The sequence below is a fragment of the Butyricimonas sp. DFI.6.44 genome, from assembly GCF_022132345.1.
GTDB classification, from domain to species: domain Bacteria; phylum Bacteroidota; class Bacteroidia; order Bacteroidales; family Marinifilaceae; genus Butyricimonas; species Butyricimonas muris.
In genome coordinates, this window is record NZ_JAKNJD010000013.1 from 1 (window position 1) to 57,671 (window position 57,671).

Below are 57,671 nucleotides of genomic sequence, written 5' to 3' on the forward strand. Positions count from 1 at the left end.
TTAGGACGCAAGATTTTCATTCTTGTAACACGGGTTCGATTCCCGTACGGACTACCGAGAAGGTAGTGGATATTTAATGGTCCGTTCGTCTAGGGGTTAGGACGCAAGATTTTCATTCTTGTAACACGGGTTCGATTCCCGTACGGACTACAAAGTTGAATTAAATTAATTTGTAGAGATGGCAAATCATCAATCATCAGAAAAAAGAATACGGCAGAGCGAGAAGAGAAAATTACATAATCGTTACTACGCTAAAACTGCTAGAAATGCCGTTAGGAAACTACGTGCGTTGACTGAGAAAGAGGCTGCAGCAGATTTGTTACCGAAAGTTTCATCTATGTTAGATAAGCTTGCGAAAAAGAATATTATCCACAAAAACAAAGCTGCAAACTTGAAATCGAAGTTGGCTTTGCACGTGAATAAGCTGTAATTTCAATAGACATAAGATATTAGGGTAATAGGTCTTGAGCTTGTTACCTTTATTTTTTATGTGTCGGGTAATCTTGAGAATTTATTCTTAAGATTTTTTTTATTTTGAAAAAAATGGTTACATTACCGGCTGTAAAGATAAGGTTATGGCTGGAGAATATATTCCTATTTCCTCGTGGGCGGAGGATGATAAGCCCCGGGAAAAGATGTTGGCGAACGGCGTCGCCACGCTTTCCACAAATGAGTTGCTCGCTATCCTGTTGCGCTCGGGAAGCGGCGGGGAGTCTGCTCTTGATCTTGCCCGGCGTATGCTGGCGGATTGCAATAATGACTTGAATACTTTGGCGCGCTTGTCCGTGACGGATTTCATGAACCGTTACAGGGGAGTGGGCATGGCAAAAGCAGCCTCGATTATCGCCGCGGTGGAGATCGGGCGGCGCAGAGCGTTGGCTGCCGCCCGAGAAGAGCCCGTGCTGACGACAAGCCGGGATCTGTATGACTATCTGCAACCGCTTATCGGGGATTTGGATCACGAGGAGTTCTGGGTGGTTACCCTTTCGAGTGCCTGTCGGATAAAGTCATGTGAACGTTTGTTCTCCGGAGGTATGGAAAACACGATTATCGATATCCGGATGGTGTTCCGGAAAGTGTTGGAAGCCAAAGCGTGTTCTATCGTTATCGCACACAACCACCCTAGCGGTAACAATCGTCCGAGTCCGCAGGATATTGCTCTGACGAAAAAGATTCAGGAAGCGGGAAGGTTGTTGGATATCATTCTGCTTGATCATATTATCGTTTGCCCCGATCGATATTATAGTTTTGCGGATAATGGGATGTTGTGAATTTTAGATTTGATGATTTTAGATTTTAGATTGAGGGCGTAAATCACTTAATTGTTATATCTTTGTGGCAGCATATTGTGCCACATTGACACTCGTTTTGTTTGTCAATGTGGCATGTTGACTTGTTGGCAGGGATTTTGCTTGAAAAAAGTAGCTTAATTTGTTTATTCATAAAAAAATATATACGATATGTCAGAAGAGAAGAGAGCGACTCACGAGGAAGAACTGGAGGAGTCACAGAATGTTGAGAATGAGGTAGAAGAAAAGTCTCACAAGAAGAAAGAGGATAAATCTTGCAAAAAGGAAGAGAGTAAATTGGAAGAGTTGGGACAAAAGCTGGCGGAGATGAATGACAAATATCTGCGGTTGTCGGCGGAATTTGATAATTACCGGAAACGTACTTTGAAAGAGAAAATGGAATTGACGAAGAGTGCCGGGGAGCAGATATTGACAAATATTCTGCCTGTGGTGGATAACTTCGAGAGAGCCTTGAAGAGTATGAGCGTGTCAAAGGATGTGGCAGCCTTGAAAGAAGGGGTGGATTTGATCTATGCTAATTTCAAGACGTTCCTAACGCAAAACGGGGTGAAGGAGATCGAGACGGACGGGGTGGATTTTAACACGGATATTCACGAGGCTGTGACCACTATTCCCGCACCGACTCCCGAATTGAAGGGGAAAGTGCTGGATTGTATCGAGAAAGGATATTATTTGAACGATAAGGTGATGCGTTTCGCGAAAGTGGTTGTAGGCGAATAAATTAAGATTGCGTGGTAATGGAAAAGAGAGATTATTATGAAGTGTTGGGCGTGTCTAAAAATGCCGATGCTACCGAAATAAAAAAAGCGTATCGCAAACTAGCATTGAAGTATCATCCGGATAAGAACCCGGGTGACAAGGAGGCGGAGGAGAAGTTCAAGGAGGCTGCCGAGGCGTACGATGTGTTGAGCAATGACGATAAAAGGCGCCGTTACGATCAGTTCGGACACGCCGGGATGGGTGGTGCCGGTGGTTTCGGAGGTGGAGGTATGAGCATGGATGATATCTTCTCTCATTTTGGGGATATCTTTAGTGGGATGGGCGGTTTTGGCGGCTTCAGCGGTTTCGGCGGGGGCGGACGTTCAGCCCGTAGGGTGAACCGGGGTACGAATCTGCGGGTGAAGGTGAAATTGAACCTGCAAGAAGTAGCTACCGGAGTTGAAAAGAAAATTAAAGTGAAAAAATACGTGGCTTGCCAGCATTGTAGCGGCACGGGTGCGAAAGACGGGAAGTCTTTCACGACTTGCTCGACCTGTAACGGTTCGGGACAGGTTACCCGGGTGCAGAATACAATTCTCGGTGCCATGCAGACGACTTCCACCTGTCCCACTTGCGAGGGTGAAGGAAAGATTATCAACGAGAAGTGTACCTATTGTAACGGAGAGGGCGTGTTGTTGTCGGAAGAGGTGATCACGATTAATATTCCGGCAGGGGTGGCAGAAGGGATGCAGCTGTCATTGGGCGGTAAAGGCAATGCTGCCCGTCGCGGAGGTGTGAATGGAGATTTGATTGTGCTGGTGGAAGAAGACGAGCATCCTGATCTGGTAAGGGACGGCAATGATTTGTTGTATAACGTGTTTATCGGTTACCCCGAAGCGGTTTTGGGAGAAACGGTAGAGATTCCGACGATAGAGGGCAAGGTGAAAGTGAAAATAGAGGCAGGAACTCAACCGGGTAAAATATTGCGTTTGCGCGGAAAAGGTTTGCCGGACGTGAACGGGTACGGGAAAGGTGACCTGTTGGCGAAGGTGAACGTGTGGATTCCGAAGAACTTGTCGAAAGACGAGAAAAAGTTAGTGGAGAAAATGAAAGAAACGACCGGATTCAAGCCCGGAAGTAATGACAAGAAAAGCATATTCTCCAAGATGAAGGATTTTTTTGAATAGAACAAATTTATGATTACACTGACACAACTGGAATATATTGTAGCCGTTGACGAGCATCGGCATTTTGCCACGGCAGCGGATAGTTGCTTCGTGACACAGCCGACGCTGAGTATGCAAATCAAAAAGTTGGAAGACGATCTCGGTGTAATCATTTTTGACAGGAGCCGACAACCGGTGGTGCCCACGGATATCGGGGCAAAACTGATCGCTCAGGCACGGACGGTTTTATCGGCGACACAAAGAATAAAAGAAATTATCAACGAGGAAAAACAGGAGGTGGCAGGCTCTTTGAAGATCGGGATTATTCCCACGTTGGCCCCCTACCTGTTACCTATTTTTATAGGGGATTATATCCGCCGTTATCCAGCCGTGAAGGTCGAGGTTGAGGAGTTGGTATCCGAAGAGATTATCAAGCGATTGAAACGGGACACGTTGGACGCGGGTATTTTTGTTACGCCTTTCCATGACGAGAAGATCGTGGAACGCCCCGTCTTTTATGAAGAAATGATGATCTACGCTCACGCCGGTCATGAACTTTTGAAGAAGAAAGACGTAGAAATACAGGATATCGCCACTCCCGATATATGGATGCTGGGTGACGGTCATTGTTTTCGCGATCAAGTGGTGAACTTGTGCGATATGCACGACACGCAGCACAAGAACCTGCCCTTTGATTTCGAGAGCAATTCGTTGGAAACATTGATGAAGATCGTGGATAGGGAAGGCGGTTTTACTTTAATCCCGGAACTGGCATTGTTGTATATGACGGAGGAGAAAAAAAAGCAAGTTCGTTCGTTCACGACCTATAAGCCTTTGCGGGAGGTGAGCGTCATTTATTCGCGCCACTACACGAAGCAGAAGTTGATAGACCTGCTTTGCGAGGATATCAAACAGGTGGTCCCCCCGGGAATGTTGAAGAAGGAAAGAGGGAGGATCGTCGAATGGAAAAAATAAGATAAATGTAATACCCTAAGAAGATGGATAGTATCAAGAAGAGTTTTTTAGAGGCACAGCAGGTGTTGGCTGATTTTGTGGCGGATGACGAGAAGTTGAAACAGGTCGGGTTGGCAGCCGAGATATTATCCCGGATTCTGAAAAGCGGCGGTAAGGTGATTAGCTGCGGTAATGGCGGTTCCATGAGTGACGCCATGCATTTCGCGGAAGAATTTACAGGACGCTTCAGGGGTGACCGCCCGGCATTGCCTGCCGTGGCGATTTCCGACCCGACGCACTTGACGTGTGTGGCGAATGACTTCGGTTTTGATTATGTGTTTTCCCGGTACGTGGAGGCGCACGGGAAAGCGGGGGATGTCCTGCTGGCTATCAGCACGTCCGGTAATTCGGCAAATGTCGTGAATGCCGTGAATACAGCGCATGAGCGGGGAATGCTGGTGATCGGGCTGACAGGTAAGGACGGCGGTAAGATGAAGAATTTATGCGATGTGAATATTTGTGTCCCGTGGAATGGTTATTCCGACCGGATACAGGAGATTCATATCAAGATTATTCACATCTTGATAGAACAGATCGAGTTGCATTTGTTCGGTGAATAGATATAAAGGTGTATGACACATATTTTTTTTAAACGAAATAGTTATGGGAAATAAAATTAATGACCCTATCGCCCGATTGATGGGGTTGAGGTACAAGTCACATCCGTGGCATGGGTTGGATATCGGGCCGGATTTTCCGGCAGTGGTGACGGCATTTATCGAGATGGTGCCTACCGATACGGTGAAGTACGAGTTGGATAAAGTGAGCGGTTATATCAAGATTGACCGTCCGCAGAAGTATTCAAACGTGGTTCCTGCGTTGTACGGTTTTTTGCCGCAGACTTATTGCGGGGATCTGGTTGCTGACTATTGCATGGAGCAAACCCAGCGGGCGGATATACACGGTGACGGCGACCCGTTGGATATTTGCGTGTTGACAGAGAAAACGATATCCCACGGGGATATTATTGCAGAGGCTCGCCCGATCGGGGGATTCCGTATGTTGGACAAGAACGAGGCTGACGATAAGATTATCGCCGTGTTGAAACATGATGCCACGTATAGTATTTATAACGATATATCCGAGTTGCCACACGTGGTGATCGATCGTTTGAAACACTATTTCCTGACCTACAAGGATCTTCCGGGAGAAGAACGCCGCACGGAAATTACCCACGTGTATAATAAGGAAGAAGCCTACGAGGTGATTCGTAGAAGTGCGGAAGACTACAAAAATCACTTCCAAGGCTTGGAGGATATCTTGAGTCGGGTTTAAACGTGAATTGATTCTGTGATTGTCGATTGATTGATTTCGTGATTCTATAATCACCTAATCGTCAATCATAAAATCACTGAATTTTTTTATCCTCCCCACCCTTCGCGATCGAGGCTGCGATACTGTATGGCTTCGGCGATGTATTCGGGTTTTATTTTTTCACTGTGTTCCAAGTCCGCTATTGTGCGGGATAGTTTTATGATGCGGTCGTATGCTCTGGCTGATAGGCCGAAACGTTGCATAGCGATTTTCAGCAAGGCGGTGCATCTATCATCCAAAAGACAATATTTTTTCAACAGAGGTGACGTCATCTGGGCGTTGCAATATATGCCTTGATGCTCGCGGAATCGGGCAGTCTGTATTTCTCTGGCGGCAATCACCCGCTCGCGAATGGCGGCACTGGGTTCGCTTTCGGTGTTGCTGGTCATTTTATCCAGTTCGACGGGGACGACTTCGATATGTATGTCAATGCGATCAAGCAGGGGACCCGATATTTTGGACAGGTATTTATGCACGGCTCCCGGCGGACAGTTGCACTCTTTGGTGGGGTGATTGTAGTAACCGCAGGGGCAGGGGTTCATGGAAGCGATGAGCATGATATTTGCCGGGTATTCCACGCTGAATTTGGAACGACTGATGGAAATCATCCGGTCTTCCAGCGGTTGGCGTAAAACTTCCAGTACAGATCTCTGAAATTCGGGTAGTTCGTCAAGGAATAATATTCCGTTATGTGCCAGTGAAATCTCCCCGGGTTGAGGCCAAGAGCCGCCACCGACAAGAGCCACGTTCGAGATCGTGTGGTGGGGGGATCGGAAAGGACGGTTGACGATCAGGGAATTGTTGTTTTGTATTTTTCCCGCGACGGAGTGTATCTTGGTTGTTTCGAGAGCTTCTTCCGTGGTCATGGGCGGCAGGATTGTCGGTAATCTTCGGGCGAGCATGGTCTTCCCCGAACCCGGTGAGCCAATCATGATCATATTGTGTCCGCCCGCGGCGGCGATTTCCATGGCTCTTTTCACGTTCTCTTGTCCCTTAACGTCTTTGAAATCCAATAATTCGTTGTCGGAGTGCTGTTCCATGATTTTCCGGTCGAACACCGCGGGGGAGAATGATTTTTCTTTTTTCAAGAAAGCAATGACCTCGTTGATATGCCGGAAGCCATATACCTCGAAATCTTGAACAACAGCGGCCTCATTGGCATTCTGATGGGGGAGGATGATTCCTTTGAATCCTTCTTTTTTCGCGTGAATGGCAATGGGTAGTACGCCTTTTACGGCTTGCAGGCTTCCGTCAAGGGACAATTCGCCCATGATGACGTAGTGTTCCAAGTCGGCATCAGGAAGTTGTTCATTGGCAGCCAGAATACCGATACCTATCGGGAGATCGTAAGCGGAGCCTTCCTTCTTCACGTCGGCGGGAGCCATATTGATAATAACTCTTTTACCCGGGATTTTAAGTCCTATTTCCCGGAGGGCGGAATCGATGCGTTGTTGACTTTCTTTCACGGCATTGTCCGGTAATCCCACGATGATGAATTTAGCTCCCCAGAGGATGTTTACTTCTATTGTAATTGTAATAGCATTGATGCCGTACACGGCACCGCCGAATATTTTGACTAACATAACTGTCGATCTTTATTTCACATACAGGTTGGTAAGTTAGGATTATTTTACACGGAAACAAAATGGATAGGGTTATTTTTTCTCTTCGAGTTTTTCCAGTGAAACTTTTTCTCCGTCGAATTTGGCATACGTGAAATGAGTAATCCAGTCTCCCGTGTTGATATAATAGCTGGATTCCGCCAGTTGCATAAAGATGGGAAGGTGGCGATGACCGAAAATGAAGTAATCGATGTGCCGTTCCTGCAATACTTTCTTGCAATACAGCACGATCTCTTCTTTGTCATCTCCCAAGTATTCTCTCGCGTCTATTTTTCCGTTTCCTTTTAGTCGGGAGTGTGCCGACCATCTGTTTGCCAAAGCGATACCCCAGTCGGGATGAATCAGCCGGAAGCATTTTTGCAGGAAACGATTGTGGAAGGCTTTGCTGAGGAAAAGATAGCCTTTGTCATTCGGGTTGAGTCCGTCGCCGTGTCCGATAAGGAAGGATTTCCCGTTCATTTCGATTTCGAACATGGAGGTGTGCAGGATCACCCCACATTCCTTTGCCAAGTAGTCGAACGCCCAGATGTCATGATTTCCGGTAAAAAAATGAACTTTTATCCCGCTGTCGGTGAAATTGGCGAGTTCTGCCAGAAAGCGCACGTGTCCTTTGGGAACCACGTGTTTGTATTCGAACCAGAAATCGAACATATCACCCAACAGGTAGAGCTCCGAGCAAACGGGTTTTATCTTTTTCAAAAAATCCACGAGCATCAATTCCCTTTCCCGGTTATTTTTCAATAGTTTGGCACCCAAGTGTGCATCGGAGAGGAAATAAACGTTCTTACCCTGCATGATGATATGTTCGTTCTGTTTTTATTATTTCTTCAATAAAGTGTTCAAACGATCTTCCAGACGACTGCCGTACAAGTTCTTGCCGACAATCTCTTTTTTCTGGTTGATGATATAGTTTGCCGGAATATTTTTGATGTTCCAGCTTGCGGCAGCTCTGCTTTGCAAACCACCTTCATCCCATACGCAAATCCAGTTGATCTTGTTCTGTTTTATGATTTCTTCCCACAGCAATCTGTTTTTATCCAGACAGACCATGTAGATTTCAACGCCCTGTTTCTTGAATTTGTCATACACCGTTTTCATCTCCTTGATGTATTCCTGACTTTCTTTGGCGGTGATTAGCCCGAAGTCGAGCACGATATATTTATCTTTCAGGGAGAGCAATGATACCGGTTTCCCCTCTGTGTTGGGAAGAGTGATGTCCGGCAGAGAACTTTCCGAGTTGTTGATCACGGCTGCCAATTGCTGGTTGCGGATCGCTTGGGATATTTCTTTCAAATGGTTCATGATCGCTTTCGTGTATTGCGATTCCGGGTACAAAGCGGTTAATGACGATGCCACTACCTTGAAATAATGAAGGTCTTCTATCTCGTCCATGATACCGAGATTTCCTCCGATTTTCTGGTACAGGGCGTAGTAGGATGCCGGAGAGGTCGCGTGTTTGATGATAAAATCCCGGGTGAAGTTGATCTGTTTGTTTATAGCCTCCTCCCAAGCTTTGGCGTATTCTTCTCTTTGTTTGTCGTAAGCAGGCTCCTGCGGCAGCGCCTGATAGGATTTTCTCAAGGAGTCGGTCAGCGTGATCGTGCGATCGAGTTGGAAGTTTAATAATTTGATCCACAATGAATTTTCCGATCCATCTACCCAATAGTTGTTCTTGATGTCATCGAGTTTTCCACTTATTTCTATTTTTTCTTCCGGAGTGGCGATGATTGTAACCTGCTCGTTATTAGCGAATTTTAGCGCATAGAAGGTCGGTAGGTCAACATTAATCTTGAAAGTAAACTCTCCTTTCTTGTTAATTTTTGTTGAGTCTATAACTTTCCGGGAACTCACGTCAATTTGTTCCAAGTATACTTTCGTGTTGTCCGCGTCTTTGATGGCTCCGGTGATCTCGACATTCGTTTTCTTGCTGCAAGAAGCGATAAGAACTACAAATAGCCCGAATAGTAATATTTTTCTCATAGTTTGTTGGAATGATAAATAATCTACATCTATATTGAAATTCGAAAGTAATACTTTTTTTCGATTTTTTACATCAATAGAGAGAGAATTTGAATAAAAAAACCGTTAATAAATTGTTAATGCTCTGTTTTAGAGTATGTGGATTGAAATAAAGTTTTATTTTTGCAAACGATGAAACAGCAAAAAATGAATATACGCGCCCTTTTGTTATTGGTTGTTTTCCTTTTAGGGACAATCGGGGTAAATGTGAGTAAGGTGTACTGCCATCGTTGTCAGGAAACTTATTCGCGTTTGATATTCATTCCTGCTGATACGCCGTGTCCTTGTACGCACGGTTGTGTTTGTTGTCACTCGTGCCATAATATGCACAAAAAGAATTGTGATAACGCGAAACAACAGCATACATATTATAAGGTCTACGGCGAGTGGGCTGCTTCTCATTTCGAGGTGCAGTTCAGCGATATGGTGATGGAGGTGGATTCTGCCCCTGTCTTTTCCGATCGTGCTACATCTATTGTCAAATCATTTAATCCTGCCTTGACGTACACGGATAATTCTCCGCCATTGGAGTTGCTGTGTACATTCCGTTGTTGATTTATTTCTGTTCCGTGAAGAAGGAATCCCCGCGGGTCCCTTTCAGACTGGTCGTGCGTGTATGCTTGGCCGAGAAGTATTATGTGTGAATTGAAACTAAAATCAAGAGCGAAAGTAATTGTATGAGAAATCTTTTTATTATGGTGTGTTTGTTCGCGTCCTTCGGATTGCAGGCGCAAACAATTAAAGGCCGGGTTATGGAGGAAACAGCCGATGGCGAGGAACCGCTTGCCGGGGCAAACGTGTATTGGGTTGGAACGAGCAAAGGAGCCGTGACGGACGGTAACGGAGAGTTCAAGTTGAAGTGGGAGAAGGTGGGAAAGTTGGTAATCAGCTTTATCGGTTATCGGTCGGATACTATTCAAGTGAAATCGACGGATAAGTTTGTTACCTGTACGTTGCAATCCGGGGAGTTGTTGGATGAAGTGAACGTGCAAGCCCGGAAGCAAAGTACGGTGATGACGACCAATCGTCCGTTGATCGAGCAATTGATTACCGGGGAGGAATTGTGTAAAGCCGCTTGCTGTAACTTGGGCGAAAGTTTCGAGACCAATGCGTCCGTGGATGTTTCTTACGCGGATGCGGTGACGGGAGCAAAACAGATTCAGTTGCTCGGGCTGACGGGAAAATACGTGCAGATGATGACGGAGAATATGCCTAATTTTAGGGGACTTGCTTCTCTGTACGGGTTGACTTATATTCCCGGTCCTTGGATGTCGGCTATTTCCGTGTCTAAAGGTACCGGTTCGGTTATCAACGGCTACGAGTCGATGGCAGGCCAGATCAGCGTGGATTACAAGAAACCCCGTGATCCGGAATTGTTTTCGGCAAACGTGTTTACCAGTAGCGAGGGGATGTACGAGTTTAACTCTAATTTCAGTATCCGTTTCAATGATAAATGGAGCACGATGTTCCTTTTGCACGGGGACTGGATGGAGGAGCCGCACGACGGGAATAAGGACGGTTTTCTGGATATGCCCGAAAAGACACAGTATAACGTGATGAATCGTTGGGCGTACAAGGATGATTCTTGGTTCCTTCAATTCGGTGGAAAGTTTATCGACGAAACTCGTGAGGGGGGACAAACCTCGCACGGGGGACATGCCGAGCCGAATCCGACCTACGGGCTTTACAAGATAGGTATCGATACGCGTCGTTACGAGGGATTCTTGAAGTTAGGGTATCTGATGCCTCAATACGAGAACACGAGTATGGCATTGCTGCTGAATTACACGGATCACACGCAGGATTCGTATTACGGGAAGAAAATATATAACGCGGGACAAAAGAGTTTCTTCGCTAATTATATTTATCAGTCCATATTCGGGAATAATCCGGGACAGATGTACTCGGCAGGTATTAGTTTTACTTATGACAAGTATGACGAGGATTTCTGCGATCAATTGGTCGTGGCGGACGGACTCGAGGGGGTGGATGCTACTTTCAAGCGCGAGGAGCGTGTTCCGGGGGCTTTCTTCCAGTACACGGGAGAGTTTTTGGACGAGCGGTTTGTCGTGATGGCGGGTTTGCGTTATGATTATCACAATATTTTCGGTAATATCTGGACGCCCCGGGCTCATATCATGTATAAGCCGGATGAGTTCACGAATATAAAAGCTACTTTCGGACGGGGATTACGCACGGCGAATATTCTCGCGGAGAATAGCTACCTCTTGGCTTCTGCCGCTAATTTTTACGTGGAAGGTAAGTTATTGGCTAAGAATCCTCACTTGTTGGACGAGTTGAAGATGGAAGATTCTTGGAATTTCGGGGCAAACGTGAACCGGAAGTTTACTTTGTTCGGACGCACGTTGAATGTTAATCTTGATTACTATCACACGAAGTTCAACGATCAAGTGGTAGTGGATAACGAAACGACATTCGATCAGGTGAATTTCTATAATCTGGAAGGGAAGTCCTATTCCAATTGCTATCAGGCAGAGGTGAAATACGAATTGATTCCTCGTCTGGAAGCGACGGTGGCATATCGTTATAATGACGTGAAGACCACGATTAAAGGAGAGTTGAGACGTACCCCGTTTACCAGTCGTTACAAAGGTATGGTGAACTTGTCGTATTTCACGAACCTGAAAAAGTTGCAGTTCGATTTCACCACGCAGTTCAACGGTTCCGGTCGTTTACCCGAACAGGGAGGCATTGCTGATGAGTTTCGGGTTGCACCTCGTTTCGATGCATTCCAGATTATGAACGCTCAGGTGACAAAATATTTCCGCTTGTGGAGTGTTTATGCCGGATGCGAGAATATCGGCGATTTCACGCAGAAAAATCCGATCGTGAACGCTCACGATCCTTGGAGCAGTACGTTCGACTCGTCGAAAGTCTGGGGCCCTCTTCATGGACGTAAATTCTATATCGGTTTGCGTTTTGCTTTAGACCGGAAAGGATGAGATAAAAACTAAAAGATAAAAGTTGAAGACTAAAAATTGATAATAAATAAATATTTGAATATGAAAACAATGAAGATTTTATTTACGCTGGTAGTGTTCGTAATGATGGGTTTAACCGTGAATGCGCAAGCAAAAAAAGATACGACTGTTATTTTCAAGGTGGGAATCCATTGTCCTTCTTGTAAAGCGAAGTTAGACAAGAATATGCCTTTCGAGAAAGGGATAAAGGATTACAAGTTGAATATGAAGGATTCTACCGTGTTGGTGACTTATCGTATGGATAAGAACTCCTTGCCGGGATTGAAAGCGGCTATCGAAAGACATGACGTGAAAGTTCTTGCTTTGTGTGACAAAGACGGTAAAGTTATCAAATGCGACAAAGGACACAAATGTTGCAAAGAAGGTGCAAAAGCAGAGTGCAAAGGAGATTGCAGCCAATGTGACCACAAGAGCGGAAAGCATGAATGTGAAGGCAAATGTGATCATCACAAAAAAGATCAAACGTGCAAGGGAGAATGCGGTGACAATTGCTGCTCTAAAACCGGAAAGAAAGAAGATTGCTGCAAAAAGAAATAAGAGGAAGGTGTGTCGAAACACACCTTCTCGTCCGTAAGGTCTGAAAGTCCATAATGTCGTAAGGCCAAATGTACGGGTGATGTATGTATTATGATAGTGTATATCATTGCGTTATGAAATAATGGACTTTATGGACTTTAGGAGCCGAAGGCTCGACTTTATGGACTTTACAGACTAAAATAGGGTGGCAAAGCCACCCTATTTTTTATTGTTCCTGAATGAATTGATTCATTTTTTCGAAGTGACGTTCCATGTCTTGTAGAAGGCGGACTTGCACTTTTGTCCGTTGCAGGTTGTGCTCCGGGTAGGTGATCGGGTAATAATGATCACCGTCAAGGTAATCCGTCAGGAAACGTACCGCTTGCAAATAGGTCATCAGAATACATCCTTGTGCCAGTGTTTTTTTCTCTCTTAGGGTAAAGAGGTGTTTTGCCTTTTCCATGAATCCGGCAGTGAACGCCTCAAAAAATGCCATGTTGAATACCACTTCATCAAGGTTGCGGGTTTCTTCCCCGGCCGAGTTACAAGCGGAACGGATGGCATCCCCGAAATCATAATGCACGATTCCCGGCATCACGGTATCCAGATCAATCACGCATAGCGGGCGATCGTTGTGGTCGAACAAAAGATTGTTGGCTTTCGTGTCGTTATGTGTCACCCGAAGCGGAAGGAACCCGTCGTCTTTCAGCTGCTGTAATTCGAGCATTTGCTTGTCGAATTTCTTTAAATATTCGAGCAATTCTTTACTTGACTCGATTCTTTCAGGGCTGGCTTTTGCCAGTGCTTCCTTTAATTCTCGCTGGCGTCGGGGAACGTTATGGAATAAAGGAATCGTTTCCGTCAATAATCTGGCGTCAAAATCGGATATCCGGTTTTCGAATTCGCCGAACCCGATACCCACTTGATAAGCGATCTGGGAGTCCGGAATGACGTCGTAACTCTTTGAGCCTTTGATAAACAAGGAGAGAGTCCAGTAGTTCCCTTCGTAATCCTTGTGATATGCGTTTCCTTTGTCCGTGTAGAAATACGTGATGTATTTACGGGTGATATCACTCACCTTGTGCCGGATAAGACGGTTGCGAATGTGTCCGCATACCAGTTCCTTGTTCTTCACGAGTTTTGGAATATCCTTGAATACGTTGCTATTGAGCCGTTGAAGGATATATTCAACATCCTCATCTACCTTGACGAGATAAGTGTCGTTGATGTGCCCGGACCCGTAAGGCGTGGCTGACACGAATCGACCGCTGGATACGAACGTGTCGTATATCTTCTTTAGTTTATCCATGGCGTTGTTTTTTTATGTTTTCCCGTTGTTTTTTTTATTTCCCCATGTCTGTGTACAGCCCTTCCCCGTCGAATTTTTGTAGGGCATTGTTCACTAGTTCCGTGTCTTCCTTGTAAGTGACACCAAACCATTTTGCGCTGGTGTTCAGTACTTTCACTTTCACGGTCTTCTGCTTGATCAGTTCGTCTACCACGAACGGGATGTATATCTCCGATTTCGGGTTATTGCTGTTGGCATGATAAAAGTCGACAAACTGTTTTTCGATTTCTCCGAAAAGCATAGGCGTGAATCCCCAGAAATTCATGGATACCACATCGTCCTCGTGGAGGATAACACCGGAGTTCATGTCTTTGATAACCGCACCCTCACGTCCGATTTTGGTGCGTTCCGTGATGCTGGTCAGGAAGTTGTCTTTGTCCGCGGTACATACTCCCCGCGATACGGTACCGTTTTCCGACAGCGTGGCTGCTAACCGGTAACCGGCAAGGCTGAAACAGTTTTCGTCCGGATTATTTGCGATGAAATCATGCATCTTCACGAAAGCATCCCGACCGTAGAAGTCATCGGCGTTAATAGCGATAAAAGGTTCGTTGATGCTGTCTTTTGCCGACCAGATAGCGTGTGCCGTACCCCACGGTTTCTCCCGTTCGATAGGAGGCATATTTCCGGGTAGTCGATCCATTTCCTGAAAACAATACACGGTTTCCACCAGACTTTCGGCATATTTCCCCACGGCTTCTTTAAATTCTTCTTCAAAGCTGCGGCGGATGATGAAAACGATCTTGTCAAATCCGGCATGCACGGCGTCATAAATGGAGTAGTGCAATAATGTTTTTTTGTGCGGTCCCAACAACGCGAGTTGTTTCAGACTACCGAACCGGGAACCCATACCGGCTGCCATAATGAGCAGGGTGGTTTTGTTTTTCTTTGTTTCCATAAATATATTTAATTTCTTATGAATAATCTCTTGTTAGGGCAAAACTAATAAAAAGTCGGGAAAGAAGCTAGCAAGATGTATTTGTTTTTATACTTCCTCCGTGATGTCCGGTTCCGGAAGTTGAGTCGGGGCATCTTGGGTGGGCAATGCTTCTACCGAACGCAGGTGGCGTTGTATGGCACGGGTGCGTTTTCCCATGACTTCTTCAAGTTGGTTGTTTGCCGTCTGGAGATTCTTTTGAGCTTTTTCGAGCATCCCGCCGAATTTGTCAAACTCGGTTTTCACGGCGCTCAAGATACGCCATACTTCGCTGCTTCGTTTTTGGATGGCTAAGCTACGGAATCCCATTTGCAGACTATTGAGGATAGCGGCAAGCGTGGTTGGTCCCGTCACGATGACATGATACTCCTGTTGTAACTGCTCCAACAGCGAGGAACGGCGAATCACTTCCCCGTAAATGCTCTCGAAAGGAAGAAACATGATACCGAAATCGGTCGTGTGGGGCGGGTCGAGGTATTTCTCCTGGATGTCTTTTGCCATACCCCGGATGGTCTGCTCTATATTGCGGGAGGCGGTTTCTACACGTTTCGGGTCACCGCTCTCGTGGGCTTCTAATAGTTGTTCGTAGATATCTTTCGGGAATTTGGCATCCACGGGGAGATAGACGGAGTCTTCGCCGTTGTCTTTTCCCGATAGTTTTATGGCGAACTCCACCAGTTTGTCCGAGCCTCTCTTTGTTTTGACATTCGTGTCATATTGTTCCGGTGCGAGGATTTGTTCAAGAAGCATGGAGAGTTGTACTTCTCCTATTGTTCCGCGTATTTTCACGTTGCTGAGTACTCGTTTTAGTCCTCCCACGTCTTGGGCGAGGGTCTGCATTTCTCCTAATCCTTTCTGCACGCTTTCGAGTTGTTTGCTCACGAGTTCGAATGATTGACCGATGCGCTCGTGAAGTGTTTTTTGTAGTTTTTCGTCCACGGTGGCACGCATCTCTTCCAGCCGTTTTTCCGTGTTTTGCAGAAGCTCCTGTTGGCGGGTACTCAGCTCGCCCAGTTTCTCCCGTTGCAGGCGATTCGAGGCGTTCATGCTTTCGGTGAAACTTTTCTGGAACGCTTCTATGGCGGCATTTGTTTGTGTGGTGATATTTTTTAGCGCTTCCCGGTGCTCCGTGCGAAAATTGTTGAGTGATGCGGCAAGTTCTTCTCTATCCTGTCGGGAGCGGTTCTCGTCCGCTTCCCGGTTATAGCGGAATTCCTCCCGGAATGCTTTTTCCACGCGGGCTATACTCTGTTCCAGTTGAACAAAAGATTCCCGGGCATCCGTGCTCTTTCGGGTGCGGAGCAAGATTACGAGCAGTATGATATTGAGGAGTAAAAGTGCTCCCCCGGTGATATACATGAATAATTCCATATTTCTGAGCCTTTAACGGTTCAAAAATATGGAAAATTACTCAGAGTTTGGTGAACTCCTGTCGGATTTGTTCCCGCTCGTGTGGAACGAAAATCAGTGCGGTCGTGTCATACCCCCGTTTCTGTGCCCTGTGTATAAGGTCTTGCAATTTTTGGGGAGGCAGTTTCGGCGTACGGCTCACGATCCAGAGGTGGTCGCATTGTGAACTGCCGATGAGGGCTGCGCTGTAATCCTTTTCAACCTCCAGAATGTGGTAGTCCGTGTTGAAAACCAGAAAAAACGTGACTCTCAGCACCCCGGGGCGAGTGGTGTCCGGGATATGTACTCTCCCGACAATCTCTTTTTTCTCTCCCGATAGACTGTCCCGATAGCCGCATCCGATGACTTCTATGTCGCCGTCGGGTTTGACAACATAGTTGGTTGTTACTCCGACCAGCCCCCGCTCGAAAGGATGGTCAAAACGTGCAATTTCATACCATAGGCCGACATACTTTTTCAAGTCGAGTGAGTCGATTGCCCGGTTGTTAATCGTTCCGTCGGATTGCGCTGTTACTGACGTGATATTGCATCCGACAAGCAATATCGCTACTAATAATGTTTTCATAGTACGAGTTGACAGTAAGGTGTTTAGTTACTCGTGATACGTGAAGCCGGGAGGTGAGGTTAGTTTATAAGGTTTATAAAGTTCATAAAGTTTATAAAGTATTCTTTAGTCGTAAAGTCGTAAGGTCCATAAGGTTTATAAGGTCATTGACCCTAGCGGGCGCTTGGTTTACGGCAGCGATGCTGCCGATAAACTTTGTCCGAAGGACATCCGTGACCTTATGGACCTTATGGACTTTACAGACCCTTATTTATTCTTGTTCGCCAATTGCCCGCAAGCCGCATCTATATCTTTACCTTTGCTGCGGCGGACGTTGACCACGATGTTCTTGCTTTCGAGGAAGCGAACGAATTGATCCCTGTTCGCATCGGGACTGTGGCGGTAGGGTGCGTTGTCGACCTCGTTATATTCGATGATATTGATTTTCACGGGAAATTGACGACAGAATAGCGCCAGTGCTTTGGCATCCTCAAGACTGTCATTTACGCCTTTCAGTAATAGATACTCGAAAGTGGGGCGAGTCCCTGTTTTGTCAACAAAGTATTTTATCGCTTCTGCCAATTCCGGGAGCGGGTATGCTTTGTTAATCGGCATGATTTTATCCCGTGTGGCATTTATCGCGGAGTGTAGAGAAATAGCGAGGTTGAAACGTACGTTGTCATCGGCAAGGCGCCGGATACCTTCCACTATTCCCGAGGTGGATAGCGTGAGGCGGGAAGGCGACATGCCCAATCCGTCATTTCCCGTGATACGGTCTATCGCTTGCAGCACGTTGTCGTAGTTCAATAACGGTTCTCCCATTCCCATGAATACAATATTGGAAAGCGATGTGCCTCTTTCTTCCGCTAGGCGTTTGACGGCAACTACTTGGTCGTATATCTCTTCCGGCAGCAGGTTGCGGGTGAATCCCAATCCTCCCGTGGCACAAAAACTACATTTCAGTTTACATCCCACCTGTGAGGACACGCAAGCTGTCGCTTTATCCCGGCTGGGGATAAGAACAGCCTCGATCAGATTACCGTCGGGCAATGTGAATCCTAACTTTGTAGTACCGTCGCTGCTTTCTTGCCGATGAGTAAGTTTACCGGTCTGTAAAGTGAATAGTGAGGCAAGACGTTCCCGGGTTTCTTTCGACAGGTTCCTCATATCATCAAAGTTCGTAACTCCCTTTTGCCAAAGCCATTGCCATATTTGCTTTGCCCTAAATGCCTTCTCCCCGTGTTGCACGAGGATTTCTGCCAACTCCTTTTGTGTGTATGCCCGTATATTTGTTTTTTCCATGTGTATTTTGCTTGCGGTAACCTTTTATATTTTTTCAATTCCCTTTTCTGTTTGCTGTTGCAATTGGAAAATTTCTTTTTGTCGTTCGATTTCGATTCTCAGTTCTTGTTCTGAAGGCAGATAAGTTAGATACTTGGCAGCAAATAGTTGTGTATTATCATGTAACACGGAATAGCGAGCAATATCTTGACTTGTTTCGGCACAAAGAATCAAACCTATTGTAGGATTATCTCCTTCTGTTCGTTTAAGTTCATCGTACATCCTCACATACATGTCCATTTGTCCCACGTCTTGATGCGATATTTGTGTGGTTTTTAAGTCTATTAATATAAAACATTTAAGTATATAATTATAGAAAACTAAGTCTATAAAATAATCTCCGGCATCAGTACTAATATGTTGTTGACGTGCAACAAAAGCATAACCCTTTCCCATTTCCATGAGGAATTTTTGCAGGTGAGAAAGGATACTGCTTTCGAGTTCTGTTTCGGTAAAATCAATATTTGACGATAGCCCTAAAAACTCGGCAACGATCGGATTTTTGATAAACTCTAGTTTATCTTGTTGGAAAAGCTCTGTTTTTTGTTTCATCTCATCAACAATTGGCTTCTGGTGCTGAGATTGTAATAGACGGTAATAATATTGTGAAGAAATGTTTCTGTCGAGAGTACGTACACTCCATGTTTCATGAATAGCTTCTCGCATATACCAATTTCTTGCATTGATATCTGTTACACTAACCAGTCGTCTACAGTGAGACCATGTCAATTTTCCACACACTGTGTGGAAAATTTCGGGAGAAAATTCTATATAAAACTGTCGACAGTAGTACAACAAACTTTTTGAAAATCCTTTGCCAAATTCATGAGTGAGTTCCTTGGATAACAACTTCAAAAGATAAACACCGTAATCGGCTCGTTCTTTGCCTTCTTGTTCCTGTTCTACAATACGTTTACCAATATTCCAGTAAGTTTCCAACATGGCGGAATTAATCGTTACGTAAGCCTTGTGTTTGCCTTGTTGTACTATCTGTTTTATATCTTCAACAAATTGTTCTTCTAAAGAATTTTCATAATGACTATGCTTGTTTGATACTTTGCTCATTGATTTGTTTTTTCCATGTGTTGTCGTTTTCCACCGCGAAGATAAGGAGAAAACTTAAAACTCTATCCAAATATCATTCTCTGAAAAATATTCCCTCAATTTATGAATTGCTCGGCTTTTCAATACTTTGACGGTATTCACGGCAATGCCCAATTCTTCTGCGATCTCTTTCGTGTTGTTTCCGGCAAGGGAAAGGTCCACGATTCGTTTACATTGTGGGGGAAGGGCATTGATAGCTTCGAGTAACAGTAGATTCGTTTCTTGCTCGATAATCGTGTCCCACACGGAATCTTCCTGTTCATTAATAAACGTTACCTGCTCGTAACGGTTCTTTTCACGGGCGAGTCCCCGGAGATAATTCAGGGATTCGTTGCGCACCATGATAAACAGGTAATTTTCGATGGATTCCAGATTCTCGTGTTGTTTTTTGTTTTCCCAAAATTTGATGATCACCTCTTGAGCTATATCCTGTGCGGCATCCGAATCTCCGGTTATTTTGAATGCAATGGCGGATAAAGATGCGAAGTACTCTCGGATAAAATCTCCCAGATCAAAATGATTGCCCGTGACCTTTTTATTACTTCGCATATAGAAATCTTTTACTAATCCAATGAAGCACCACTACAATATTGGATGAATAAATGTGCAACAAATATACACATTTTTATATGATTCCTGCAATACGTGGTTTTGTCTTTCTTGAAAAATCAAGGAGTACGATTGTGATTGTAAAATATTTTCAAAAAAATTATCCTCTCGTGTAATACCAAACGATAATCAGTGGTGTCTTTAGATAAAATGTAAAAGAATGAAAGAATTTCAGAGTCATCAAATCGCACGGATCATCTTACGCGTAAGATACGGCATCGCAACCGAAGAGGAGAAGCGGGTGTTTGAGGTCTGGATTAAAGGGGGCGAAGGGCGGCAGGCACTTTGTGACAAGATTGTTGCCGACGAGAGTTTGAAGGAACATTTGAATTTGAAATCGGGATACGATCTACAAACGGACTACGGGAAATTGCAGTCCGATATTTTGCGCTCTTTGACGAGGCGGAACAGGCAAAAGCGGGTAAAACGTTATCTCTTGTGGTGCGGTAGTGCTGCGGCAGTCTTCATACTGGGGAGTATGCTCCTTTTCGAGTACGTGCTAGATACCCCGAAAAAGGTACAACTCAAGAAAGTGGAAGTTGCCAAGGTGTTGCCTTCCGCGGCGACAGTACAGGATAAGGTAATTCTGGTTTTGGCGGACGGGGAAAAAGTGGGGATGACCAAGATACAACAGGATTCCACTCGGGTGGGGACAGCGTTGGTTATGGGGCAGGAGGACAAGTTGGTTTACGATTCCGACCGGATGCAAGCAGATTCGGTGGTGCCCGATAAGCTGGAGATGAACAAGGTTATCACGACAACCGGGGGCTTCTACTCTTTGGTATTAAGCGACGGAACCCGGGTTTGGCTCAATTCCGAGAGTGAATTGGAATTTCCCGTTCTTTTCGGCAGGGGCGAAAGGGTGGTACGGTTGGAAGGCGAAGCGTTCTTCGAGGTAACCCCGGATGCCGCACGGCCTTTTATCGTGCGAACCAACGATATCCGCACGAGAGTGTTGGGAACCTCTTTTAATATCAAGGCTTATAAAAACGAGGTTGATGTGATAACCACTCTTTTCACCGGAAAGGTAGACGTGGCGTCATTGGCGGATACCACTGGCAAGGTGGTGCTTTCACCCGGCAAGCAGGCGGACTGGAATCAACAAACCGGGAAATTGAGCGTGTCCGAGGCGAATCTGGATAACGTCATCGCTTGGAAAGAGGGTATGTTCGTGTTTAACAAAGAAAATATAGAGGTTGTGACCCGGCAGATAGAGCGTTGGTATGGCGTGAAATTTATTTATGAAACCGGGGCAAAGAAGGATTACACGTTCAACGGTTACTTTAGCAAGGACGAAACGCTGAAGTCTATCTTGGAGGCGTTCACCTTCACGGGGGGACCTGAATTTAAAATCGAGGGAAATGTCGTGTACGTAAGAAATAAATCATAATAAAAAGCAAAATGGAGCAACTTCGCGGGCGCTCCACTTTGACGACCTTGTTCAGCGACAAGGCTAATGTTAAATTTAATATCACAAATCTATGAAAAAAAGGACGAAACCAAAAGTCTTTTCAGGACTTTTATGCACGTGCGGAAAATCGTTTAGTGTTTTTTCACTTTTCGTGGCACTGTTGCTGGGGTCTGCCTCGCTTTTAGCGCAGCAGGCAAATCAGAAAACCATTTCAATTGACTTCAAGGATTTCAGCGTGTTGCGGGCACTGCACGAGATCAATCGATTGGGAGGAAACGTGGTCACCTTCCGGGAAGAGGTCGTGATGAAAGAGGCGAAAAAGATTACCTTAAAACGGGAAAATATCACCGTGTTCGAGGCGGTAAAGGCTTGTTTGGAGGGAACCGGATTAACTTGTTCACAACAAGCAAACGGTAAAATTCTTGTCGGGCCGAAACAGGAATCCAATTTGCTTAAAATCAGTGGTCGTATAGTGGACGAAAAGGGAAATCCTGTTGCAGGGGCTACGGTCGTGATTGTGGGGACAACGCAGGGTGTTGCTTCCGATGGGGAAGGGCAATATACCATTGCCGCCAAGCCGGACGATGTATTGCGGGTTTCTTTCATCGGGTACAAGACCGTGACCGTTGATGTTAAAGGGAAAAGCAAGTTAAATGTTACATTAAATCCCACCGAGGAAAACCTCGAGGAGGTGACCGTTGTGGCATTCGGTGAGCAAAAAAAGGAAAGTGTGGTTTCCTCTATCACCACCGTTCGCCCGATGGATTTGAAATCATCAAGTAGTGATTTGACTTCCAGTTTTGCCGGAAAGATCGCCGGTATCATTGGTTGGCAAACGGGTGGTGCGCCAGGTGCATTGACCGAGGAAGAGATGAATACTAAATTTTACATCCGCGGTATCAGTTCATCCAACGGGGTTTCCGAGCCTTTGGTGTTGATTGACGGGGTAGAATCCTCTCGTTTGGATTTGGCCCGTATGGCACCGGAAGACATTGAAAGTTTCTCCGTGTTGAAAGATGCCTCCGCCACGGCGATGTACGGAGCCCGTGGGGCGAACGGTGTAATCCTCGTGACCACGAAGAAAGGAGAGGCGGGAAGCGTTTATACCTCTGTGCGTTACGAGGCTGTAGCTTCCATGCCGACGGATAAAATCGAGGTTGTAGACCCGAAAACGTATATGTTGATGTATAACGAGGCGTTGATTACTCGTAACCCGAGTGCCACTCCCGCCTATTCGTTGACGAAAATCGAGCGCACGGGAGATCCCAGGTATCCCTCGTGGCTTTATCCTGCTAATGACTGGTACAAGATTTTGTTTAAAGATGTATCTATCAACCACCGTGTGGGTGTAAACGTGCGTGGGGGCTCCGAACTGGTGCAATACTATGCTTCTGTGAATTACGTGAATGATGAAGGTATGTTGAAAACCGACAAATTGAATCAGTTTGACGTGAATATCAAGAATTCCACTCTTTCCTCTCGTTTGAACTTGAACGTGAACCTGAATGCCGGGATTCGTTTATTGGCAAATACCTCTTTTTCCGTGGACAAATATCATGGACCTAAAGCGGATGTGCATACGGCTTATGCTATGGCGTTTAACGCATCGCCGGTGGATTTCGCCCCCACTTACCCGGGCGATAAGGAAAATGGATGGCCTCATCTTCGTTTCGGGAACGTGAAAGGGCGAGATGATGTAGTTAACCCTTATGCTAGTATACAAGCCGGTTACACGGAGCGAGGACGGTTTTCCTTAACCTCTCGGCTCGAGTATATTCACAATTTATCTACCTTGTTGAAAGGTCTGGAGTTACGAGCCAGCGTATCGTACTCGAATTCCAATTATTTCCAAGAAATTTATGAAACCAAACCTTTTTATTATGCTTGTGATCCGGAGAACGGGGGATATGATTTTGAAACGGGCGAACATTTTTTGACTCCAGTGAATAACAATGGGCGTCGTACCTTGGGAAAACCAGAATTGGGAACAGGAATTAGTCGGAGTATCTCCACCCAATGGGTATACGAGGGACGTTTGTTGCACACGGCGGCATGGGGAGAGCACCAAACTTCTTTGACTGCTGTCTTTCAAGCTCGTCAGGCAAGTCATGCCCCGACTAAAGATTTGTATGATGGTATTGAAAACCGTAATTTAAGTTTTTCCATGCGTGGCAGCTACGGGTTCTTGGATCGCTATTTTGTAGAAGCCAGTTTCGGTTACAATGGTTCCGAGCGTTTCACGAAAAATAATCGCATGGGATTCTTCCCTTCCGCGGGAGCTGCTTGGATCGTGTCGAAAGAAAATTTCTTGCAAGGTGCAAGTAATATCGTTTCTTTCTTGAAATTGCGAGGTTCTTACGGGAAGGTCGGTAATGACGGGATTATCGCTACTCCGCGTTTCGTGTATATGCCACAGATTGGTAAGTCTGAATACGTGAATACAGGTGTTTATCCGGAGGTTGGTAACGATGATGCTTTTAGAAGAAAACAAATTCAAAATTACGGGGATCCGGATGTGAAATGGGAAATTTCCGAACAGGTAAATTTGGGATTGGAATCTCGTTTCTTTAGAGATGTATTGGAATTGAATGTTGATATTTACCAAGAGATTCGCCATAATATTATCGCTAACCGTACGGTGATTCCTGCCAACATGGGTATCGAATTGTACCCGTTGGACAACATGGGTAAAGTGCGTTCTCGCGGTATGGATTTGTCAGCAAAAGTGCAACACGCTTTCTCGCCCGATTTCTGGATTATCTTGAATGGAACCTTCACTTACAATAAAGCGGTTTACAAGGAACTGGAAGAGGCTACCGACAAGCCTCGTTGGCAATGGAAAAAGGGACACGAGATTTCGCAACAGATCGGGTATATTGCCGAGGGATTGTTCCATGATCAGGCAGAAATTGATAACTCTCCTACTCAATCCACGGCGGAGCCGGGAGATATTCGCTATCGCGATATCAACGGCGACGGTACGATTGACGTGGAAGATGCCGTGCATATCGGGTTCCCCGAAACACCGCGTATCATCTATGGTTTCAGCGGTTTCGTCAACTATAAGAACTGGGAATTCAATTTCTCGTTTCAAGGATCCGGTAACCGGGGATTCTTCCTTAATCCGGGGGCACTCTCTCCCTTCGTGAACGATCATGCCATGTTGAAAGCGATATACGACAGCCATTGGACGGAGAAGAACGCGAGCGATCGTCCTTTCTGGCCGCGCCTTTCCACGCAGAGTATCACGGTCAATAACCCCCAGGAAGATTGGGATAACATTAATAACGGGGAGCGTAAATCCACCTATTTCATGCGTGAATGTCGTTTCTTGCGTTGTACGTCGTTAGAGGTGGCTTACAATCTACCCTTGAATTTGCGCACGAAACTTCGCATGCAAAACGTGAAATTCTTTGCTAGGGCGAACAATCCGTTTATGTTCAGTAACTTCAAGTTGTGGGATGTAGAGTTGGGTGAGAACGGGTTCAATTACCCGATACAAAAAACTTATGCCGTGGGTGTGAGTGTTAGTTTCTAATTTAAAAAGTATGACGATATGAAACGATTATTATCATCAGTTTTATTAATGCCGTTCTTCCTTTTTTCCGCTTGCGATAGTTGGTTGGATATCGTGCCGGAGGAAGATATGACAACCTTGGATACGGAGTTCGAGACTCGGAATGAGGCAGAGGAATGGTTACGAAGTTGTTACATCTTTTTGCAGGAGCCCGTTCCATCGATTATGGAAAACGAGGCATTCTTTGGTGCTGACGAGTTTGTGGCGTGCGATTACGTGCGAAGTATAATTGACGGCAATCAACGTCCCGTGTTCGCCGGATTGATGATTGGTAGTGCGATGCAGACTTCATTGGACCCGTATAGTGACCGTTGGTCGAAAAAAGTAGCTATAAATGGGAATTTAGTAGGTAGAACGGATTACTACACGGCGATCAATATGTGTAATCATTTTATCAGTAAGGTTGATCAGGTGTATAATTGGGACGATGCAGAGAAGCGTGAACGGAAAGGAGAGGTGATGGCGTTGAAGGCGTACTACTATTTTGAATTGGTGCGTCGTTACGGGCCTATTATTCTGGTTCCTGAGAATATCGACCCGAACGTGGACGTGCAGTCGATGAAAGTGCCGCGCAGTCACGTGGATACTTGTTTCAATGCAATTGTTCAATTGTGTGATGAGGCGGCGAAGTTACTTTTCCCGTTGGAGCAGAAGGAAGCCAGTCGGCGGGCTTATTTCGGCAAAGAGGCGGCCTTGGCACTGAAAGCCCGTGCGTTGGCGTATCAAGCTTCCGATTTGTTTAACGGGAACCCCGATTACCGGGATTTCACGAATAAAAACGGGGAACCCTTGTTCAGCACGACGAAAGATCCGGAGAAATGGCGACGAGCTGCTAAGGCTGCTGTCGAGGCTATCGAGGTTTGTTTAGAGAGCGGGAAAAAATTGGTCGACGGGCAATCCGGGACATCTGAATTATTGGGATACATGAAAAATATCGAAATGTCCACCACTACCTTTAATTTCCAGAGCGCAGAAGCCTTACTCATGATTAAACCCAATGGTGCGGCGGGAGAATTTTACCCTTACACTTTACCTCGTACCCCGACGGGAGAGAGCAAATTGCAAGGAGCTTGTATTAGCCCCAGCATGAAGATGGTGGAAATGTTCTACACGGACAATGGTTTGCCCATTGACCAGGACCCCACTTATGGTGGTGGTAACCCCTACCAGTTAATAAAAGTGACCGATCCGAAATATACTGATGTTATCATGTTGGAGGAAGAGATCCCTTATCTGCATACGCGTCGAGAACCGCGTTTTTATGCCGATATCGCTGCAGACCGCACGTACTGGCAATTGGGACCGACCACCGACCATCGTTACAAGGTGGAGGTGTACCAGGGTGAGGATTTCGGGCTAAAAGAGAATCGTATCAATTCCTTGTTGCGCCAAAATCTGACCGGTTATTTCTTGAAAAAATGGATATATTCTTCCTGCGCTCTTCATGACTATGCAACGAGTTTGGATTCCCGGGGTAGAAGACCGTTCCCCTTGATTCGTGTGGCGGAGTTATATTTGTTGGCGGCAGAGGCATACAACGAGATAGACGATATGCCCAATGCTTACAAGTACTTGAATGCGGTCCGCGAGCGTGCCGGAATTCCGGATGTAGAGGTGTCTTGGGCAATGGCAAAGGATAAGAATAAAGTGAAAGATAAATCAGGCTTACGTGAAATCATCCGCCAGGAGTGGAACATCGAATTTGCGTTCGAGGGGATGCGTTTCTGGAATTTGCGTCGCTGGAAAACAGCTCACGTGGAGTTGAATGACAAATTGTATGGTTGGGTAGTCACGGGTAAAGACGCTCAAAACTTCTATAACCATGGCAAAGGTCCGGTGATTGTTAGCAATGAGAATAAATTCGTGGCACCGCGGGATTATTTCTGGCCTATCGCGAGTATGGAGATCATGAATTCCGGTTGTGTGCAGAACTTGGGATGGTAAATGAATTTATGATTGTAGATTTACGATTTTAGATTGTGAACTTAATTGAAAATTTTAAATTATGATACGAAAGATATTATTTTTGTTGGTATTGTTTTCCGGATTTTTTGCCTGCAAGGAGGACGAGGACTTGAGTTTCGACGTGCCCGTGGAGTTCCGTAAGCTCGATTTCCAGCCTGTTCCGGGAGGTGCCATGATGAAATATTACGTGAAAAACGCGGATGTTTACGGGGTACGTGTTCGTTACCGCGACGCTTGGGGGGAATTGCGTACCCGGGAGGGGTCTTACTTGGGCGATACGTTGTTGTTGACCGGTTTTACCGAGGCACGGCAGAACGTGCCCGCGCAAATCTCGTTTTTCAATCGCTCCTTCGTGGAGTCGGAAGCCATCGAGGCGACTTTCAACACGGAGAATTCGGCTACCGTGGCTTTGTTCGATAGTTTGAGGGTTCAAGAGTTCTGGGGTGGATTCTCTGTGTCCTATACAGCCCCGGAAACCGTTACCGGTATGGTGCATGTATTCTACATGGGAACCAACCCGTTGACCGGGGAATTGGATTCGATTCTAATGTCCAGTACTCCCATTAAAAGTGGAGGAGACACGCTTAACTTCGAGATGTCGCAAGTGATGGAAACCACGGATGTTATTGTGCGGACGGATGATTTTGACGGGAAGCGGGTGAAACTTCAAGTGTATAAAAGTTTGCCTTGTCTTTCGATGGATACCTTGAAATACGAGGATGATTTCCTTTACGAGTTCGGGGGAAAGACGGTCACTAATGCTACGCATGGGTTCGGGTTGGAATACTTGTTCGATGGCGATAAACGGGGTATCGGCTTCCGTAGAAATAAACTCGCGGGGGTTCAATACAAGTACGACACGTACGTGGTGGGACCGAATGCTTTTTATCACGAGGGGGCTAAAGAGAATCGTTTTATTATTGATTTGAAGCAGGAGCGGGTTCCGGCGGCGGTTTCTCTCTATGCTTTTTTGAATTATCAAACGTCTTGGCCTAAAAATGGAGAATCATCGACTGTTGTATTCCCTGATCTTGTGTCAGATATATGGAACGGTCAATATTATGCTCACCTTCCGGCGAAGGCGAAGTTGTATGGTACGAATAGTGACCCGAAAACGGTAGACCTTTCCTCGTGTGTGCTTCTTTACGAGTTGGATGATGATGTGGATAATCTTTGGGATTCTTGGGCTACCCGTACTGATTGTTTGGGTGGTCAAGGAGGAGCCGGTTGGAGAGAAGATTGGAGACAAGGAGATGAGAAAGACGTTTTGGCGGCTGATCCGGTGGTTTTACGGATGTTGTGTAATTACGAGGCGGGAAGAAAATTCCGTTATTTGATTCTGGTGGTTACGGATACTTATAATAATGTGAGGAATTACTATCAACCGGAAGCTAATGCCCGTGAGTACGTGACGTTCAACGAAATGGAAGTGTGTATAAAAGCGGAATAAATCAAAGAATGCTCAAAATGATGAAAAACAAATTATACTATATGACATGGTTTTTCGCGGCTCTCTTCGCGGTGAGTTGCGAGGACTTGGAAGACACGTACGATGAATTTAGCGGTGACGGGGTGATTCGATACACGGGCAAGTGTTCGGATTTGAATATTGCACCGGGTTGGGAGCGTTTGCGTGTTTCTTGGAAAGGGAATATCGATCCTGATATCGAGAAGGTAAAAATTGCTTACCAATCGGAACTTGATGCCGAGCCGATGGTGGTTTACGTGACGCCCAAGGATGTGTTGGGAGACGATTTAATGGATACAATCTATTTGGAGAACTTGCAGGATGCCGTTTATTCCGTGAAAGTGAGTAACGTGGCTGCCGATGGCACGGAATCACTTGTGGAAACCAATTACGGTCGTCCTTACACGGAAGTGCACGAGGATTTGCGTTCTTTTACCCGCGGTATTGTCAATTTCTACCCGGTAACCGATAGGCTGGTGGTGACGTTGGACGGGAAGAATGCCAATCTAAAAGAAATCAACTTGAGATACTGGGGTACCGATGGGAAAGAATATACTTGGAATATTCTTAAAAATATGGGGCGTAGTGTTCAATTTATCAACGATATTATGTTTATGTTGCCCAATGAGGACGGGAGTATCGCTGAAAGCGTGGGCGTTGATTTCAATAAGCCGCTCACGGTGGAGCGAAGGGGCTTGCTCGCGGGGTGTATTGACACGATTAAATTCGATCCTGTGACCTTGTCGCTGGAAGAACGGGTGTGGTCTTCCGGTTTCGTGAACGTGATGATGCACGAGTACGGGATTGATTGGCAAAGCAAGGTGGATGACGTGGAAGTACTCGAATTGGATTACAATTTGCCAACTTTTCAAGACTTATTCTATTTTCCGAACTTGAAAAAGGTGCTTTTGGGTAAAAATCGTTATATGTTGGACAACCATCAGGAAAACGTGAGTACAACAGATCCCTATCTTGCGTTAACTACTTTGTACTACTTAAGTAAGACGCGTGGCGTGGAGGTGGAATGCTATAACCAACACTATCTTTTCGCGAAATATTATGGCCAGTCGTATATTGATATGTTGTCAACAGATGATCCGGGATACCCACCGTATGTACCGGCTACCCCGGCAAAAATCGACATGAACTGGTTGAACGAGAAAGGAGGCGAGAATTTGAACGAGATGCCTGCGATTGAGCCGCTCGACACGGAAGGTTGGGAGTTGACTTGTTCGGATACCACGTACAATGGAGATAAGAAATATGGCGTGGCTTGTATGTTGGATGATGACCCGGCTAGCGTTTTTGAACCGGGAACGGATTTTGGCTTGTTCACGGTGACCGTGAATATCGACATGAAAAAGTTGCAACCCTTGCACGGGTTCAAGTTCGTGCAAGCTAACACGGGTTCAACCGATATCGAGAAAGAGTTGAAATACTTGCTTTCTTCTTTGAAAATAGAGGTTTCCGCGAATGGTTATAGCTGGGAACAAGCTACGTTCGACGAGGGAGGCGTTTCCCTGGGAAATGCTATCGGCGAAACCACGTTTATCAATATCCCGGTTGACAAGCGTAAGGATGTGCAATACATCCGCTTGAGCATGAACACGAAAGTCGTTGGTGAAACGACTTCGGGATTGCCCATATTCAGCCTTCGTATCGGCGATTTTATTCCTTACATCTATCGATAAAATTCACATGGTGACTTCCCCACTCCGGCGGGGAAGTTCCTTACTCGTTTGCAATAGATTGTGGACGGGGAGGAGTATCATTTGTAAAATAATGAAACTATGAGTAAAATAAGATTTTTACAATTACTGTTTATATTCTATCTTCTTGGGAGTTGTACCCAAGAAACATGGAATGTAGAACAGGAGAATGTTTTAAGACAAGGGGTGCTTACCCGTGGGGTGGGACCAATGGAGGATGCAATGGAAGGCTTAAAGGGAACAACTTTGGGAAAGAAACTTATCGAGAAGTTAAGCATACCTGTGAAATTTGAATACGATCAATCAATGAAACCTGGAACGATGGGATATGTTGGTGGGGGAATAATACGATATAATGATCTAAGTGATCCTTTTGGACCGCTTTTATTTCACGAGTTATTTCATGTGTATCAAATGAAAGAAATAGCTGTGGCATCAAGAAATCATGAGGTCGAGGCATACATGGCGCAATATTTATTGGTGATGAGTATTGAAGGTGCTGAAGAGAAGGATTTTTATGCCGTATCTACGAAATTTGTGGATTGTATTAGAAAATTAGCAAAATATACAACTTGGAGTGTGATGGATACGAAGGGAAGTATTAAATTCCAACGACTTTATGAAAAGGCTTTGGTTGAACTTAGGAAGCATCATCTATACGGAACAAATACAAATTATACAGAAGAACCAGGACCGTATAGTTTTCAGAATTTATATCATTTTTTGAGTATTAAATAAAACATTGATTATGAAATATCTTGTATTATCATTTGTGTTTATGCTATTTTTCGGCATATCGTTTTCTCAAAATCGGGAAGAAACGAGAAGTGACGTGGTGAAAGGCAAAGAGTCGGGAGAAATTGTTAAAGGTAAGAATGTGGCTTATCGGGTCATGAAAGATGATTTCTTCTATAATATTAAAAATGTAGATATTCAGGATACTCTTTGGTATCATTTCGGAGGGGAACTAGCACCTGTGAAAATGAGAAAACAAATAAGAGAGATCGTGTATAAGTATGTTAAAATGGAGAATTTGCGTTTATCTCGCGAGGAGTTTGTTGCTGATGGTAGTCTTGTGATCAGTTTTATTTTGAACAAGGAATTTAAAGTGGAAAAGATTATGTTTTCTTTGAATCATGGTGAAGTTTTTGGAGAGGTTGGAGAACGTGATTTTTGGCCAACCCTTCCTATGGATTTCTATTACAAGATAGAGCAAGAGATAATGAAAATGGAACCCGTGATAGAGGAGAAAGATAAAAAATGGATTAACAGGATGGATTTTAAAAACGGAGAGTTTTTATGTCTAAGAGTTGATTATGAAAGAGTAGTTGAGGCATTGAATGCCAAGGAGCCTGAAACAAAAAATAATGCAATCGATTAATGGTTACTTCCCCGCTACGGCGGGGAGTCCCTTGCTTGTTTGCAAGAGGTTGCGAATGGAGGCGTGTGTTAAGAATTTTGATTATGAGATATCTTGAATTATTATTCGTGTTTATACTATTTTTCAGCGTATCGTTTTCTCAAAATCGGGAAGAAACGAGAAATGACATAGTGAAAGATAAAAAGTCGGGAGAAATCGTGAGAGGTAAAAATGTGGCTTATAAAGTGGTAAAAGGTTATGTTTATAGTGAAATTACCAATGTGGTTATCACGGATTCTGTTCGGCGTTTTGATCGTTTTGACTGGTTGCATGTACCCAAGAAAATGCGTGAGCAAATAGAAGAAATCGTGTTTAAGCATATTAAACCCGAGGATTTGCGTTTGCCTTGCATGGGCGATTGGCTTCTTGTAAATTTTATTTTGAACGAGGATTTAAAGATAGAAAAAATCTCGTTTGGTGTACAGCATAATGAAGGTGATTTCTGGATTAATCTTCCCGTGGATCGTTACCACGAGATAGAGAAAGAAATGATGAAATTGGTTCCCGTGATAGAAGAGAAGGATAAGAAATTAATTCGAGAAATGGATTTCAAGAATGGAGCGTTTTGTACCCTAAAAATAACGTATGACAAGTATTTGTATGAAAAATTGAAAGCGGAAGAATCCGTGAAAAAGAAATGATACAGTAACTACTAATATAAACTATGAAAAACAAGATATTTATCGTGGTGATCCTCGTTCTTTGTAGCCTTAGTACTTTGGTACAGGCAACGGGACAGATCGGGGAGAAAATCATTATCGGGCGAGATACGCTTTGGATGTTAAGTTGTCCTCTCAAAGCGGATACAACTCTTTCGAGAAAGGTGAGTGAGCGGCTTGACCCGAAAGTCATGTGTACGGCTCTTTGGCGAGGGTATATCGGGACATGGCGGTTAGAAAACGAGACCTTGTATCTTGAAGCAATTCATTTGTTTAATGGGAAGCGGGTGAATCTGGATGGTATTTTTGACGCTTATTTGGAGAACGGACGAATTGCTGCCCGCTGGTTTAGCGGGGAGATACGCGTGGTAAGGGGAGAGCAAGTGTATTACGAGCACATGGGATTTGCCCAGTATCACGAGCATGAAACTATCTATTCGTTGTGCGATGGCGTGGTGACGAAGGAAAAAGAGATATACAATAGTTTGAAGAAAAGTGGAAATGATGAAAGCGATTATACGCTGGACGTACTTTTTAACGGTAAGGGAATGACCTGGGAAGGCGATTCGAGCTTGAATGTTCAAATCATTCCTAAACCTGATGGGACGACGGGGCAAGTGAAGGTGTTGTCGTGGTATCGTTATCCCCAACCGAATCAGGACACCATCTGCATGTGGGGGGATTTTGAAATAAAGGAAAAAGAATACGACGAGAATCATCCGTACGTGCAGGAAATCAAGAGGTGTCTTGCCCTGATGGATGATTGGAATGTACTCACGCTTGATGGGAAAATTCAACCCGTGCAACTTCGGGTGAAGTGGGGACGGGATAGATCGGCACCTTATAAATACTGGTTGCCCGGTAAATTGAAACAATTGGATTCGATAGAGATAGATGGTAGGAATTACGTTTTGATTGTCAATCCCCTGCAACAGGATCCGGACGTGATGACCCGCTTGCGTCCCCGGTTGAAAGGAGCGTTCACGACGAGAAATCCCCGGGGGTACGTTGCCCGGTGGAAGATAGCGGACGGGCGTTTATGGTTGACTGAAATTCGTCATGGTCGCACGGGGAAGCGAATTCCTTTATCGACACTTGTGCACGGCAATCACCGCAAACCGGTGGTGGCATCGTGGTACTCGGGTTCGTTCAAGGTGGACGAGGGCGATCCGGTGGGCGAGGAGTACCCGTGGGCCTGGATTTCTTGTCGGGAAATTGTTTTCGAGGTGAAAAACGGTGAAGTGGTTTGGAAAAACGTTTATGATAATTACATTCAACCCGGGGACACCGCCGCTTACAATCAATTCATTCGAACCGTTCGTTCGCACGACTGGGATAATTACCCTGAGTTAAAGGATCGTGTCCTGCACGTTACTTTCATGGTCTATCCCAACCGGAATGGCGTGGCGGATTCGATACGGGAGATTCGTCTTGATGTCTATAATGAACACGAGGCTCGGGTCATTACTGACCCCACCGACCCGTGGGTGATGCTGGTGCGTCGTGCCGTGGAAGTTGTTCCGCGTTGGGAAGTTCGATTTATCAAGGGAGAAGTGCAGCCCTTGGAAATATCTTTTGATATAAAGCAATTCGAACCGAAGAGTATCAATAAATTGTAAATGTAAATATGATGAAACTTTTAAATTTATTTATAATCATGTTATCTCTGCTCGGGAATATTCGGGCGCAAGAGAGTTTTAAAATCACGGGGCACTTGGGTGGTACCCTCGGTGGGAATCTCGTGTTGGCGGCGAGTGGTCCGGGCGGCTTGGTCAAACTGGGTGAGGCGGTAATGGTGAACGGGGAATTCGAGTTCGCGGGAACCGTGGAGGGGATTATCCCCGCGTATATCCTCGCCGGGGAACAGCAGCAACCGATAGCCACGCTCATGCTGGAAAACACGGGATACACGCTGGTCGCCGGGGAAGCCGGGATAGAGGTGCAAGGGGGTGGCGAATCCCAGCAGATATGGGGCAAGTTCGATGCCATCAACCAGCGGATTCTTCGAGAGAAGATGAAGATGGAACAGGAGGCCCGTGCCGCTTATGCCCAACAAAACCAGATGAAATTGCAGGCGTTACAACAGCAATTCGAGAAAGTGGCGGCGGAAGCGGAAGCCCAACAGTTGGAGCTTTTCAAGACATACAAAGACTCGTTCGTGTCCGCGTACGTGATTGCCGCCGGGATGGGACAGATGAATTACACCTCTTTAAAAGCTCTTCACGATATGCTGGGAGAGCCTGCCAAAAACAGTCCTTACGGGCAGATGATCGTCCGGCAGTTGGACGTGTTCAAGCAAGTGGAACCGGGTTCCATTGCACCCGATTTCTCGGGAACCACGGCAGAGGGGCAAGCCGTTTCCCTGCATGGTATCAAGGCGAAAGTGAAACTCGTGGACTTTTGGGCATCGTGGTGTGCCCCCTGTCGTCAAGAGATGTCGAACGTGTGCAAGATTTACAAGAAATATCGTGATGCCGGGTTGGAAATCATCGGCGTGTCGCTCGACTCGAAACCCCAAGACTGGGTGAAAGCCATGCAGGACGAGAAGATGACTTGGTCTAACATCATGGACCAAAAACAAGAAATCTCTTCTCGTTATCTCGTTCGGGGCATCCCTCACACCATTCTTCTCGACGAGAACAACCGCATCATCGCCAAGGATCTCCGGGGAAAAGCCTTGGAAAAAAGGATAGCGGAGTTGCTGGGAAAATAAAGGTAATATAAAGTGTAATATTATAACGTTTAGATTATGAGAAAAATTTCATTATTGATTGGTTTGGCGATACTCTCGACGTTCGCTTGTAAAGCCCAGCAGGGTTACCAAATCAGTGGCAAAGTGAGCGGGATGACAGACGGGACTCTTCTGTTAATCGCTAACGAACGGGAAAAGCCCGATACGCTGGGTTCCGTGACGGTTAAAAACGGCGTTTTCGTCTTTACAGGCAAAGTGAACGCTCCCGTGGCGGCTTACCTCGCTCCTTCTGACGGGAACGGCATGATACCGTTGATTCTGGAGAACGCCAATTTCATGGTGAACGTGAGTGGCAGGGGCGCGATGATACAAGGCGGCAAACAACAGGAATTATTGACCCGTTTCACCCGTATCAGTCAAGCTTTTTTGGCGGAACAAGCCAAGGTGGCGGCAGAGGCACAACAGCCCGGGGCGAACGTCCAAGCCTTGCAAGACCATGTGAACAAGGCCTACGAGGCATCGGTGAACGCCACTATCGAGTTAATCAAGGCGAACCCCGACGAGTACGCCACGGCGCACGTGATCGCCCTTGGTATCAGCGGTGAAACGGAAGAGGGCTTGCGCTCGAAGTATGACCTTCTCGGGGAAGCTGCCCGAGTCACCGTTCCCGGCAAGCGAATCGCCGCTGCCCTCGAGCAATACGGGAAACTAGCCGTTGGCGAGGTGGCTCCTAATTTCACCACGGAGAAGCCCGACGGGAACACCTTCTCGTTGCATGACCTTCCCGCCAAGTTGAAGCTGGTGTACTTCTGGGTTTCAACGAACCCTCTCTGCCGTCAGGACAACACTGACCTCGTGAAGCTTTACCTGCAATACCGCCCGCTGGGTCTGGAAATCGTCAGCATCTCGCTTGACGAGAACCGTGGTGAGTGGCGCAACGCCATCGGTATGGACGGGATGGTGTGGACAAACGGTTCGGACTTGCAAGGCTTCGCCTCCCCGATCGCCCGTCTTTACATGGTGCATGAACTCCCGGCGACGTTTCTCGTTGACGCGGAGAACCGTATCGTGGCGAAAGGCCTTCGCGGGGATGCCCTTCGTGACACGGTGGCGAAATTGCTGAAAAAGAGCAAGAAAAAGTAATCGAGTTTTATAAATTTGGTGCGTGCTAGGGGGGAGTCGAGAAAATGGCTCCCCTCTTTTTATTTATTGTCTACGCCCGTCGGTGAGTTTTTCATGAGGCATAAATTTAATTGTCAATGAAAACAGATTTATCGGGTGTAACTGCACCTTTGAGAGTGTCACCGCTGGTGGCAGATGGCTTGCTTATTCGTCAGGACGAGTATTACAAGAAGTATTTTTATGCCGAAATCGTTTGGATAGAGGCATCGGGTAATTATTGTTATTTTCATTTTAAAGATAACTCCCGGATTACCGTGGCGTGCCGTTTGGGTAGCGTGGAGTGGCAGCTACTGGACGCCTATCTTGTTCGTGTACACCGTGGTTTTATCCTGAACCTGCGTTATGTCGACACGTGGGCGGGCAACTCCTTGCGAGCCGGGGAGAAATGGTTCCCGCTGGGGGACTATTACCGGAAAAACGTGTTGGCTTGTTTTAATATACTGGATACTTCCCGGGAAAACCCGAAAACGGGGAACGGGGAGTAATCGTGTAATTTAATATTCACCGGTCTCGTGGATAAATTTATCGACGGGCTCCGGTGAATGTTTAGTACAAGAGTACACTCTTGGAGAGCTGATATTAGGTTCAAACTTTAGATGATTATTCTTCTAAATTACAGAAATATTATATTGATAATTTTGAATATAGAAATATTTATTATTGTATTTCCGGTCAGTTTGAAGAAAAAAAAGTATTTTTGTACTGACAAAATGGTTGTAATATACAACCAAAATTTCAGAACCATCATAAGGACTGTTATTATGGTAATAGATAGAAACGAATACATGGAGCAGTTATTGGCAAAACGTTGGAACGGTAAGGTAAAGATTGTGACTGGTATAAGACGTTCAGGCAAGTCGTTCCTGCTCTCAACTCTTTTTAAGAAGCGATTGATTGAGGAAGGAGTTCGAAAAGAAGATTTCGTGGAGGTGGCTCTTGACAGAAAATCGGATATCAAGTATCGTAACCCGAACCTCCTGTACGACTATATCATAGAGTGTACAAGAGATATGAACAGGAAGTTCTATGTATTAATTGACGAGATACAGTTGTCGTATAAGGTTAAAAATGAAGATGCTGATGAATCATTAGTACCCGAAGAGGACAGAGAGATGCTTTACACCACGTTCTACGACATCTTGAATGATCTGATGGCACGTCCGAATCTAGACGTCTATGTGACTGGCTCAAACTCTAAGATGCTGTCGCGGGATATCGTGACTAATTTTCGTGACCGCGGTACTGAAATAAAAGTTTATCCGCTATCATTTGCAGAATACTTGTCTGTGGCTCGGATGGAGAAAGCTGATGCACTGGAGGAGTATCTGATGTACGGCGGTATGCCTTTGGCGGTTCTTGAGCCGGATGAAAAGGAAAAACGTAAATATTTGAAAGGCCTCTTCTCGAATGTCTATATCAAGGACATTGTGGAACGCTACAACCTAAAGGATGACAATACATTGAGTGCTTTGATTGATGCACTCTCATCGTCTGTAGGCTCACTGACGAATCCGAACAAACTGGCCAATACAGCAGGTTCTTTGATGGGAAAGCTGCCTTCGCACAATACTATTAAAAACTATTTGGACTATGTGGAGGATGCTTTTCTTTTCCAGAGCGCAAAACGATGGGATGTGAAAGGACGTAAGTATTTCGACACGATTCAGAAGTATTACGCCATGGATTTAGGATTGAGAAATGCTAGGTTGAATTTCCGTCAGCAAGAGCGTTCGCACCTGATGGAGAATATGATTTACAATGACTTGATTCGCAGAGGTTATTCAGTGGATGTGGGCATTGTAGAGTTGACACGTGTAATAGACGGCAAGCGTAAGTTGTCGCAATATGAGATTGACTTTGTGGTTAACGTGGGCAATGACAAGGTGTATATTCAGTCGGCATTGAATGTGGACACTCCTGAGAAGAAAGCACAAGAGACTTTCTCTCTGAGAAACACTGGCGACTTTTTTCGCAAGATTGTTGTGCTGGACGGTAGCCGTAAACTTTGGTCGGATGAAGATGGTGTATTGTATGTGGGCGTGATCCCATTCTTATTGGAGGATGTTGTGGCGGAGGTGATCAATACGAATTAACGCTTGACGAACACTTCGAGTCCTCCCAAGGACATATATTCAATTTTTTTTCTGATATGTTTGAATCGTTATTCATTTTGTGTTAACAAAAATTATATGGCAAATATAATCATATTTTGCTATATATAAAATATTTTGTTATTAAGATTACGATTGTTGATTTGGTTTACCGAAACTTTTGCTGGCGGTATTATATTTTGTTTCAATGTAATGAAAGATTTTTTTCGAGAGGTAATTGTGAAGCGGTTAAAATTGTTTTTACGGGGAAAATGAATCTCGAGTTTTAGGCGTCTGTGTCAGGTTACAGGGTGTTTATACAGTTATTTGGCTGTCTGTGTCATTTCGTTGGTGGGGGGACGTGGGGGAAATATCTTTGTATCGTTGATTTAAAAATAAAAGATGATGAGAATTTTAAAGAACGCGGTACAAGAGGTCGGAGATACCTGAGGAATTCCCCGGGAAGACGGGGGGTAATCCCGGGGAAGACAGGGAACAAAGTCCTTTTAAACTCCTTTCAAAGTCCTTTTAAAGACCTTCGGGAAGGTTTTTGAAAGGAGAGTGATAGGAAAGAGAAACGAACGAGAGTGTTTATTAGTTATTGTTTTCAATTTAATCAGTATGGCTAAAACAGATAAGTTGATATCGGGAAAAGTCGGGAACACGGTTTTTTATCGGGTAGGAGCGGATACCCGGGTGCGGAGTACCCCGGCGGAATACTCGGACGCGAAGACGCCGGAACAGATGGATTGCCGTTCTCAGTTTATGGTGGCGATTTGTTTTTATCGGCACATGGTGGTGACACCCTTGCGGGAAGTGTGGCGTGTGGCGACAGGGGGAATGTCCGCGAGCGGTTACAATTTTTTCATGAGGCTGAACATGAAGGTTTTTAAACCGGACGGGAAGATTGCCGATTTTTCACGTTTGCAGTTGGCGGTGGGGATGTTGCAGAAGGTGAATAATCTTCGGGGTGAGGTGGATGACCGGGACGTTGTAACCTTGACGTGGGAGGAAAATGCCGGGTTGGCTCCGGCAAGGATGGGCGATGAGTTAATGGTGGTCGTGTTGTACGGCGATCGCTCGTTTACTCCCGTGTTTGAAGAAGTGCGTGCGACGAGGGGTGAGAGAAAGGCGATGATCCAATTGAACCGGAAGCGAGGCATGGCGGCACATTTGTATTGCTTTTTCCGGGCGAAAGAGGGAAAGGCGTATTCGTCGAGTCAATACCTAAGAATTTAGTGATTTACGATTTTAGATTTATGATTTTGAGATCAAGTGATCTCATTTTCAATTTTCAACTTTCAATTAAATAGATATGGCAAAAAAAGGATTTGATGAAAAGAAAAAGATGGAAGATGTTTATTTGGAGATTCTCCAACGTTTGGAAGAGTATCACCGGGATGTACGAATAGCGATCGAGACGGTGACACGGGTGCCACACCGCTTGATGAATACGGAAGAGGTATGCAAGGCGATGGATATTTCTCCTAAAACATTGCGTCGATATGCCCGATGGTTCGGTTTTCCGGTACGTAAGGTAGGAAATCGGAATCTTTATTTCGTGGCAGAGATTAAGAATGCCGTACTTAAAGGGTTGGGCTTTTGGAAGGAGTAAAGGGTGTGGTCAAGGCGGTTGGCGAGGTGGTCGATCGCCTGACTCTCCCGGCGAGGGAGAAACGGCAACTGGAATTGGATTTGCTACAGGTACTCGCGGAATGGGAGCGGACTCGGGTAGAGGCGCAATCGGCGGTGTTGGTGGAGGAAGCGAAGGGAAGTTGGTTGCAGCGATCGTGGCGACCGTTGGTGATGTTGGTATTTGCGGTGATCGTGTTGGTCGGAACGTTCACGAACCTGCCGATTCTTGACGATACTTCCCGCTTTTGGGACTTGCTGGAAATCGGTTTGGGCGGTTACGTGGTGGGACGAGGCGGAGAAAAAATTCTGCAAGTCTTCACGCGAAAACGACGTTTTTAATTTTAGATTTATGATTTACGATTTATGAGTTCATTTTCAATTTTCAATTCTCAATTTTCAATTGTCAACCATCGGTTGATGGGCGATCGGGTACGTCATTTGGTTTGCGCGAAGAATACCCGGAAGCTGGTGGGACCGGACATGATTGTCTTGCACTATACCGCCGCGTGGGGAGCCGAGGCTGCCGCGATTTACCTGACAAGACCTGACGTGGGGGCTTCCGCTCATCTGGTAATCGGGCGGGACGGGGAGATCATTCAACTTGTGCCGTTTGACACGGAAGCGTGGCACGCCGGGCGTAGCTGGTACGCGGGGCGGTCGGGATTGAATCGTTATTCCATAGGGATCGAACTGGATAACTTGGGGAAACTTCGTTTGTCGGGGGGAATGTTCGTTGCCGAGTGCGGGCGGATTGTTCCGGCGGAAGACGTCTTCGCGTACGAATCGGAAGGGAAGTTGACTTACTGGCATCGCTACACGAGGATGCAGGTGCAAACTTTGGCGAAAATTTGTAGCGTGCTGGAGGAGTACTACCCGATCAAAGATGTCGTGGGCCATTCCGCGGTCACGAACCGGAAAATCGATCCGGGGCCGGCGTTGGAGGAAGCGGTTAAAAATTTATGATTTACGATTTATGATTTATGATTTCATGATTTTTGATTCATGGATTTAAGTGTTTACATTTTCAATTTTCAATTTTCAACTTTCAATTATTATGGCAGAATTTAATTCTTATTTGTTAGGTAAAGCGAGAAAATCAGTAGGTAACATCACGTTGTGTTACACGAGGAGTAAGAACATCGCGAAAGCGAAAGTATTCACGAGGAAGGATAACCCGACACCGGAGATACTGGCACAGCGGGCGAGGATGAAAGTGTTGGTACAGTTGTCCCGGAGTCTTTTACCGGTGATACGGAAAGGCTTCGTGGGGATCGGGAAGGGGTCGACGTCAAATGCTTTCGTGGCGGCGAACATGAAGGCGGTGACGGTGAACGAGAAGAACGAGGCAACCGTTAATTTTGAACAATTGTTGGTGGCTGCCGGGATTATCAATCCGCCGAAGGTGACTGTGACGTACAGCGAGGAAAACCAAAAATTCCTTTTCGAGCAAGAGGGGCAGGAAGAAGAGGACGGGTTCGCGTTGACTGACGACCAAGTGTACGGCGTGTTGTACGAAACGGAACGGGAACGGGCAAGGCTGGTAGTGTTGAGAGCCCGGGGTGAAAGTGGCAGTACCAGTTACGCGCTCCCGGACGAGTGGGATAACACGAAAGTGAAGGTGTATTGCTTCGCCACGTTGAAGAACGGAAAAAGGGCGTCGGACAGCTTATTGATTCAGTGATTTTCGATTTATGATTGAGTGATTCCAGCCGCACGGGCTTCGCTCTTGATTTATGATTGGGTAGAGTTTTTCGGCGAATCATAAGTTTTGTTTGACTATCTTTTTTGAAGGGAACCGACTGCACGAGTTCTATTTTGTTGTGGTCGGTTCTATCTCGCTCATTTTCAATTTTCAACTTTCAATTGTATGAATTATTTTGTGATAGGTATGTTTTCGACTTTGAGTTTTAACTCGGTATTGTCGCAGATGGTGGATCATTTGTTTGCCGGGGTTGTTAGTATAGCAGGTGGTATCGTGAGTTCGATCGCCGTGGCTTGGGTGAAACGACGATGGGAGCGACGAAAACAATGAGGGGGGAAACCCTCTCATCGTTTATTTGTGTGTAATATTGAAGGAGATAATTCGGATGACAGAAAGTCTCTAATATAAATATGCTGGATGCCCTCGTAAGAGTTTTCAAAAGAGATTTCCCCAGACACGACAATCTTGGGATAGTTGTCTTTGATTCGGAGTAAATTACCAAATTCTCTTTTAATTGTTTCTTCTTTGGATAGTTCCACGGCAACTTGTACGTATATGGTTTCTCCTTTGCGTTGACACACGAAGTCGATTTCTTCTGACCCGAGAGTCCCGATTTTTACATCATATCCATTATATACCAAATGGTTGTAAACTAAATTCTCCAACCGGATACCCCGGTCTTGTCTTTTGTATCCTGTGATGACATTGCGAATCCCTAGATCTTCAAAATAATATTTTTCCCCTCGTTCAAAAAGACGTTTCCCTATAATATCAAATCTCCCAACTTTTTGAACAATAAAGGCATCTGATAGCGCCGTTGCATATTCTCCCACTACGTAAGGCGATATGTCTATTCGTTGACTTTTTAAAAAGTCACTGATGCTTTTAGAAGAAAATAAATTCCCGATATTATTAGCGAGAAATAAGATTAATTGTTCCAAGAAGGAGGTATTTCGGATATTTTTCCTTTGTATGACATCTTTTAATATAATCGTGGAGTAAATACTTTTAATATATTCCGTGATAACATCTTCTTCCATTGGTAAATGGAAGAGATAGGGTAATCCCCCGTAATGAATGTATTTTTCGAGCGAAATGTCATTGTTTTCTAATTTATGGAAGCCTAAGAATTCTAAGTAAGATAAACTATGGATTGTGAATTCTATGTATCGTCCCCCTAATTCATTCGCCAAATCGCTTGAAAATATTTCTGAATTGCTACCAGTTATATAAATATCGTTGTTTTCTTCTAATGCCAAAGAACGGATAGCCAGCCTAAAATCTTGTATTTCTTGAATTTCATCAATGAAAATATAATTCATCCTGTCCGGATTGACTTTGGACTTCACGTAATTGTTTAATTCCATGAATGTTTTTATACTGATGAAATCAACATTTTCCTTATTGATGTAAATAATATTTGCATCAGTTTCTTCTTCTAAAATGAGGTTCATCAATTGATATAGGATGTAACTTTTACCGACACGGCGATGTCCTGTCATTACTTTTACTAAGGATTTCCTCATAAATGGTTTGATCCTAGTGATGTATGAATCCCGTTCTTTAATGATCTTAGGTGTATTCATTTTGTCTAAATATGATTGTAATTCTACGCAAATATACGATTTATTCTAAATACGATTGTAATATTTGGAGGCATATTTTTAGTTAATGAAATTTTTGAATGAAAATTTTTTGGTTAGTTGATTTTTTGGTTTTTATTATATATTTTTATGGAGCATAAAATAACGTTTTTTGTTCCTACGGGATAGAACATTAGGAAAATATATTAATGGTGGGGTGTAATTGATTTATTGTCAGGTGTAATTACGAGAATGGCGTGTAAAGATAACCATTTAATATTTTCGAGTCTTTGAAAGATTGAAGAATCTAGTTTAATGATATGTGCGGAGGGGAAATTATAATCTAAACATTTAAAAATTACAGACTATGAAATTATTTGGTTTTCTCTTATTGGCAAGTGTCTTGTTGAGTTGCGTTCGGAATGTTTCGGAAGAAAGTGTTAATGGACGGGAGTTTCGTTTTCGTTCTAATATTCAAGACTTGAGACCCGGTAGTTTATCCCGGGTGGATGGGTTTAGTGAAGGGAATAAAATATTTCTTTACATTGCTAAGCGGGAGAGTGCGGATGTTGTTGCTGTTCCTGCAAGTGAAGATCTTTGTAAAATGAACTATGGGCAGGAGGGCGATTTGACTTTTGCGGATGGTGGTGAGCATTATTATCCCGATGGGCGGATAGACGTGTACGGGTATTATTGGGAAAAGGAACATTCGGAACCACAAGAATTGACCCGAATGAATGTTAGCGTGGAAACAGATCAATCTAACGGTTTGGATAAATCGGATTTTTTGTATGTGAAGGCGGCAGAGGGATATGCAAAAGATGCCGAGCCGATAAAATTGGAGTTTGAACATCTGTTTTCCAAGATCGTGTTGAATATTGCGACGGAAACGCCTGCTACGATTGATTTGACACAATTGGAAAATGTGAAATTGCATGATGTTGTTACTAGCGGGACTCTTAATTTGGGGATGGGTGAAGTCGAGAATGGAGAAGCGAAAGATGAAATTATAATGCCGAAATCCAACAATTCTTCTGTTATTATTTTGCCGCAAGAGATAGAGGGTAATAAGAAGTTATTCTCGTTTCAAGTTGCGGGGATTGAAGAGCCGTTTGAAGTAGAAGTTCCTGCCAATAATTTCGAGCAAGGGAAAGAATATACGTATAACGTGAAAGTGAATAAATACCCGGGTATGGGACCTGTTGAAATGCAGTTTTCGATGTTGGTAAAAGATTGGTACTCGGAAGAGTCTTATGAGATTGTAATTGAAAAAGGAGAGGAAGTTGAAGTTTTGTTGACGGAGGTTGCTGTGGGAGTGAATATTAGTAAAGCGGATCTTTATCTGTCCTCGGGAGAAGTGAAACGGGAATTGAAAGGGATTGCAGTGGTGGATAATAAGATGAAGTTTGTTTTCCCTCGATTGGTGGAAGGAGGAAGCTTACGATTGGAGAAAGCGATTTTTTACACTGATAATAAAGAGTCTTTTGAATACTACTTTGAGAATAAGGAGTTAAGAGGTAACAATTATGATCGAGTTGATTTGCCTGCACCGAAGATTGGGGATGCTTGGGCAGGAGGAACGATATTTGTAGTTGGAGAGGTTACTGGATACAATGAAACAGATAATGAATTTGAAACGGATACGAGAGGGGTTAATGCTTATCGAGGAAGAGTGGTTGCGAATGAGGGAGTAGAAGAATTGGAGTGGTGTGATGTCCGTGCCATGGGTAAAGATAAATTAGTTGGTGCAGTGGATAAGAATGATGGGGCTAAAAATATGCGTGCTGTGAAAATTTTTATAGAAAATAAAGGTGAAGATATAAACAAATATCCTGCTTTTAATGCGTGTTTAAGTAAAGGTGAAGAATGGTATTTTCCTGCGATAAATGAAATAAAATATATTGTGTCGCAATCAACAAAATTGAATTCCAATATAGAGGCGCATGGTGGGGAAAAGATAGGTGATGGTAACATATATGGAAGTTCAACTGAACGAGGCGAGGAGCGTTTGTCTGATTATTTACGTACCGATGGATTTAATGTTAAAGATAATGCTGCAATAGTTCGAGCCGTCCGTGCCTATTGATAAAACCTTTTGAACTATATGCCGTAATTCTGAAAGAGACCCGTTTGTTCGGTAAGGAATGGATGGGTATCTTTCAGAATTTAAGTTCGTAAACCTTTTAAATTACAGTTTATAAGTCTATATTTGCAAAAAAATTAAAACACAGAACCATGATAATGCATAAAGTTACAACTTTAAATCAATTTATTATTGAGCGGCAGGCGGAGATTCCGGGTGCTACCGGGGAGTTCTCGAGACTTTTACATCATATTGGTATAGCTGCTAAAAAAGTTCATCGTGAGGTGAATAAAGCTGGTTTGGTAGATATATTAGGTAAGGTGGGTTCCATCAATGTCCAGGGTGAGGACCAGCAAAAGTTGGATGTCTATGCCGACAATACTTTTATGGATGAATTAAGGGCAAGTGGTGAGTGTTGCGGGGTTGCAACAGAAGAAAATCAAGATATAGTGGTTTTCGAGGAAGGCTTATGTAGAGATGCCAAGTATGTTATATGTATGGACCCGTTGGACGGCTCGTCGAATATTGACGTGAATGTGTCCGTGGGGACTATTTTTTCAATTTATAAACGTGTTTCTTCGCTCGGGGAGCCTTTGACAATGGAGGATTTCTTTCAACCCGGGACGCAGCAAGTGGCTGCCGGGTACGTGATTTACGGGTCGTCGACTATGTTGGTGTACACTTCCGGTAACGGGGTGAACGGTTTCACGCTGGATACGTCTATCGGGGAGTTCTGTTTGTCACACCCGAATATGCAGACGCCGGAAAACGGAAAAATCTATTCTATCAACGAGGGTAATTACGTGAATTTCCCCGTGGGAGTGAAGAAATTTATTAAATATTGCCAAGAGAAAGATGATGCAACCAAGCGTCCGTATACTTCTCGTTATATCGGTTCTTTGGTGGCCGATTTCCACCGGAATATGTTGAAAGGGGGAGTATTCCTTTACCCGCAAACCAGCTCGCACCCGACAGGTAAGTTGAGATTGTTGTACGAGTGCAACCCGATGGCATTTATTGCCGAGCAGTCGGGAGGTATGGCGACGGACGGGGAAAGGCGAATCCTTGAGATCGTGCCGGAGGCGCTGCACCAGCGGGTGCCTCTCTATACAGGCTCGAAGAAGATGGTACAGAAGGTTCAGGAGTTTCTGACTTTCTTCAACAATATCTAAGAAACAGAAAGTTCAAATGGATGATGGCACTAGCAATCATCCATTTGAAATTAAAAGAGAAATAAAAATTTATGCTATATGATAACGAAACAGTTAATTGAACCGAAGAGTATCGTGGTCGTGGGCGGCTCGGATGATATACATAAACCGGGCGGAACCGTGTTGAGAAATTTGCAAGACGGTAATTTCAAAGGAGAACTTTACGTGGTAAATCCTAAAATGGATGAAGTGCAAGGTGTGAAGTCTTATCGTGACGTGAAGGATCTTCCGCAAGTGGATTGCGCTATTTTAGCGATTGCCGCTAAATTCTGTCCCGCCGCAGTAGAGGTACTTGCCAAACAAAAAAATACGAAGGCATTTATTATTTTATCTGCCGGATTCCACGAGGAAAACGAAGAGGGTGCTAAATTAGAGCGTCAGATCGTGGATACGATTGATTCCGTGGGTGGAGCATTGATAGGTCCCAATTGTATCGGGGTTTTGACTAACCATTATAGCGGGGTATTTACCAGCCCGATTCCGGAGTTGAACCCGCAAGGGGTGGATTTGATTTCCGGTTCTGGGGCAACGGCCTTGTTTATCATGGATTCGGGAATGCAGAAAGGTATTAAATTCAATAGCATGTATTCTGTCGGGAACTCTGCCCAGATGGGTGTTGAGGAGATTCTGGAATACATGGATGAATCGTTTGATCCGGAAACGAGTTCCCGCGTGAAGTTGTTGTACGTGGAGAGTATCGAGAAGCCGGAGAAGTTGTTGAAGCATGCTTCTTCATTGATTCGTAAAGGTTGCCGTATCGCGGCGGTTAAGTCCGGTGGTTCGGCTGCCGGGAGTCGTGCCGCTTCTTCACACACGGGTGCGTTGGCTAGTTCGGATGTTGCTGTTGAAGCTTTGTTCCGTAAAGCCGGAATCGTGCGTTGTAACGGACGTGACGAGTTGATGACGGTTGCCGGAATCTTCATGCATCCCGAGGTGAAAGGAAAGAATATGGCCGTGGTGACTCATGCGGGAGGTCCTGCCGTGATGTTGACCGATGCGCTCTCCAACGGCGGAATGGATGTGCCGCATATCGAGGGAGAAAAGGCAAAGGAGTTGTTGTCTAAATTATTCGGTGGTTCATCTGTCGGGAATCCGATAGACTTCCTTGCCACGGGTACGGCAGAGCAATTAGGCTTTATTCTGGATGCTTGTGACAAGGATTTTGATAATATCGACGGGATGGCTGTTATTTTCGGGAGCCCGGGATTGTTCCCTGTTTTCGACGTGTACAACGTGCTTGATGAAAAGATGAAGACAAGCAAGAAGCCGATTTTCCCCATCTTCCCGTCATCCAAGATCGTGAAGGCCGAGATCGACGAGTTTGTTTCTAAAGGACGGGTGTATTTCCCTGATGAAGTGTTGTTCGGAAATGCCCTTTGCAAGATATACAAGACTCCCGCGCCTCAACCGGAGCATTTCGATATGCCGGATATGGACGTGAAGAAAATCCGGGAAGTGGTGGATAACGCGCAGAATGGTTATTTGTCACCGGAAGAGATTCACGCTTTGTTGGATGCGGCAGGAGTAGCCAGAGCGAAAGAAGGCGTGTCCGATAACGAGGAGGAAATCGTGAAGATGGCGAAAGAGATCGGGTTTCCGTTGGTAATGAAAGTGGTCGGACCTATTCATAAATCGGATGTCGGCGGAGTCGTGATGAACGTGAACGACGAGGAAACTGTGCGTCGGGAGTTCAAACGGATGATGCAGATCAAAGATACTTACGCTATTATGTTGGCTCAACAGTTGAGCGGTACGCAAGTGTTTATCGGGGCGAAACGCGATGATAAGTTCGGACACATGGTGCTTTGCGGACTTGGCGGAATTTTTATCGAGGTGCTGAAAGACGTGAAAGCAGGGTTGGCTCCGATGTCCAAGTCAGAGGCTCACGGGTTGATTAAAGAACTGAAATCCTACAAGATTATCCAAGGAGTGCGCGGTCAAGAGCCCGTGAACGAAGACAAGTTCGCCGAGGCTGTGATGCGTATTTCTGCGTTGGTAAAAGTAGCCCCGGAAATCTTCGAGATGGACTTGAACCCGCTTCTGGGTAACAAAGACAACGTGGTTGCCGTGGATGCCCGTATTCGGATTGAAAAATAAAGAAATGAGGGTGTGTGTTAATACACCCTCTAGTCCATAAGGTCTATAGAGTCTATAAGGTCGTAAGGTCAGGCGTTATGGACGTTATGGATCTTACGGCTAAATTAATATATAATGAAGAAGAAGGATTTTATTGTTCTGGGGTGTGTGATTTTGTTTCTGCTCCCTTTTTTCGTGTCGGAAACGGTTTATTCCTTTTACAAGACGTTTAATGCCGAGCACGGTATGATTATGAGTTTCCTGAAATTTGGTATTCTGTCGACTTTCGGGGAGTGTATCGGGTTGCGTATCAGCGCGGGCGTTTATAATCGCAAGGGATTCGGGGTGTTGCCGAGAGCTATCGTGTGGGGAATCCTCGGGATGGGAATCAGTATGGCGATGACGATATTCGCGAACGGTGTTCCTGCGTTCTTGAAAACGATGGGGATGGAGAACGCAACGACCGTGATGGGAGAGGCTTTGTCCGGGCAGAAAGTGTTCGTTGCATTCTGTATTTCCGTGGCGATGAATACAATATTTGCTCCCGTGTTTATGACATTGCACAAGATTACCGATACGCATATATTGAGTCATGGCGGTACGTTGGCAGGTCTTTTTACCCCGATACAGATGGGTGAGATTATGGCAAACCTGAATTGGCGGGTACAATGGAATTTCGTGTTCAAGAAGACGATACCTTTTTTCTGGTATCCGGCTCACACGATTACTTTCTTGCTGCCGGGAGATACGCGGGTATTGTTTGCCGCTTTATTGGGTGTCGCTCTCGGAATATTGCTGGCGATCGCCACGCACAAGAAATAAGACGAATATAACTTTTAGACATTTTTGCCGTATAGTTTATAGTTGATACAATAATCACTATAAACTATATTTTTATGGATAAGGTTACAAGGAAAGGTAAAAAGGAGGTCGAAAGACAAGAAGAACCGTTGCGCTTGACTGCTGATCTTGAAGGAAATTATCTTTTGGATGAACGGACAAGTGAAATGAAGTGGTTAGGGATATTTTATTCCCCGGCGGGTGGAAATGTTCATCGGGTGGCTAAAATGCTGAAGAATAAAATCGGTGCCGGTAAAGTGGATATGTTTTGCGTGAATGATGTCCCCGCGGGGAAATTGTTGGATTACAAGAATATGATTCTGGTCTGTTCTTCTCTTGGCAGAAGTACGTGGGAACGGGAGCAGAGAGATCAATGGGCGAAGTTTTTCCCGCAGATGCGTAAGATTTCGTTAAAAGATCGTTTTGTCGCTCTCGTCGGGCTGGGCGATCATATCACGTATCCCAAGAATTTCGTGGACGGGATGGGATACATGGCAGAGTTGGTAACCGGACTCGGTGCGACTTTAGTGGGTAAAACCACCACGGACGGGTACGTGTACGAGGATTCAACTGCCGTGGTTGATGATCTGTTTGTCGGACTGCCTTTGGATGAGGATTTCGAGCCGGAGAAGACGGATGCCCGGATAAACAAATGGTTGGATATGGTGATGCCGGAGTTTGAGGGGGTATAGATCCTTTCAAGAAATTGATTTCGTGAAGAATTTTTCAACTTTCAACTTTCAATTTTCAATTAAATCACTATCTTTGCGCCGCCTATCGAGAATAGGTAGTAATTAATAAGTTAAAAGTAAAAGAATGGCAACTAAAATTAGATTAGCAAGACACGGTCGTAAAGGCCGTCCGTTCTACCATGTAGTGGTAGCAGATAGTAGAGCGCCGCGTGACGGTCGTTATATTGAGAGAATTGGTTCTTACAATCCGATGACTAACCCGGCTACGATTGATTTGAATTTTGACAGAGCATTGTATTGGTTACAAACCGGTGCGCAGCCGACCGATACTGCGAAGGCAATATTGTCTTACGAGGGTGTTCTTTTGAAGAAACACTTGTTGGAAGGAGTGAAGAAAGGTGCGTTTGATATGGCTGCTGCTGATACAAAGTTCGAGGTTTGGAAGAAAGAGAAAATCGCTAAGATTCAGGCTAAGATTGCGCGTTTGGCTAACGAGTCTGAAAGTGAATACAAAGCTCGTCTGGAAGCTGAGGCTAAAGTAAAAGAAGCTAAAGCAGAGATTGTAGCTAAGAAACAAGCTGAAATTGCAGCGGCAAAAGCTGAGGCAGAGGCTGCAGCAAGAGCAGAAGTAGAAGCTGCCGCTACAGAGGCTGTTGCAGCGGAAGTAGCTCCGGAGGCTCCGGCAGAAACTCCAGCAGCAGAATAATTTATGATCAAGAGGGAAGATTGTATAAAGATCGGCGAAATCGGTAAGACTCATAACTTACAGGGTGCGTTGATTGTTTACACGGAAAATGATCTTCTTGAACAATACATGGATGAACCGGTGTTCCTTCTTCTGGAAGGTGCACCGGTTCCCTTTTATATCGCGGAAGATGGTCTGACGGCACGGAACCATACTTCTTATATCGTCAAATTTGATTTTGTTGACTCGAAAGAACAGGCGGACCGATTGGTGGGGAGTGATTTGTTGATGGACAAATATCTGCTTGAAGAGGAGGATATGCCTTTGGAACTTTCTGATCTGATCGGGTTTTCCGTGGTTGACGAACCGACAGGTGAAAAAGGGGAGGTTGTGCAGGTTGATAATTATTCGGGAAATGTAGTTCTTTCTATCCGGATATTCTCGAAAGAAATTCTTCTTCCGGTATCCGATGAATACGTGACAGACATTCTTCATGATGAAAAATTGCTGCATGTAAATATTCCTGAAGAAATCAAAGAACTTTATTAAACCTTTTTAGGAATACAAACGTAAACAGATGTGATTTTTCAATCATCATAGTGTCTTATTGGTACTTCCTTGATAGAGCCGAACTCTCTAAAACTTCAATTTTTATTAAACCAAAATTTTCTACGATTTTTATTTCTACTTTAGAACAAATTTATATTTGGAAAATTTTTCAAGAAAAATGGAATTATTAATCGTTTTATTATCAGTGTTATGACTGATGATTTTGGAAAACTTGCAACAAGTGTTAGTAAAAATATTTTTCTAAGAAGTTTTTTTTCCATAGTTTTGTTCTGTTGGAAAAGGGACCAAAAAGAAAATTTATTATATACGCTAAATGGAACAAACTACAAAGAAAGTGGAGAAACAGAAACAGGCTGTAAACCAAAAGAAAGTGTACACGCAAGAAGAAGCTTATAGTAGTTCTCTTGATTATTTCAAGGGTGACGAGTTGGCTGCACGTGTTTGGGTGAGCAAATATGCTTTAAAAGACTCTTACGGGAATATTTTTGAGTTGAACCCGAATGATATGCACCGTCGTTTAGCTTCAGAAATCGCACGCATCGAAAAGACTTACGCCAACCCGATGAGTGAGGAGGAGATTTTTGAAGTTTTACGTGACTTCAAGTATATCGTACCGCAAGGAGGTCCGATGACCGGAATCGGTAACGATTATCAGATTGCTTCATTGTCTAACTGTTTCGTGATCGGTCACGACGGGCCTTCTGACTCTTACGGGGGAGTGATGAAGATAGATCAGGAGCAAGTACAATTAATGAAGCGAAGAGGCGGGGTGGGACATGACTTGTCGCATATTCGTCCCAAGGGCTCGCCGGTAAAGAATTCGGCTTTAACGTCAACAGGTATTGTTCCCTTTATGGAACGTTACTCTAACTCTACGCGCGAGGTTGCACAAGACGGTCGCCGGGGAGCTTTGATGTTGAGTGTGTCTATCAATCACCCGGATTCCGAGAGCTTTATCGATGCCAAGATGACGGAAGGTAAAGTGACCGGAGCAAATATTTCGGTAAAGATTGACGATGAATTCATGAATGCCGTTGTTGAGGAACGTGATTATATACAAAAATACCCGGTTTATTCCGATGAGCCGAAGAACGTGAAACAGATCAATGCCGTGAAGTTATGGAATAAGATCGTGTACAACGCTTGGAAATCCGCTGAACCGGGAATCTTATTCTGGGATACGATTATTCGGGAAAGTATACCGGATTGCTACGCGGACTTGGGATATAGAACGGTATCTACCAATCCTTGCGGGGAGATCCCTTTGTGTCCGTATGATTCTTGTCGTTTGCTGGCGATTAACTTGTATTCATACGTGGTAAATCCTTTCACGAAAGAGGCTTATTTCGATTACGATTTATTCAAAAAGCACGTGGCTATCGCTCAACGGTTGATGGATGATATTATTGATCTGGAGCTTGAGAAGATTGATGCTATTTTGGACAAAATTAGTGCGGATCCGGAAGACGATGAGGTTAAGGGTGTTGAAATCCGTTTGTGGGAGAAGATTAAAACGAAAGCCAGAGAAGGACGTCGTACCGGAGTGGGTATCACTGCCGAGGGCGATATGCTGGCTGCTTTGGGTTTGCGTTACGGTAGCGATGAGGCTGTTGATTTCTCCGTGGATATTCACAAGCGATTGGCTATTGCCGCTTACGGTTCTTCTGTCGAGATGGCAAAAGAACGCGGGGCTTTCAAGATTTTTGATGCCAAGAGAGAGGAAAACAATCCGTTTATCACTCGTTTGAGAGAAGCTGATCCGGAGATGTACAAGGATATGGTGAAATACGGACGTCGTAATATTGCTTGTTTGACGATTGCACCCACGGGAACGACCAGTTTGATGACGCAGACGACTTCCGGTATCGAACCGGTGTTCTTGCCCGTTTACAAGAGAAGAAGAAAGGTAAACCCGAATGATAAGAATGTGCGTGTGGATTTCGTTGATGAGACGGGAGATGCTTACGAGGAATTTATAGTATTCCATCATAAGTTTGCCCTTTGGATGGAGAAAAACGGGTATGATGTACGTGAACGCTATACAGATGAGGAAATCGATGAGATGGTGGCTAAATCTCCTTACTACAAGGCTACATCCAATGATATCGATTGGGTAGCTAAAGTGCGTATGCAGGGGCGTGTGCAGAAATGGGTAGACCACTCTATCAGTGTTACCGTGAATCTGCCGGCAGACGTGACGGAGGAATTGGTGGGACAGCTTTATATCGAGGCTTGGAAGAGCGGTTGCAAGGGATGTACGGTTTATCGCGACGGTTCTCGTGCGGGAGTACTGGTTTCCAATAAAGATAAGAAGGAAGAGGGTGCGATGCCGTCAAAACGTCCGAGAGAGTTGGATGCGGAGATCGTGCGTTTCCAGAACAACAAGGAAAAATGGATTGCTTTCATCGGTCTTTATAATGGTCGCCCTTACGAGATATTCACCGGTATTGCTGATGACGAGGAAGGTATCATGTTACCGAAAGCCGTGACGGATGGTAAGATTGTCAAGAATACGGACGAGGATGGTAATAGCCGTTATGACTTCCAATTCTCTAACAAGAGAGGTTTCAAAACAACGGTTGAAGGGTTGTCTTACAAGTTTAACAAGGAGTACTGGAATTACGCCAAGTTGATTTCGGGAGTCTTGCGTTACGGGATGCCGATCAATCAAATCGTGGATTTAGTGGCAGCCATGGAATTTGATAACGAGAATATCAACACGTGGAAGAATGGTGTCGAGAGAGCTTTGCGGAAATTCATTCCGGACGGAACCGAGGCTACTGGTTCCGTGTGTGAGAATTGCGGTTCAAAATCTGTCGTTTATCAGGAAGGTTGTTTGATCTGTAAAGTTTGCGGGTCATCCAAGTGCGGTTGATGCTTGATGATAGAAAAATAAAACGGGGAGTTTTTGAACTCCCCGTTTTATTTTTTATTTCTTTTTGCGGTTTCCTTTTCCACTTTTCCGGCCGGAAGCTGCATCTCCCCGTTGGCCTCGGCGGAATTTACGTTCCGGTTTTTCACGTCGGGAGGCAGGTGTTTGGGGCGTAACGGCAGGAGTGGTATTTTTACTTTCGCTTTCCACGAGGGCAAAATCGAGTTGGCGGGCAACGAGATTTGCTTTGGCTACTTTCACGAGTACTTGGTCCCCAAGCTGGTAAACTTTCCGGTGGTGGCGTCCCACGATACAGTAGTTTTCTTCGTCAAATTCATAGTAGTCACCTTCCAGTTCATTGATGGAAACCAGTCCCTCGCATTTGGTGTCATTCAGCTCCACGTAGAATCCCCATTGCGTGACACCGGAAATCGTTCCCATGAAATTTTCTCCTAATTTGTCACTCATGAACTCGACCTGCTTGTATTTGATCGAGGCTCTTTCCGCGTTAGATGCCACTTGTTCCATGTCGGAACAGTGCTTGCACATCTCCTCGTATTTTTCGGCATTGGCAGAACGTCCCCCGTCCAGATACCGTTGCAACAGTCGGTGAGTCATCACGTCGGGGTAACGACGGATGGGTGACGTGAAGTGCGAGTAATAATCGAAAGCCAGACCGTAGTGTCCCACGTTTACCGTGGAGTAAACGGCTTTTGCCATGGTACGGATAGCTAGTGTTTCGATCATGTTCTGTTCCGGACGGTTTTGTACATCTTCCATTAATTTGTTCATGGAAGAAGATAGTTGCCGGGGAGAGGTCGTGCGTATTTTATACCCGAATTTTGCTATGAAACGACCGAAGTCTTCCAGTTTTTCGGTATTGGGTTGCTCGTGGATACGGTACACGAAAGTTTTTGCTTTTTGCCCTTCTTTTGTTTTGCCGATTCTTTCGGCTACTTTTTTGTTGGCGAGCAGCATAAACTCTTCGATCAGCTTGTTGGCTTCTTTCGAGCGTTTAAAATATACTCCCGTGGGTTTACCTTTCTCGTCAATGTCGAAGCGTACTTCAATGCGGTCAAATGCGATAGCGCCGTTTTGGAAACGGGCAGCCCGTAGCTTCTGGGCAAGATCGTTCAGCATTAATATTTCGGTTTTGAAATCGCCGTCTTCGCCCTCGATCATGGCTTGCGCTTCTTCATACGTGAAGCGTCTGTCCGATTTGATAACCGTCCGTCCGAACCATTGTTTAATCACTTCGGCGTTCTCGTTCAGTTCGAAGACTGCCGAGAAACAGAGTTTCTCTTCATTCGGACGCAGGGAACATAGCCCGTTGGATAAATGTTCCGGTAGCATGGGTATCGTGCGGTCCACGAGGTAAACAGAGGTTGCGCGGTTATACGCTTCTTTATCCAAGGTCGAGTCGGGTGTCACGTAAAAGCTGACGTCGGCAATGTGTATGCCTACCTCGTAGTTCCCGTTTTTTAATTTCCGGAACGAAAGGGCGTCGTCAAAGTCTTTGGCGTCTTTCGGGTCGATCGTGAATGTCGTGATATCCCGGAAATCTTTTCGGTTTTTGATTTCTTCCTCGGGAATAGCGTCTTTTATTTTTTTCGCGGCTTTCTCCACCGTGGTGGGGAATTGAACCGGAAGTTCGAATTCTGCCATGATGGCGTTCATTTCGGTATCATTATCTCCCGGGGTACCCAGTACTTGGAGTACTTTGCCTATCGGGTTCTTTTGGTTTTCTGGCCATTCGGTAATCTTGACGATAGCTTTCTCCCCGTCTTTTGCCCCGTTCAATTCGTTCAACGGGATAAAGATATCGTAAGGCAGTTGTTTGCCGGTCGGTACAAGGAACGCGTATTGTTTGGAGCATTGGATGATACCCACGAAAGTTTCTTTCTTGCGTTCCAGAATCTCTACCACTTCCCCTTCCGGGCGACGTCTGGAACTTCGAGCGTAGAGCAAGACCTTTACTTTGTCCCCGTTCAAGGCATGGTTCAAACCGACCTGCGGGATAAACACGTCTTCCTTGCATTCGTCGGAAACCAAGTAGGCAGTACCCTTGGCAGTCAAGTCGATGATTCCCGTGACGTAAACGGTACTTATTTTGAATTTAAATTGTCCGGTTGATTCTTCCGAGAGCATATTGTCGTTTTTCATCTCGTAGAGAACCGTCATGATTAATTGTTTCGCGTTCATGTTTTTGATCCCCAATCGCTGCGCCAACTGTTTGTAATTAAAATGTTCGTTGGGGTTCGCGGAGAATATATCGTATAACATCCGGCGTATTTCTTTTTTACCGATGTCTCGCTTTGTTTTTTTTTCTTTTCTTGGCATATTTTGAATTTAAATATAGGATTGATTCCTGATCGTTGATTAAAACGAGGCTACTAATATACTAACTTTTTGTTTGAGTTTATACGTTTCTTCACGAGAGAATGATCCGTGTATAACTCTTTTCAGTGCTTTAATTATTATGAAATTTAAAAAATACTGAATTGTTGTACCCATTTTTTGTTTTTCTTTCGTTATGGACATGAACTTAATGGATTTTTTTACCAAAAACAAACATTTTTATGAAGAAAAGTATTGGATATTTTTTATGGGTGTCTTTTATCTTTATGCTGTTTGGTTGTGCTGAATTGTATAAAGGTGATGAGGATGAGCAAGTGGAGGTGATACTTCCTCCGGGGCCGACTTACACGGCTGAAACAGAGCATACTTTAAATGTAGTGTATTATGTGCCTGCCGATGAATACGATCGGGAATATTGGCATTGGCGTCTATCCGGCTTCGCTCTTGACATGCAGAAGTATTTTGAATTGTGTTTGCAGAGAAACCGGATTCCCAACAAGAAATTCGGTTTGATCGTGAACGAGAATCCCGATTACGTGAAGATGCACTATATCAAGAGTACTTGGACGACAGAGGAGATGACGGAAAAGAATATCGCTGCGATGGCGGAAGAGGTGTTGGCTTATTTCGAGCAGCACCCGGGGGAAAAAACTAGCGACAATTACTTGGTGTTCATGCCCAATTACACGGGGAGTTTTTGTGCGCATTATAGTTTGGGCACGTATTCCGGTATCGCTTTCTGTGGTGTGGATCACGAGAAATTTAGAGTACGTTATTTGACTTCAAGCCGGGGACGTGAAGCGCATTTGGCTTCTTACGGGGAGGTGCTGTACACTTTGGCACGTTCTTTCGGGGTTCCGTTGGAAACGCACAAAAGGAGTTCCGCAACATTCTCTCTTTTGGGATCGGTGGAGGCAAAGACTTCTAATAATGCTTATGCATGGCGTTGGTATTACACGCGTTATTGTAGTCAGTTGGCATATACGACAAGTGTGCCTAAAGGTGGTCTTTTGGACAAAGTGATTTTGCCGGAGGCTTCGGCACGGTTGTTGGAAAAACATCCGTTGTTTAATAATGCAGCCTCTGTGGAACCGGAACCGTTGGAAGTGGAGATTGACGAGTGGGATATAAAGAGCTTGCCGGGAAGCCCGACGATACTTGACGATTCTGTCTTTATTTCTTGCACATTCCATAGTAATAAACTTGTCGATGGGGTGATACTTTATAATGACCCAT

Annotated in this window: 50 protein-coding genes and 1 tRNA gene (1 of these 51 running past the window's edge); 39 read left to right on the forward strand and 12 right to left on the reverse strand. The window is 44.9% G+C overall.

Translation table 11 applies throughout. The features are described 5' to 3' along the window. Positions 1-78 precede the first annotated feature (78 nt). The 8 genes from L0M98_RS17270 to L0M98_RS17305 all read left to right on the forward strand — a co-directional run bounded on the left by L0M98_RS17270 (position 79) and on the right by L0M98_RS17305 (position 5,464). Positions 79-150 (forward strand) — tRNA-Glu (locus L0M98_RS17270). A 28-nt stretch (positions 151-178) separates the two neighbouring features. Then, on the forward strand, positions 179-430 hold the full coding sequence (rpsT, locus tag L0M98_RS17275) for a 30S ribosomal protein S20 (RefSeq protein WP_099291652.1): 252 nt from the start codon (positions 179-181) through the stop codon (positions 428-430). 145 nt (positions 431-575) lie between these two features. Further along, the gene (gene radC / locus L0M98_RS17280; RefSeq protein WP_099291653.1) at positions 576-1,271 is read left to right on the forward strand and encodes a RadC family protein; all 696 of its coding nucleotides are present in this window, start codon (positions 576-578) and stop codon (positions 1,269-1,271) included. A 189-nt stretch (positions 1,272-1,460) separates the two neighbouring features. Next, the gene (gene grpE, locus L0M98_RS17285) at positions 1,461-2,030 is read left to right on the forward strand and encodes a nucleotide exchange factor GrpE (RefSeq protein WP_099291654.1); all 570 of its coding nucleotides are present in this window, start codon (positions 1,461-1,463) and stop codon (positions 2,028-2,030) included. 17 nt (positions 2,031-2,047) lie between these two features. Then, the gene (gene dnaJ, locus L0M98_RS17290) at positions 2,048-3,196 is read left to right on the forward strand and encodes a molecular chaperone DnaJ (RefSeq protein WP_186975966.1); all 1,149 of its coding nucleotides are present in this window, start codon (positions 2,048-2,050) and stop codon (positions 3,194-3,196) included. Between the two features lie 9 nt (positions 3,197-3,205). Continuing rightward, positions 3,206-4,150, forward strand: coding sequence for a LysR substrate-binding domain-containing protein (locus L0M98_RS17295; RefSeq protein WP_099291656.1), 945 nt, complete (start codon positions 3,206-3,208; stop codon positions 4,148-4,150). 23 nt (positions 4,151-4,173) lie between these two features. Beyond that, the gene (gene lpcA, locus L0M98_RS17300; protein ID WP_227217158.1) at positions 4,174-4,749 is read left to right on the forward strand and encodes a D-sedoheptulose 7-phosphate isomerase; all 576 of its coding nucleotides are present in this window, start codon (positions 4,174-4,176) and stop codon (positions 4,747-4,749) included. Positions 4,750-4,792: 43 nt separating this feature from the next. Further along, entirely contained in the window at positions 4,793-5,464 is a 672-nt protein-coding gene (locus tag L0M98_RS17305) for an inorganic pyrophosphatase (RefSeq protein ID WP_099291658.1), read from the forward strand. 86 nt (positions 5,465-5,550) lie between these two features. On the opposite strand, the gene L0M98_RS17310 is transcribed toward L0M98_RS17305, so the two are convergent. The 3 genes from L0M98_RS17310 to L0M98_RS17320 all read right to left on the reverse strand — a co-directional run bounded on the left by L0M98_RS17310 (position 5,551) and on the right by L0M98_RS17320 (position 9,105). After that, positions 5,551-7,086, reverse strand: a complete 1,536-nt coding sequence (locus L0M98_RS17310; RefSeq protein ID WP_186975964.1) for a YifB family Mg chelatase-like AAA ATPase — start codon at positions 7,084-7,086, stop codon at positions 5,551-5,553. A 72-nt stretch (positions 7,087-7,158) separates the two neighbouring features. Then, on the reverse strand, positions 7,159-7,920 hold the full coding sequence (locus L0M98_RS17315) for a UDP-2,3-diacylglucosamine diphosphatase (protein WP_227217157.1): 762 nt from the start codon (positions 7,918-7,920) through the stop codon (positions 7,159-7,161). Between the two features lie 24 nt (positions 7,921-7,944). Further along, the gene (locus L0M98_RS17320) at positions 7,945-9,105 is read right to left on the reverse strand and encodes a TlpA disulfide reductase family protein (protein ID WP_099291661.1); all 1,161 of its coding nucleotides are present in this window, start codon (positions 9,103-9,105) and stop codon (positions 7,945-7,947) included. 186 nt (positions 9,106-9,291) lie between these two features. On the opposite strand from L0M98_RS17320, the gene L0M98_RS17325 reads away from it, so the two are divergent. From L0M98_RS17325 to L0M98_RS17335, 3 genes are all read left to right on the forward strand, one after another. After that, positions 9,292-9,699 (forward strand): hypothetical protein, encoded by a 408-nt coding sequence (locus L0M98_RS17325; protein ID WP_141560932.1) that lies wholly within the window; start codon positions 9,292-9,294, stop codon positions 9,697-9,699. Between the two features lie 140 nt (positions 9,700-9,839). Then, entirely contained in the window at positions 9,840-12,107 is a 2,268-nt protein-coding gene (locus L0M98_RS17330) for a TonB-dependent receptor (protein WP_255723286.1), read from the forward strand. A gap of 60 nt (positions 12,108-12,167) precedes the next feature. Further along, a complete protein-coding gene (locus L0M98_RS17335) occupies positions 12,168-12,683 on the forward strand; it encodes a heavy-metal-associated domain-containing protein (protein ID WP_099291664.1) in 516 nt (171 codons plus the stop codon). A 205-nt stretch (positions 12,684-12,888) separates the two neighbouring features. Here L0M98_RS17335 and L0M98_RS17340 read toward each other — a convergent pair whose 3' ends face one another. The 7 genes from L0M98_RS17340 to L0M98_RS17370 form a co-directional block, all read right to left on the reverse strand. Continuing rightward, positions 12,889-13,971 carry a phosphotransferase enzyme family protein gene (locus tag L0M98_RS17340; RefSeq protein WP_227217155.1) on the reverse strand — a complete coding sequence of 361 codons (1,083 nt, stop codon included), beginning with the start codon at positions 13,969-13,971 and terminating at the stop codon, positions 12,889-12,891. Between the two features lie 34 nt (positions 13,972-14,005). Further along, positions 14,006-14,908, reverse strand: coding sequence for a sugar phosphate nucleotidyltransferase (locus L0M98_RS17345; protein WP_227217154.1), 903 nt, complete (start codon positions 14,906-14,908; stop codon positions 14,006-14,008). 87 nt (positions 14,909-14,995) lie between these two features. After that, complete coding sequence (locus L0M98_RS17350; RefSeq protein ID WP_227217153.1) at positions 14,996-16,318, reverse strand: DNA recombination protein RmuC; 1,323 nt, start codon at positions 16,316-16,318, stop codon at positions 14,996-14,998. Between the two features lie 40 nt (positions 16,319-16,358). Continuing rightward, on the reverse strand, positions 16,359-16,922 hold the full coding sequence (locus tag L0M98_RS17355; RefSeq protein ID WP_227217152.1) for a lipocalin family protein: 564 nt from the start codon (positions 16,920-16,922) through the stop codon (positions 16,359-16,361). A gap of 246 nt (positions 16,923-17,168) precedes the next feature. Next, positions 17,169-18,203, reverse strand: a complete 1,035-nt coding sequence (rlmN, locus tag L0M98_RS17360; protein WP_227217151.1) for a 23S rRNA (adenine(2503)-C(2))-methyltransferase RlmN — start codon at positions 18,201-18,203, stop codon at positions 17,169-17,171. 24 nt (positions 18,204-18,227) lie between these two features. Then, positions 18,228-19,307, reverse strand: coding sequence for a PDDEXK nuclease domain-containing protein (locus L0M98_RS17365; protein ID WP_227217150.1), 1,080 nt, complete (start codon positions 19,305-19,307; stop codon positions 18,228-18,230). A 54-nt stretch (positions 19,308-19,361) separates the two neighbouring features. Then, positions 19,362-19,895 carry an RNA polymerase sigma-70 factor gene (locus L0M98_RS17370; RefSeq protein ID WP_227217149.1) on the reverse strand — a complete coding sequence of 178 codons (534 nt, stop codon included), beginning with the start codon at positions 19,893-19,895 and terminating at the stop codon, positions 19,362-19,364. A gap of 220 nt (positions 19,896-20,115) precedes the next feature. On the opposite strand from L0M98_RS17370, the gene L0M98_RS17375 reads away from it, so the two are divergent. The 19 genes from L0M98_RS17375 to L0M98_RS17465 all read left to right on the forward strand — a co-directional run bounded on the left by L0M98_RS17375 (position 20,116) and on the right by L0M98_RS17465 (position 41,795). Beyond that, entirely contained in the window at positions 20,116-21,345 is a 1,230-nt protein-coding gene (locus tag L0M98_RS17375) for a FecR family protein (RefSeq protein WP_227217148.1), read from the forward strand. A gap of 91 nt (positions 21,346-21,436) precedes the next feature. After that, on the forward strand, positions 21,437-24,904 hold the full coding sequence (locus tag L0M98_RS17380; RefSeq protein WP_227217147.1) for a SusC/RagA family TonB-linked outer membrane protein: 3,468 nt from the start codon (positions 21,437-21,439) through the stop codon (positions 24,902-24,904). An 18-nt stretch (positions 24,905-24,922) separates the two neighbouring features. Continuing rightward, a complete protein-coding gene (locus L0M98_RS17385; protein WP_227217146.1) occupies positions 24,923-26,887 on the forward strand; it encodes a RagB/SusD family nutrient uptake outer membrane protein in 1,965 nt (654 codons plus the stop codon). Positions 26,888-26,948: 61 nt separating this feature from the next. Then, a complete protein-coding gene (locus L0M98_RS17390; RefSeq protein ID WP_227217145.1) occupies positions 26,949-28,358 on the forward strand; it encodes a DUF4959 domain-containing protein in 1,410 nt (469 codons plus the stop codon). Between the two features lie 17 nt (positions 28,359-28,375). Beyond that, positions 28,376-30,067, forward strand: coding sequence for a DUF4998 domain-containing protein (locus L0M98_RS17395; protein ID WP_227217144.1), 1,692 nt, complete (start codon positions 28,376-28,378; stop codon positions 30,065-30,067). A 99-nt stretch (positions 30,068-30,166) separates the two neighbouring features. Further along, positions 30,167-30,823 carry a hypothetical protein gene (locus tag L0M98_RS17400; protein ID WP_227217143.1) on the forward strand — a complete coding sequence of 219 codons (657 nt, stop codon included), beginning with the start codon at positions 30,167-30,169 and terminating at the stop codon, positions 30,821-30,823. 10 nt (positions 30,824-30,833) lie between these two features. Next, positions 30,834-31,466, forward strand: a complete 633-nt coding sequence (locus tag L0M98_RS17405; protein WP_227217142.1) for a hypothetical protein — start codon at positions 30,834-30,836, stop codon at positions 31,464-31,466. An 83-nt stretch (positions 31,467-31,549) separates the two neighbouring features. Further along, positions 31,550-32,146, forward strand: a complete 597-nt coding sequence (locus L0M98_RS17410; RefSeq protein WP_186975950.1) for a hypothetical protein — start codon at positions 31,550-31,552, stop codon at positions 32,144-32,146. 23 nt (positions 32,147-32,169) lie between these two features. After that, complete coding sequence (locus L0M98_RS17415) at positions 32,170-33,783, forward strand: hypothetical protein (RefSeq protein ID WP_227217141.1); 1,614 nt, start codon at positions 32,170-32,172, stop codon at positions 33,781-33,783. A gap of 8 nt (positions 33,784-33,791) precedes the next feature. Further along, a complete protein-coding gene (locus L0M98_RS17420) occupies positions 33,792-34,877 on the forward strand; it encodes a TlpA family protein disulfide reductase (protein ID WP_227217140.1) in 1,086 nt (361 codons plus the stop codon). 36 nt (positions 34,878-34,913) lie between these two features. After that, positions 34,914-35,999 carry a TlpA disulfide reductase family protein gene (locus tag L0M98_RS17425; protein ID WP_227217139.1) on the forward strand — a complete coding sequence of 362 codons (1,086 nt, stop codon included), beginning with the start codon at positions 34,914-34,916 and terminating at the stop codon, positions 35,997-35,999. A gap of 116 nt (positions 36,000-36,115) precedes the next feature. Beyond that, complete coding sequence (locus L0M98_RS17430) at positions 36,116-36,523, forward strand: LytR/AlgR family response regulator transcription factor (protein WP_237961806.1); 408 nt, start codon at positions 36,116-36,118, stop codon at positions 36,521-36,523. 276 nt (positions 36,524-36,799) lie between these two features. Beyond that, positions 36,800-38,131 carry an ATP-binding protein gene (locus L0M98_RS17435; RefSeq protein WP_227217137.1) on the forward strand — a complete coding sequence of 444 codons (1,332 nt, stop codon included), beginning with the start codon at positions 36,800-36,802 and terminating at the stop codon, positions 38,129-38,131. Between the two features lie 618 nt (positions 38,132-38,749). Then, a complete protein-coding gene (locus L0M98_RS17440; RefSeq protein ID WP_227217136.1) occupies positions 38,750-39,367 on the forward strand; it encodes a DUF6266 family protein in 618 nt (205 codons plus the stop codon). A gap of 76 nt (positions 39,368-39,443) precedes the next feature. Next, positions 39,444-39,743, forward strand: a complete 300-nt coding sequence (locus L0M98_RS17445) for a helix-turn-helix domain-containing protein (RefSeq protein WP_099291684.1) — start codon at positions 39,444-39,446, stop codon at positions 39,741-39,743. Continuing rightward, positions 39,731-40,102 (forward strand): 3TM-type holin, encoded by a 372-nt coding sequence (locus L0M98_RS17450; RefSeq protein ID WP_227217135.1) that lies wholly within the window; start codon positions 39,731-39,733, stop codon positions 40,100-40,102. The genes L0M98_RS17445 and L0M98_RS17450 overlap by 13 nt, the downstream gene beginning before the upstream one ends. A gap of 78 nt (positions 40,103-40,180) precedes the next feature. Beyond that, on the forward strand, positions 40,181-40,726 hold the full coding sequence (locus tag L0M98_RS17455) for an N-acetylmuramoyl-L-alanine amidase (protein WP_227217134.1): 546 nt from the start codon (positions 40,181-40,183) through the stop codon (positions 40,724-40,726). Positions 40,727-40,817: 91 nt separating this feature from the next. Continuing rightward, positions 40,818-41,444 (forward strand): DUF6266 family protein, encoded by a 627-nt coding sequence (locus L0M98_RS17460; protein ID WP_099291687.1) that lies wholly within the window; start codon positions 40,818-40,820, stop codon positions 41,442-41,444. Positions 41,445-41,630: 186 nt separating this feature from the next. After that, complete coding sequence (locus tag L0M98_RS17465) at positions 41,631-41,795, forward strand: hypothetical protein (protein ID WP_227217133.1); 165 nt, start codon at positions 41,631-41,633, stop codon at positions 41,793-41,795. Between the two features lie 14 nt (positions 41,796-41,809). Here the strand turns inward: L0M98_RS17465 and L0M98_RS17470 are convergent, their stop codons facing one another. Next, positions 41,810-43,051, reverse strand: coding sequence for an ATP-binding protein (locus L0M98_RS17470; protein WP_227217132.1), 1,242 nt, complete (start codon positions 43,049-43,051; stop codon positions 41,810-41,812). Positions 43,052-43,415: 364 nt separating this feature from the next. On the opposite strand from L0M98_RS17470, the gene L0M98_RS17475 reads away from it, so the two are divergent. The 8 genes from L0M98_RS17475 to L0M98_RS17510 all read left to right on the forward strand — a co-directional run bounded on the left by L0M98_RS17475 (position 43,416) and on the right by L0M98_RS17510 (position 54,080). After that, positions 43,416-45,134: a fimbrillin family protein gene (locus L0M98_RS17475; RefSeq protein ID WP_227217131.1), complete on the forward strand. Its 1,719-nt coding sequence runs from the start codon at positions 43,416-43,418 to the stop codon at positions 45,132-45,134. A 149-nt stretch (positions 45,135-45,283) separates the two neighbouring features. Further along, the gene (gene fbp / locus L0M98_RS17480) at positions 45,284-46,303 is read left to right on the forward strand and encodes a class 1 fructose-bisphosphatase (RefSeq protein WP_218014301.1); all 1,020 of its coding nucleotides are present in this window, start codon (positions 45,284-45,286) and stop codon (positions 46,301-46,303) included. 78 nt (positions 46,304-46,381) lie between these two features. Then, positions 46,382-48,439, forward strand: a complete 2,058-nt coding sequence (locus L0M98_RS17485; RefSeq protein WP_227217130.1) for an acetate--CoA ligase family protein — start codon at positions 46,382-46,384, stop codon at positions 48,437-48,439. Between the two features lie 114 nt (positions 48,440-48,553). After that, positions 48,554-49,240 (forward strand): hypothetical protein, encoded by a 687-nt coding sequence (locus L0M98_RS17490; RefSeq protein ID WP_186975938.1) that lies wholly within the window; start codon positions 48,554-48,556, stop codon positions 49,238-49,240. Between the two features lie 74 nt (positions 49,241-49,314). After that, entirely contained in the window at positions 49,315-49,950 is a 636-nt protein-coding gene (locus L0M98_RS17495; RefSeq protein WP_099291694.1) for a flavodoxin domain-containing protein, read from the forward strand. Between the two features lie 124 nt (positions 49,951-50,074). After that, on the forward strand, positions 50,075-50,656 hold the full coding sequence (locus L0M98_RS17500) for a 30S ribosomal protein S16 (protein ID WP_227217129.1): 582 nt from the start codon (positions 50,075-50,077) through the stop codon (positions 50,654-50,656). Positions 50,657-50,659: 3 nt separating this feature from the next. Further along, on the forward strand, positions 50,660-51,184 hold the full coding sequence (rimM, locus tag L0M98_RS17505; protein WP_099291704.1) for a ribosome maturation factor RimM: 525 nt from the start codon (positions 50,660-50,662) through the stop codon (positions 51,182-51,184). 334 nt (positions 51,185-51,518) lie between these two features. After that, a complete protein-coding gene (locus L0M98_RS17510; RefSeq protein WP_099291705.1) occupies positions 51,519-54,080 on the forward strand; it encodes an adenosylcobalamin-dependent ribonucleoside-diphosphate reductase in 2,562 nt (853 codons plus the stop codon). A 54-nt stretch (positions 54,081-54,134) separates the two neighbouring features. Here L0M98_RS17510 and rnr read toward each other — a convergent pair whose 3' ends face one another. After that, on the reverse strand, positions 54,135-56,417 hold the full coding sequence (rnr, locus tag L0M98_RS17515; RefSeq protein ID WP_227217128.1) for a ribonuclease R: 2,283 nt from the start codon (positions 56,415-56,417) through the stop codon (positions 54,135-54,137). Between the two features lie 239 nt (positions 56,418-56,656). Between rnr and L0M98_RS17520 the strand changes: the two genes are divergently transcribed. Continuing rightward, positions 56,657-57,671 carry the 5' portion of a hypothetical protein gene (locus L0M98_RS17520; protein WP_227217127.1) on the forward strand. It continues 437 nt past the right edge of the window, so the window shows 1,015 of its 1,452 coding nt (coding positions 1-1,015); it begins with the start codon at positions 56,657-56,659; its stop codon lies off the right edge, out of view.

Bases quoted from the DNA above. Each gene is read 5' to 3' on its own strand.
- L0M98_RS17470 (WP_227217132.1), bottom strand. From the start codon at position 43,051: ATGAATACACCTAAGATCATTAAAGAACGGGATTCATACATCACTAGG.
- L0M98_RS17400 (WP_227217143.1), top strand. From the start codon at position 30,167: ATGAGTAAAATAAGATTTTTACAATTACTGTTTATATTCTATCTTCTT.
- L0M98_RS17365 (WP_227217150.1), bottom strand. From the start codon at position 19,307: ATGAGCAAAGTATCAAACAAGCATAGTCATTATGAAAATTCTTTAGAA.
- fbp (WP_218014301.1), top strand. From the start codon at position 45,284: ATGATAATGCATAAAGTTACAACTTTAAATCAATTTATTATTGAGCGG.
- L0M98_RS17355 (WP_227217152.1), bottom strand. From the start codon at position 16,922: ATGAAAACATTATTAGTAGCGATATTGCTTGTCGGATGCAATATCACG.
- rpsT (WP_099291652.1), top strand. From the start codon at position 179: ATGGCAAATCATCAATCATCAGAAAAAAGAATACGGCAGAGCGAGAAG.
- L0M98_RS17370 (WP_227217149.1), bottom strand. From the start codon at position 19,895: ATGCGAAGTAATAAAAAGGTCACGGGCAATCATTTTGATCTGGGAGAT.
- rlmN (WP_227217151.1), bottom strand. From the start codon at position 18,203: ATGGAAAAAACAAATATACGGGCATACACACAAAAGGAGTTGGCAGAA.
- dnaJ (WP_186975966.1), top strand. From the start codon at position 2,048: ATGGAAAAGAGAGATTATTATGAAGTGTTGGGCGTGTCTAAAAATGCC.
- L0M98_RS17405 (WP_227217142.1), top strand. From the start codon at position 30,834: ATGAAATATCTTGTATTATCATTTGTGTTTATGCTATTTTTCGGCATA.
- L0M98_RS17455 (WP_227217134.1), top strand. From the start codon at position 40,181: ATGGGCGATCGGGTACGTCATTTGGTTTGCGCGAAGAATACCCGGAAG.
- L0M98_RS17435 (WP_227217137.1), top strand. From the start codon at position 36,800: ATGGTAATAGATAGAAACGAATACATGGAGCAGTTATTGGCAAAACGT.
- L0M98_RS17295 (WP_099291656.1), top strand. From the start codon at position 3,206: ATGATTACACTGACACAACTGGAATATATTGTAGCCGTTGACGAGCAT.
- L0M98_RS17385 (WP_227217146.1), top strand. From the start codon at position 24,923: ATGAAACGATTATTATCATCAGTTTTATTAATGCCGTTCTTCCTTTTT.
- L0M98_RS17310 (WP_186975964.1), bottom strand. From the start codon at position 7,086: ATGTTAGTCAAAATATTCGGCGGTGCCGTGTACGGCATCAATGCTATT.
- L0M98_RS17305 (WP_099291658.1), top strand. From the start codon at position 4,793: ATGGGAAATAAAATTAATGACCCTATCGCCCGATTGATGGGGTTGAGG.
- L0M98_RS17380 (WP_227217147.1), top strand. From the start codon at position 21,437: ATGAAAAAAAGGACGAAACCAAAAGTCTTTTCAGGACTTTTATGCACG.
- L0M98_RS17475 (WP_227217131.1), top strand. From the start codon at position 43,416: ATGAAATTATTTGGTTTTCTCTTATTGGCAAGTGTCTTGTTGAGTTGC.
- rnr (WP_227217128.1), bottom strand. From the start codon at position 56,417: ATGCCAAGAAAAGAAAAAAAAACAAAGCGAGACATCGGTAAAAAAGAA.
- L0M98_RS17415 (WP_227217141.1), top strand. From the start codon at position 32,170: ATGAAAAACAAGATATTTATCGTGGTGATCCTCGTTCTTTGTAGCCTT.
- L0M98_RS17445 (WP_099291684.1), top strand. From the start codon at position 39,444: ATGGCAAAAAAAGGATTTGATGAAAAGAAAAAGATGGAAGATGTTTAT.
- L0M98_RS17395 (WP_227217144.1), top strand. From the start codon at position 28,376: ATGATGAAAAACAAATTATACTATATGACATGGTTTTTCGCGGCTCTC.
- radC (WP_099291653.1), top strand. From the start codon at position 576: ATGGCTGGAGAATATATTCCTATTTCCTCGTGGGCGGAGGATGATAAG.
- L0M98_RS17345 (WP_227217154.1), bottom strand. From the start codon at position 14,908: ATGGAAACAAAGAAAAACAAAACCACCCTGCTCATTATGGCAGCCGGT.
- L0M98_RS17510 (WP_099291705.1), top strand. From the start codon at position 51,519: ATGGAACAAACTACAAAGAAAGTGGAGAAACAGAAACAGGCTGTAAAC.
- rimM (WP_099291704.1), top strand. From the start codon at position 50,660: ATGATCAAGAGGGAAGATTGTATAAAGATCGGCGAAATCGGTAAGACT.
- L0M98_RS17335 (WP_099291664.1), top strand. From the start codon at position 12,168: ATGAAAACAATGAAGATTTTATTTACGCTGGTAGTGTTCGTAATGATG.
- L0M98_RS17325 (WP_141560932.1), top strand. From the start codon at position 9,292: ATGAATATACGCGCCCTTTTGTTATTGGTTGTTTTCCTTTTAGGGACA.
- L0M98_RS17490 (WP_186975938.1), top strand. From the start codon at position 48,554: ATGAAGAAGAAGGATTTTATTGTTCTGGGGTGTGTGATTTTGTTTCTG.
- L0M98_RS17495 (WP_099291694.1), top strand. From the start codon at position 49,315: ATGGATAAGGTTACAAGGAAAGGTAAAAAGGAGGTCGAAAGACAAGAA.
- L0M98_RS17320 (WP_099291661.1), bottom strand. From the start codon at position 9,105: ATGAGAAAAATATTACTATTCGGGCTATTTGTAGTTCTTATCGCTTCT.
- L0M98_RS17430 (WP_237961806.1), top strand. From the start codon at position 36,116: ATGAAAACAGATTTATCGGGTGTAACTGCACCTTTGAGAGTGTCACCG.
- L0M98_RS17500 (WP_227217129.1), top strand. From the start codon at position 50,075: ATGGCAACTAAAATTAGATTAGCAAGACACGGTCGTAAAGGCCGTCCG.
- L0M98_RS17440 (WP_227217136.1), top strand. From the start codon at position 38,750: ATGGCTAAAACAGATAAGTTGATATCGGGAAAAGTCGGGAACACGGTT.
- L0M98_RS17485 (WP_227217130.1), top strand. From the start codon at position 46,382: ATGATAACGAAACAGTTAATTGAACCGAAGAGTATCGTGGTCGTGGGC.
- L0M98_RS17460 (WP_099291687.1), top strand. From the start codon at position 40,818: ATGGCAGAATTTAATTCTTATTTGTTAGGTAAAGCGAGAAAATCAGTA.
- L0M98_RS17350 (WP_227217153.1), bottom strand. From the start codon at position 16,318: ATGGAATTATTCATGTATATCACCGGGGGAGCACTTTTACTCCTCAAT.
- lpcA (WP_227217158.1), top strand. From the start codon at position 4,174: ATGGATAGTATCAAGAAGAGTTTTTTAGAGGCACAGCAGGTGTTGGCT.
- L0M98_RS17390 (WP_227217145.1), top strand. From the start codon at position 26,949: ATGATACGAAAGATATTATTTTTGTTGGTATTGTTTTCCGGATTTTTT.
- L0M98_RS17340 (WP_227217155.1), bottom strand. From the start codon at position 13,971: ATGGATAAACTAAAGAAGATATACGACACGTTCGTATCCAGCGGTCGA.
- grpE (WP_099291654.1), top strand. From the start codon at position 1,461: ATGTCAGAAGAGAAGAGAGCGACTCACGAGGAAGAACTGGAGGAGTCA.
- L0M98_RS17420 (WP_227217140.1), top strand. From the start codon at position 33,792: ATGATGAAACTTTTAAATTTATTTATAATCATGTTATCTCTGCTCGGG.
- L0M98_RS17375 (WP_227217148.1), top strand. From the start codon at position 20,116: ATGAAAGAATTTCAGAGTCATCAAATCGCACGGATCATCTTACGCGTA.
- L0M98_RS17465 (WP_227217133.1), top strand. From the start codon at position 41,631: ATGAATTATTTTGTGATAGGTATGTTTTCGACTTTGAGTTTTAACTCG.
- L0M98_RS17425 (WP_227217139.1), top strand. From the start codon at position 34,914: ATGAGAAAAATTTCATTATTGATTGGTTTGGCGATACTCTCGACGTTC.
- L0M98_RS17330 (WP_255723286.1), top strand. From the start codon at position 9,840: ATGGTGTGTTTGTTCGCGTCCTTCGGATTGCAGGCGCAAACAATTAAA.
- L0M98_RS17410 (WP_186975950.1), top strand. From the start codon at position 31,550: ATGAGATATCTTGAATTATTATTCGTGTTTATACTATTTTTCAGCGTA.
- L0M98_RS17315 (WP_227217157.1), bottom strand. From the start codon at position 7,920: ATGCAGGGTAAGAACGTTTATTTCCTCTCCGATGCACACTTGGGTGCC.